At 65.7% G+C, this 56865-nt stretch carries 54 protein-coding genes (2 of these 54 only partly in view); 30 read left to right on the top strand and 24 right to left on the bottom strand.

What is annotated here, in order from left to right; all coding sequences use genetic code 11:
* Nucleotides 1–301: the 3' portion of a type I 3-dehydroquinate dehydratase gene (locus tag CXR29_RS16070; RefSeq protein ID WP_127365070.1), read on the top strand. It extends 641 nt beyond the left edge of the window; 301 of the gene's 942 nt are visible here — the last part of the coding sequence; the start codon falls outside the window, past its left edge; it ends in the stop codon at nt 299–301.
* A gap of 130 nt (nt 302–431) precedes the next feature.
* On the opposite strand, the gene CXR29_RS16065 is transcribed toward CXR29_RS16070, so the two are convergent.
* A complete protein-coding gene (locus CXR29_RS16065; protein ID WP_025777085.1) occupies nt 432–731 on the bottom strand; it encodes a DUF4235 domain-containing protein in 300 nt (99 codons plus the stop codon).
* A gap of 248 nt (nt 732–979) precedes the next feature.
* On the opposite strand from CXR29_RS16065, the gene CXR29_RS16060 reads away from it, so the two are divergent.
* The gene (locus tag CXR29_RS16060; RefSeq protein WP_025777086.1) at nt 980–1180 is read left to right on the top strand and encodes a hypothetical protein; all 201 of its coding nucleotides are present in this window, start codon (nt 980–982) and stop codon (nt 1178–1180) included.
* A 110-nt stretch (nt 1181–1290) separates the two neighbouring features.
* Here CXR29_RS16060 and CXR29_RS16055 read toward each other — a convergent pair whose 3' ends face one another.
* Nucleotides 1291–2178 (bottom strand): aminotransferase class IV, encoded by an 888-nt coding sequence (locus CXR29_RS16055; protein ID WP_101595323.1) that lies wholly within the window; start codon nt 2176–2178, stop codon nt 1291–1293.
* Entirely contained in the window at nt 2175–3278 is a 1104-nt protein-coding gene (locus CXR29_RS16050; RefSeq protein ID WP_101595325.1) for a VIT1/CCC1 transporter family protein, read from the bottom strand. The genes CXR29_RS16055 and CXR29_RS16050 overlap by 4 nt, the downstream gene beginning before the upstream one ends.
* A gap of 520 nt (nt 3279–3798) precedes the next feature.
* Between CXR29_RS16050 and CXR29_RS16045 the strand changes: the two genes are divergently transcribed.
* The 4 genes from CXR29_RS16045 to CXR29_RS16030 all read left to right on the top strand — a co-directional run bounded on the left by CXR29_RS16045 (nt 3799) and on the right by CXR29_RS16030 (nt 9818).
* Nucleotides 3799–5919 (top strand): M28 family peptidase, encoded by a 2121-nt coding sequence (locus tag CXR29_RS16045; RefSeq protein WP_101554386.1) that lies wholly within the window; start codon nt 3799–3801, stop codon nt 5917–5919.
* A gap of 245 nt (nt 5920–6164) precedes the next feature.
* Nucleotides 6165–6626, top strand: coding sequence for a DUF3817 domain-containing protein (locus tag CXR29_RS16040; RefSeq protein ID WP_101554385.1), 462 nt, complete (start codon nt 6165–6167; stop codon nt 6624–6626).
* 204 nt (nt 6627–6830) lie between these two features.
* Nucleotides 6831–8636, top strand: a complete 1806-nt coding sequence (locus tag CXR29_RS16035) for a flotillin family protein (RefSeq protein ID WP_101595329.1) — start codon at nt 6831–6833, stop codon at nt 8634–8636.
* A gap of 273 nt (nt 8637–8909) precedes the next feature.
* Nucleotides 8910–9818 (top strand): cation diffusion facilitator family transporter, encoded by a 909-nt coding sequence (locus tag CXR29_RS16030; RefSeq protein WP_101595332.1) that lies wholly within the window; start codon nt 8910–8912, stop codon nt 9816–9818.
* A gap of 62 nt (nt 9819–9880) precedes the next feature.
* On the opposite strand, the gene menC is transcribed toward CXR29_RS16030, so the two are convergent.
* Complete coding sequence (gene menC, locus CXR29_RS16025) at nt 9881–11005, bottom strand: o-succinylbenzoate synthase (RefSeq protein WP_101554382.1); 1125 nt, start codon at nt 11003–11005, stop codon at nt 9881–9883.
* A 210-nt stretch (nt 11006–11215) separates the two neighbouring features.
* Between menC and CXR29_RS16020 the strand changes: the two genes are divergently transcribed.
* Nucleotides 11216–12226 (top strand): FkbM family methyltransferase, encoded by a 1011-nt coding sequence (locus CXR29_RS16020; RefSeq protein ID WP_101554460.1) that lies wholly within the window; start codon nt 11216–11218, stop codon nt 12224–12226.
* Nucleotides 12227–12316: 90 nt separating this feature from the next.
* On the opposite strand, the gene CXR29_RS16015 is transcribed toward CXR29_RS16020, so the two are convergent.
* Complete coding sequence (locus tag CXR29_RS16015) at nt 12317–13489, bottom strand: M20 family metallopeptidase (protein WP_127365069.1); 1173 nt, start codon at nt 13487–13489, stop codon at nt 12317–12319.
* 149 nt (nt 13490–13638) lie between these two features.
* On the opposite strand from CXR29_RS16015, the gene CXR29_RS16010 reads away from it, so the two are divergent.
* Nucleotides 13639–15120 (top strand): glutamate-cysteine ligase family protein, encoded by a 1482-nt coding sequence (locus CXR29_RS16010; RefSeq protein WP_127365068.1) that lies wholly within the window; start codon nt 13639–13641, stop codon nt 15118–15120.
* Between the two features lie 125 nt (nt 15121–15245).
* Here the strand turns inward: CXR29_RS16010 and CXR29_RS16005 are convergent, their stop codons facing one another.
* Nucleotides 15246–15551 (bottom strand): cupin domain-containing protein, encoded by a 306-nt coding sequence (locus CXR29_RS16005; protein ID WP_127365067.1) that lies wholly within the window; start codon nt 15549–15551, stop codon nt 15246–15248.
* Nucleotides 15552–15724: 173 nt separating this feature from the next.
* On the opposite strand from CXR29_RS16005, the gene CXR29_RS16000 reads away from it, so the two are divergent.
* The 4 genes from CXR29_RS16000 to CXR29_RS15985 all read left to right on the top strand — a co-directional run bounded on the left by CXR29_RS16000 (nt 15725) and on the right by CXR29_RS15985 (nt 18538).
* Nucleotides 15725–16297, top strand: coding sequence for a peroxidase-related enzyme (locus tag CXR29_RS16000; protein ID WP_206516233.1), 573 nt, complete (start codon nt 15725–15727; stop codon nt 16295–16297).
* A 133-nt stretch (nt 16298–16430) separates the two neighbouring features.
* Nucleotides 16431–17564: a pyridoxal phosphate-dependent aminotransferase gene (locus tag CXR29_RS15995; RefSeq protein WP_420897600.1), complete on the top strand. Its 1134-nt coding sequence runs from the start codon at nt 16431–16433 to the stop codon at nt 17562–17564.
* A gap of 314 nt (nt 17565–17878) precedes the next feature.
* Nucleotides 17879–18289 carry a hypothetical protein gene (locus CXR29_RS15990; protein ID WP_127365064.1) on the top strand — a complete coding sequence of 137 codons (411 nt, stop codon included), beginning with the start codon at nt 17879–17881 and terminating at the stop codon, nt 18287–18289.
* Nucleotides 18290–18538, top strand: coding sequence for an EamA family transporter (locus CXR29_RS15985; RefSeq protein ID WP_127365063.1), 249 nt, complete (start codon nt 18290–18292; stop codon nt 18536–18538).
* A 26-nt stretch (nt 18539–18564) separates the two neighbouring features.
* Here CXR29_RS15985 and CXR29_RS15980 read toward each other — a convergent pair whose 3' ends face one another.
* Together CXR29_RS15980 and CXR29_RS15975 are read right to left on the bottom strand one after the other, a co-directional pair.
* Nucleotides 18565–18924: an ArsR/SmtB family transcription factor gene (locus tag CXR29_RS15980; RefSeq protein ID WP_127365062.1), complete on the bottom strand. Its 360-nt coding sequence runs from the start codon at nt 18922–18924 to the stop codon at nt 18565–18567.
* A 35-nt stretch (nt 18925–18959) separates the two neighbouring features.
* Nucleotides 18960–19547, bottom strand: a complete 588-nt coding sequence (locus tag CXR29_RS15975) for a peptidoglycan-binding protein (RefSeq protein WP_226823890.1) — start codon at nt 19545–19547, stop codon at nt 18960–18962.
* A gap of 110 nt (nt 19548–19657) precedes the next feature.
* Between CXR29_RS15975 and CXR29_RS15970 the strand changes: the two genes are divergently transcribed.
* On the top strand, nt 19658–19909 hold the full coding sequence (locus CXR29_RS15970) for a hypothetical protein (protein ID WP_127365061.1): 252 nt from the start codon (nt 19658–19660) through the stop codon (nt 19907–19909).
* 22 nt (nt 19910–19931) lie between these two features.
* Here the strand turns inward: CXR29_RS15970 and CXR29_RS15965 are convergent, their stop codons facing one another.
* Nucleotides 19932–20552, bottom strand: a complete 621-nt coding sequence (locus CXR29_RS15965) for a GyrI-like domain-containing protein (protein ID WP_127365060.1) — start codon at nt 20550–20552, stop codon at nt 19932–19934.
* 98 nt (nt 20553–20650) lie between these two features.
* Between CXR29_RS15965 and CXR29_RS15960 the strand changes: the two genes are divergently transcribed.
* The 4 genes from CXR29_RS15960 (at nt 20651) to CXR29_RS15945 (ending at nt 24762) form a co-directional block, all read left to right on the top strand.
* On the top strand, nt 20651–21397 hold the full coding sequence (locus CXR29_RS15960) for a HEAT repeat domain-containing protein (protein ID WP_226823891.1): 747 nt from the start codon (nt 20651–20653) through the stop codon (nt 21395–21397).
* Between the two features lie 172 nt (nt 21398–21569).
* A complete protein-coding gene (locus CXR29_RS15955) occupies nt 21570–22667 on the top strand; it encodes a MerR family transcriptional regulator (RefSeq protein ID WP_240689187.1) in 1098 nt (365 codons plus the stop codon).
* A gap of 85 nt (nt 22668–22752) precedes the next feature.
* The gene (locus CXR29_RS15950) at nt 22753–24186 is read left to right on the top strand and encodes an LssY C-terminal domain-containing protein (RefSeq protein ID WP_127365059.1); all 1434 of its coding nucleotides are present in this window, start codon (nt 22753–22755) and stop codon (nt 24184–24186) included.
* Nucleotides 24187–24276: 90 nt separating this feature from the next.
* Nucleotides 24277–24762 (top strand): SRPBCC family protein, encoded by a 486-nt coding sequence (locus CXR29_RS15945; RefSeq protein ID WP_096161855.1) that lies wholly within the window; start codon nt 24277–24279, stop codon nt 24760–24762.
* A gap of 42 nt (nt 24763–24804) precedes the next feature.
* Here CXR29_RS15945 and CXR29_RS17770 read toward each other — a convergent pair whose 3' ends face one another.
* On the bottom strand, nt 24805–25365 hold the full coding sequence (locus tag CXR29_RS17770) for a MarR family winged helix-turn-helix transcriptional regulator (RefSeq protein ID WP_226823892.1): 561 nt from the start codon (nt 25363–25365) through the stop codon (nt 24805–24807).
* An 86-nt stretch (nt 25366–25451) separates the two neighbouring features.
* Between CXR29_RS17770 and CXR29_RS17765 the strand changes: the two genes are divergently transcribed.
* Nucleotides 25452–26393, top strand: a complete 942-nt coding sequence (locus CXR29_RS17765; protein ID WP_096161854.1) for a hypothetical protein — start codon at nt 25452–25454, stop codon at nt 26391–26393.
* Between the two features lie 60 nt (nt 26394–26453).
* On the opposite strand, the gene CXR29_RS18085 is transcribed toward CXR29_RS17765, so the two are convergent.
* Together CXR29_RS18085 and CXR29_RS15925 are read right to left on the bottom strand one after the other, a co-directional pair.
* Nucleotides 26454–26825: a helix-turn-helix domain-containing protein gene (locus CXR29_RS18085; RefSeq protein WP_420897584.1), complete on the bottom strand. Its 372-nt coding sequence runs from the start codon at nt 26823–26825 to the stop codon at nt 26454–26456.
* Nucleotides 26826–27083: 258 nt separating this feature from the next.
* Entirely contained in the window at nt 27084–28103 is a 1020-nt protein-coding gene (locus CXR29_RS15925; protein ID WP_164742850.1) for a helix-turn-helix domain-containing protein, read from the bottom strand.
* Between the two features lie 127 nt (nt 28104–28230).
* Between CXR29_RS15925 and fepB the strand changes: the two genes are divergently transcribed.
* From fepB to CXR29_RS15900, 5 genes are read left to right on the top strand one after another with little or no spacing between them, the layout of a single operon-like run.
* A complete protein-coding gene (gene fepB / locus CXR29_RS15920) occupies nt 28231–29229 on the top strand; it encodes a Fe2+-enterobactin ABC transporter substrate-binding protein (protein ID WP_127365056.1) in 999 nt (332 codons plus the stop codon).
* The gene (locus CXR29_RS15915; RefSeq protein WP_096161851.1) at nt 29226–30296 is read left to right on the top strand and encodes a FecCD family ABC transporter permease; all 1071 of its coding nucleotides are present in this window, start codon (nt 29226–29228) and stop codon (nt 30294–30296) included. Before fepB ends, CXR29_RS15915 begins: the two co-directional genes overlap by 4 nt.
* Nucleotides 30293–31426, top strand: a complete 1134-nt coding sequence (locus CXR29_RS15910; protein WP_127365055.1) for a FecCD family ABC transporter permease — start codon at nt 30293–30295, stop codon at nt 31424–31426. Before CXR29_RS15915 ends, CXR29_RS15910 begins: the two co-directional genes overlap by 4 nt.
* A gap of 23 nt (nt 31427–31449) precedes the next feature.
* Entirely contained in the window at nt 31450–32364 is a 915-nt protein-coding gene (locus CXR29_RS15905; protein WP_226823893.1) for an ABC transporter ATP-binding protein, read from the top strand.
* A 1-nt stretch (nt 32365) separates the two neighbouring features.
* Nucleotides 32366–33247, top strand: coding sequence for a siderophore-interacting protein (locus CXR29_RS15900; RefSeq protein ID WP_096161849.1), 882 nt, complete (start codon nt 32366–32368; stop codon nt 33245–33247).
* 26 nt (nt 33248–33273) lie between these two features.
* Here the strand turns inward: CXR29_RS15900 and CXR29_RS15895 are convergent, their stop codons facing one another.
* Complete coding sequence (locus tag CXR29_RS15895) at nt 33274–35205, bottom strand: acetate--CoA ligase (RefSeq protein WP_127365054.1); 1932 nt, start codon at nt 35203–35205, stop codon at nt 33274–33276.
* Between the two features lie 154 nt (nt 35206–35359).
* Here CXR29_RS15895 and CXR29_RS15890 point away from each other — a divergent pair, with 154 nt between their 5' ends.
* A complete protein-coding gene (locus CXR29_RS15890) occupies nt 35360–36643 on the top strand; it encodes a hypothetical protein (RefSeq protein ID WP_127365053.1) in 1284 nt (427 codons plus the stop codon).
* A 92-nt stretch (nt 36644–36735) separates the two neighbouring features.
* On the opposite strand, the gene CXR29_RS15885 is transcribed toward CXR29_RS15890, so the two are convergent.
* From CXR29_RS15885 to CXR29_RS15870, 4 genes are all read right to left on the bottom strand, one after another.
* Nucleotides 36736–37701, bottom strand: a complete 966-nt coding sequence (locus CXR29_RS15885) for an NAD-dependent epimerase/dehydratase family protein (RefSeq protein WP_101554367.1) — start codon at nt 37699–37701, stop codon at nt 36736–36738.
* Nucleotides 37702–37710: 9 nt separating this feature from the next.
* The gene (locus CXR29_RS15880) at nt 37711–40497 is read right to left on the bottom strand and encodes an alpha/beta fold hydrolase (protein WP_101554457.1); all 2787 of its coding nucleotides are present in this window, start codon (nt 40495–40497) and stop codon (nt 37711–37713) included.
* A gap of 8 nt (nt 40498–40505) precedes the next feature.
* Nucleotides 40506–41534: a 3-oxoacyl-ACP synthase III gene (locus CXR29_RS15875; protein ID WP_101595354.1), complete on the bottom strand. Its 1029-nt coding sequence runs from the start codon at nt 41532–41534 to the stop codon at nt 40506–40508.
* A 123-nt stretch (nt 41535–41657) separates the two neighbouring features.
* Nucleotides 41658–42686, bottom strand: coding sequence for a hypothetical protein (locus CXR29_RS15870; RefSeq protein ID WP_101554365.1), 1029 nt, complete (start codon nt 42684–42686; stop codon nt 41658–41660).
* A 241-nt stretch (nt 42687–42927) separates the two neighbouring features.
* Between CXR29_RS15870 and CXR29_RS15865 the strand changes: the two genes are divergently transcribed.
* On the top strand, nt 42928–43731 hold the full coding sequence (locus CXR29_RS15865) for a 3-oxoacyl-ACP reductase (protein WP_127365052.1): 804 nt from the start codon (nt 42928–42930) through the stop codon (nt 43729–43731).
* A gap of 123 nt (nt 43732–43854) precedes the next feature.
* Here CXR29_RS15865 and CXR29_RS15860 read toward each other — a convergent pair whose 3' ends face one another.
* The 4 genes from CXR29_RS15860 to CXR29_RS15845 form a co-directional block, all read right to left on the bottom strand.
* Complete coding sequence (locus CXR29_RS15860) at nt 43855–44838, bottom strand: hypothetical protein (protein ID WP_241241497.1); 984 nt, start codon at nt 44836–44838, stop codon at nt 43855–43857.
* Between the two features lie 306 nt (nt 44839–45144).
* Nucleotides 45145–45714 carry a dienelactone hydrolase family protein gene (locus CXR29_RS15855; protein ID WP_127365051.1) on the bottom strand — a complete coding sequence of 190 codons (570 nt, stop codon included), beginning with the start codon at nt 45712–45714 and terminating at the stop codon, nt 45145–45147.
* Nucleotides 45715–45882: 168 nt separating this feature from the next.
* Entirely contained in the window at nt 45883–47466 is a 1584-nt protein-coding gene (locus CXR29_RS15850) for an FMN-binding glutamate synthase family protein (RefSeq protein WP_101554363.1), read from the bottom strand.
* A 123-nt stretch (nt 47467–47589) separates the two neighbouring features.
* Nucleotides 47590–48030, bottom strand: a complete 441-nt coding sequence (locus CXR29_RS15845) for a TM2 domain-containing protein (RefSeq protein WP_164742849.1) — start codon at nt 48028–48030, stop codon at nt 47590–47592.
* 222 nt (nt 48031–48252) lie between these two features.
* Here CXR29_RS15845 and CXR29_RS15840 point away from each other — a divergent pair, with 222 nt between their 5' ends.
* Both CXR29_RS15840 and CXR29_RS15835 read left to right on the top strand, forming a co-directional pair.
* A complete protein-coding gene (locus CXR29_RS15840) occupies nt 48253–49644 on the top strand; it encodes an MFS transporter (protein ID WP_127365050.1) in 1392 nt (463 codons plus the stop codon).
* Between the two features lie 107 nt (nt 49645–49751).
* Complete coding sequence (locus tag CXR29_RS15835; RefSeq protein WP_127365049.1) at nt 49752–50642, top strand: enoyl-CoA hydratase-related protein; 891 nt, start codon at nt 49752–49754, stop codon at nt 50640–50642.
* Nucleotides 50643–50725: 83 nt separating this feature from the next.
* Here CXR29_RS15835 and CXR29_RS15830 read toward each other — a convergent pair whose 3' ends face one another.
* The gene (locus CXR29_RS15830; protein WP_127365048.1) at nt 50726–51427 is read right to left on the bottom strand and encodes an NUDIX hydrolase; all 702 of its coding nucleotides are present in this window, start codon (nt 51425–51427) and stop codon (nt 50726–50728) included.
* A gap of 189 nt (nt 51428–51616) precedes the next feature.
* Here CXR29_RS15830 and cls point away from each other — a divergent pair, with 189 nt between their 5' ends.
* Nucleotides 51617–53113 carry a cardiolipin synthase gene (gene cls, locus CXR29_RS15825; protein ID WP_127365047.1) on the top strand — a complete coding sequence of 499 codons (1497 nt, stop codon included), beginning with the start codon at nt 51617–51619 and terminating at the stop codon, nt 53111–53113.
* Nucleotides 53114–53219: 106 nt separating this feature from the next.
* On the opposite strand, the gene CXR29_RS15820 is transcribed toward cls, so the two are convergent.
* Nucleotides 53220–53615 (bottom strand): hypothetical protein, encoded by a 396-nt coding sequence (locus CXR29_RS15820; RefSeq protein WP_025779019.1) that lies wholly within the window; start codon nt 53613–53615, stop codon nt 53220–53222.
* Nucleotides 53616–53827: 212 nt separating this feature from the next.
* Entirely contained in the window at nt 53828–54862 is a 1035-nt protein-coding gene (locus CXR29_RS15815) for an agmatine deiminase family protein (RefSeq protein ID WP_101554358.1), read from the bottom strand.
* Between the two features lie 200 nt (nt 54863–55062).
* On the opposite strand from CXR29_RS15815, the gene CXR29_RS15810 reads away from it, so the two are divergent.
* Both CXR29_RS15810 and CXR29_RS15805 read left to right on the top strand, forming a co-directional pair.
* Nucleotides 55063–56238, top strand: a complete 1176-nt coding sequence (locus CXR29_RS15810) for a CaiB/BaiF CoA transferase family protein (protein ID WP_101554357.1) — start codon at nt 55063–55065, stop codon at nt 56236–56238.
* Between the two features lie 292 nt (nt 56239–56530).
* Nucleotides 56531–56865, top strand: the beginning of a protein-coding gene (locus CXR29_RS15805; protein WP_101554356.1) for a DUF5819 family protein. Its footprint extends 454 nt past the window's final position; only the first 335 of its 789 coding nucleotides appear in the window; its start codon is at nt 56531–56533; its stop codon lies beyond the right edge, outside the window.

The raw sequence follows: 56865 nt of genomic DNA, 5'->3' as shown, positions 1-56865 counted from the left end.
CAAGGTGGCGATGATGCCGCAGGCGCCGGCCGATGTTCTGCGTCTCCTGGAGGCGACGGCCGCGGCGGATGCCTCGCTGCCGGTTCCCGTGCTCGGGATCGCGATGGGACTCTTGGGCCGGACGAGCCGGATCATGGGCGCCGACTTCGGCAGCTGCGCCACATTCGCGCAGATCGGTCGGGCCTCGGCCCCGGGGCAGATCGAGGCATCGGTCCTCGCCGAGATCCTCGACCGCGTCGGAGGTAGGTGTGTAAGAGCGGCCTCAAAGTTCATACGCGGTGATCTTGATCAGGGCGTATGAATTTCTGACCCGCGTTTGCCGAGGGGTTTGCTGACGGGCCTGGCTCAACCGGCAGAGTCCGTCGGGGAAGCAGACGGCCCGCGAAGCATGTGCTTCGCGGGCCGTTTCGCTGGTGGAGGTCAGCGAAGGATCAGTCGGTGGTCTCTTCGATCTGCTTGCGGAACTTCTTCGGCAGGGCCTCATCGCCGAAGTTGTTGCGCACGGTGTTCGCGGCGATGCGCTGAACCACGAGCTGAGCCACAGCCACGCCGACGCCGGAGACGATCGTCCAGGCCAGAGCCTCGGACATCGAGATCTCGTCATCGACAGGGTTCGACGGCGCCGGGCGCTTCGTCGACTTCTCCCACGCGAAGGTCAGGGTCTTGCGAGCGACGAATGCAGCTGCGATAGGCGCTCCCACGCCGATGATCTGCCAAGCGAGCTTTCCCATGCTCGTGTCCTTTCCTTTGAACCTTGGATCCCGTGCCTCTGGGGAGTCGCGGGAACGTATTCCGTCGAAGACAACACTAACGCAGGACGATGCGCCCGGGGCCACCCCCGATCGAACGAGGTCGAGAAAGTTCCCTCATTTCATACTTTTGGGGGATGTGCCGGGCAGATCGGCGGGGATAGCGTGAGAGCACGCTTCGGTCGGGCAAAGGGAAGGTCTGAACCGAAACGTGAAGAGAAAGGCACACGATGCTGAGGAAGTGGAAGACGCGCGTCGTCACCGGACTGTTCGTCTGTGGCGCCCTCGGATTCCTGCTTGCGCTGCTGCCGGGACTCTCCGGCGTCTTCTGGCCGGTGTGGCTGATCAGCTGCGCCGCCTGCATCCTCGGGCTCGTTCTCGCCTTCACTCTCCCCTCGGCGAAACCCGCCGACGCTCTGCCCCGAGCCTGAAGAGCTCGGGGCAGCGCATCCCCGACAGCACGCATCCCGACAGCGCATCCCGACAGCACCCAGAGACCGGACGGCCGAGGGAAGGTCATCCCCACAGACTCACCGGGGTGTCAGCGGCCGCGGACGATCGCCTGGAATCGGTCCGTGAGATTCTGATCTACAGCGATCGCGTTGCCGTCGAGTTCGCGCAGAGCGGCGGCCGTGCGCATCGACGAGACGAACCAGGCCCCGTCCGCGTCCTTGACGTCGTCGAGTCCGAGGTCGGCGTATTCGGCGCGCAGCCCCAGGCCCTCCGCATGATCGAAGATCAGGCGCTGCGTCGTTCCCGACAGCAGACCAGCCTCCGGATTCGGTGTGAGGAGGCGGTTGCCTCGGCGGATGATGAGGTTTGCGGTCGGGCCTTCCAGCACGATTCCGTCGTGGGAGACGAACAGCGCCTCGTCGGCGTCGTTCGCCGCGGCATAGCGGCCGGCCGCCTGATTGACCGCATAGGACAGCGTCTTCGCGCCGATGAGCAGCCACGGGGCCTTGCTGCCGATATAGGCGTCGAATCCGCGGTCGAGGCTGACGGCGGTGACACCCTGCTCCCGGGCTGTGAGGATATGGTCGTCCACGGGCACGGGGAAGGCCCATCCGCGGCCCCGGAACCGACCGTTCGCGTCCTGCTCCCCGCGCGAGAGGGCATAGCGGATCCCGAACTCGACGTTCTGGGGATCGGCGGCGGCCACCTCGGCGATGAGGGAATCGATGACCCGATCCCACAGTCCTTGGTCCGGATCGGACAGATCCAGCGCCGAGGCGGATGCGCGGAAGCGGGTGAAGTGCCGTTCCCGCGACACCACGGTGGCACCGTGCGTCCCCACGCTGACCAGCACGGTTTCGAAGATGCCGTCCCCGCGATGAGCGGAGAGATCCGTGACAGGCAGCTGAGCGGCACCGAGATCGGTGAGCTCGAACTCAGCCGCGGTGGGGTCGACGAGGATGAGCGGATCGGTCATGCGGTACCTCCGAAGAGCAGGCCGAGGACGTAGGTCACGGCGGCGGCACCGAAGCCGATGCCGAGTTGGCGCAGGGCGCGGGGGCCGGGTGATTTGCCCGAGAGCAGGCCGACGATGCCGCCTGTGAACAGCAGCGCGATGCCGACGAGGCCGGCGGAGAGGAACACGGCGGGCAGTCCGGACAGGCCGAAGATGTAGGGCAGGATCGGGATGAGCGCGCCGGAGGAGAAGAAGCAGAAGCTTGAGAGGGCAGCGCCGATGCCGGTGCCGAGTTCGTCACGGTCGACCTCGGAGTCGAGGTTCGGCAGGCGCGGCGCCTGTCTGTTCTTCGCCGCCGCGATCGTGCGGTTGGCGCGAGCCTCGGCCTCGTGGGTCTCCATGCCGCGGGCGCGGAAGACGAGGGCGAGCTCGTTGGCGTCGATGTTGAGGTCGGCCAGGGCGTGCCGGGACTCGGGGTCCGGGGTGGAGGCGTCGAGGAGTTCGCGCTGGGAGCGCACCGAGATGTACTCGCCGGCTCCCATCGACAAGGCGCCGGCCAGCAGCCCAGAGACGCCGGTGAGAAGGATGACGGTGTTCGAGACTCCCGCCGCGCCGACGCCGAGGACGAGTGCGAGGTTCGAGACCAGTCCGTCGTTGGCGCCGAAGACGGCGGCACGGAAGTTTCCCGACAGGCGGGCGCGGGAACGGGCAGCCAGAGCGCGGACCACCTCGGCGTGGATGCGTTCGTCGGCGGCCATCTCGGCCGAGGCGGCTTCGTCTTCGTCGTACGGCGAGCTCGTCTCCGACTGCTGAGCAAGAGCGAGGACGAACACGGAGCCGAACAGACCGCCGAGGAAGGCCAGGCAGCGGGTGAGGAGATCGGCGGAACGGCGCTTCTCGGCATGCTCGCCGAGCAGCGTGATCCAATGCTCCTGGTGCCGGGATTCCGCGGCGGCCAGGCTGAGCAGGATCTCACGATCCTCTCCGCTGCGGCGTTCGGCGAGGTTGCGGTAAACCCGTTCCTCGAGCCGTTCGTTGGCGAGGTAGCGCTGCCAGCGGCGAACGGTTCGTCTGTCGGGGGACGCAGGCGGAGTCGCTCCTGCGGAGTCATCGGTCGTCACTGGTCCGAGTCTAGTCGTGCGCTCTGATTCCCGGCACTGGGTGGGCGGCGTTGAGCGGCCGGGCGGGTTCGGTCGAGTGACCGTGACGCTGGGCCGGCGCTGCTCGGTCTGGTGCTGCTCGGTCTGGCGCGTGTGGGCGCGGTTCCGGTGCGGCTGGGGTGCCGCGGGAGCGATCGTCGGCGCGGAGGCAATGACCGCAGAGAATCCGCATCGCGACCGCAGGCTGTCCGCGTGTGCGAAATCGATCAGTGACCGGTTGTTATCAATTCGTAACATAAAAGCCGGCTGGTGTGCGTTAGATTTATGACCAATGTGAGTTGTGTCACCGTTTCGTTATAGAAGCATGTGATTCGTTACCAATGACGAGTCATAGCGAAGCGTCAGAATCGAGCTTCCCCGCAAGCGCAGCTGTAAAGAGGCCGACACCGGTGTGGACGAGCAGTCATGCCGTGGCGGTCATTTCCGGTGCGCCGTCATGTGCGATTCCTCTGGACACAGACAAAGGAGCGAAAGGAACTCCATGAAGTTGCGAACGAAGAGCTGGCTGGCAGTCACCGCCACAGCCGGACTGGTCCTCGGCGGGGTGAGCCCGGCGCTGGCAGCGGGCACCGCGGGACCGACCGAACACACCGATATGGGCGTCAACGGCGACGCCGTGATGGAGCATCTGCAGAAGATCTCCGACATCTCCACCTCGCACGCGGATGAAGGTCACCGTGCGCTGGGAACCCCCGGCTACGAAGAAGCCGTGGAATACGTCGAATCCACCCTCGAGGCGACCGGAGCCTTCGATGTGAAACGTCAGGCCTTCGATGTCGAGGGCCAGAACTTCGGCACCGTCGACGTCAAGGTCGACGGGGAAGCGGTCAAGGTTGCGACCGCCTCATACACAGAGGGAACCACTGAGCCGCTGACCGATCTGCCGGTGGTGCTGCCGGTCGATGACGACAACAGCGACCTGGCCGGCGGACAGCTCGGCTGTCAGGCCAGTGACTTCGACTCCAGCGCCGAAGGTGCGCTTGTGCTCGTGTCCCGCGGCGAATGCGCCTTCGGTGAGAAGACCAAGGCCGCCACCGAGGCCGGTGCCGCAGCGGTCATCATCTACAACAACGACAAGGACAACCCGGACGAGGAGCTCAACGCCACCCTGGGTGAGCGGATGGAAGGCAGTGCCCCGACGGTGACGGTCACCTACAACGTCGGCACCGACCTCGTCGAGAAGGTCGAAGCCGCAGGTGCCGAGGCCGGCGCAGAAGCCGGCAGCCAGACTGACGCCGAGGCGGGCCTCGGGCAGGGTGCCGACGAGACCGAGGAAGCCGCCGCCGACGACGCGGCGGCCGAAGCCGCGGCCCTGACCGCCGACTTCACGCTCGAGACCGAGTTCGTCACCGAGACGACCTGGAACGTCATCGCCGAGACCAAGGCCGGCGACCATGACAACGTCCAGATGTTCGGCGCCCACCTCGACGGGGTCGAAGAGGGCCCCGGCGTCAACGACAACGGATCCGGATCCGCAGCACTCCTCGCTTCGGCCGAGGCGCTCGCCGAGCAGCCGACCGAGGTCGACAACGCCATCCGCTTCGGCTGGTGGGGCGCGGAAGAAGTCGGACTCGTCGGTTCGACGGAGTACGTCGCGAGCCTCGACGATGCCGAGCTGGGCAAGATCAAGTCCTATATGAACTTCGACATGATCGGCTCCGACAACTACATCGTCGGCACGCTCGACTCCGACGGCTCCGATGTGCCGATCCCCGACGGCGTCAACGTCCCCGAAGGTTCGGCCGAACTCGAGAAGGTCTTCACCGACTACTTCGCCGACATCGACCAGCCCAACGTCGGCACCGCCTTCTCCGGACGTTCGGACTACCAGGCGTTCATCGACAACGGCATCCCGGCCAGCGGACTGTTCTCCGGAGCAGACGGCACGAAGACGGCTGAAGAGGCTGAGATGTTCGGCGGCACCGTCGGCGAGAAGCACGACACGAACTACCACCAGCCCACGGACACGATCGAGAACGTGAGCAAGGAGTCCATCGACATCTTCGCTCCCGCCATCGGCTTCGCCGTCCACACGCTGGCCTATGAGCTGGCCGACGCGCCGACGGATCCACCGACCGATCCGACGACTCCGCCCACGGACCCCACCGATCCGCCCACGGAGACACCGACCGAGGCCCCTGATGAACGAGCACTGAGCATCGATCCCAAGACGATCGAAGCGCCGGACTTCGTCAGTGAGAAGGGCGTCCAGGTTGCGGCCACCGGCTGCGCCGCCGACACCACGGCGACGATGACGGTGACCCCGAACAACGGGAAGATCGAGACGTTCGAGCAGACCGCCGAGGTCGGAGCCGACGGCACTGCCCGATTCGGAGTCCGCGGACTCGACGCGTCGATGGTCGACAGCTACATCGGCACCTACGACGTCACCGTCGACTGCGAAGGCGGAGACCCGCTGACCGGATCCTTCGAGGTCGTCGCCGAAGGTGATGGGCCGGGAGCCGGTGACGGTGGCAACGGCGGCGGTGGAGGAGACCTGCCGCGGACCGGTAACGAAGCCCTGCCGCTGATTCTCTCGGCCGGAGCGCTCATCGCGCTCGGTCTGGCGATGACGCTGGGTTCACGCCGCCGCCGCAGCTGAGGGGCAGCCGAGACGACGTGCCCTGATCGGCACGGACGGCCCGATGCGTGGTCGGTGACTGGTAACGGTCACCGGCCCGTATCGGGTCGTTCTCGTCTGCGAAGATGGCGATGGCTGCGGAGTGATCCGGCGGCGCAGCTCGGATGGCGCAGCTGAGTCGGCACTGACCCAGATCTGAGATCGAGCGACTCACCTGGCGGCGCTCCTCAGTGGGCGTTCACCTTGTCCGGGCACAATGGTCTTCCGTGACTCCCAAACGCTTCTTCACCTTCTTCGCCATCGCCGAGACCGTGACCTGGACTCTGCTGCTGATCGGCATGTTCCTCAAATACGTCACCCACACCACCGAGGTGGGGGTGCGGATCGGCGGAGGCATCCACGGCTTCGTCTTCATCTGCTTCGTCATCGCCGTCATCGGGGTCGGCACCTCGCAGCAGTGGAGCAAGCGTCGTATCGCCACGGGCCTCGGGTCGGCGATCATTCCCTATGCCACGATTCCCTTCGAACGCTCGGTGGAGAAGACCGGGTCCCTCGAAGGCGACTGGGGACTGGGCCGCAACGGCCGCACTCCGCAGACCTGGTTCGAGAAGCTCACCTCCTGGTGCATCCGGTCGCCGTGGCTGGCAGTCGGCCTCGGGATCATCTTCGTCGTTCTCGTCTTCTCCGGGCTGCTGCTGGCGGGCCCTCCCGGCGACTGGGGCAGATGATCGACTGATCGACACCGCGAGCCCGCAGCGCGGACGGCTCTGACCGACCGCCTCGGCGAGGGGCGGCAGGTGCGGATCCGGACGGACGGCGGGCGTGAAGAGCCGCCTCGGCGGACATCCTCCCTGTCCTGTGTCCGTGGGCTCGCATAGGATGAATGGGACGGGCCGGACAACGGCCGCCCAACCGCGATGAAAGGCCCACCGATGGACCTGCTCTTCGGCGTCGGAGGAATCGGCATCCTCGTCGTCATCATTCTCATTGCCCTGCTCGTGATCCTCAGGTCCTACAAGATCGCCTCACCGTCCGAGGCGCTCATCATCACCGGCCGGAACGCTTCGGGGTCGTCCGGCACCGGTCGCATCGTCATCGGCGGTCGCTCGGTCGTCTATCCGATCGTGCAGAAGGCGTTCATCCTGTCGCTGTCCTCGCGGCAGATCTCCGTCGAGATCGACGGCATCTCCATCAACGGCATCGCCCTGCGTCTGCGCGGAGTCGCCCAGGTCAAGGTCGGCGGCACCGAGGATGATGTGCGCAAGGCCGCGCAGCGCTTCCTCGACCAGCAGGATCAGATCGACCACTACTCGAAGGAGATCCTCTCGGGCACCCTGCGCGCCGTGGTCGGCACGCTCACCGTCGAGCAGATCATCCAGGATCGCGCTTCCTTCGCCGCGCAGGTGCAGGAGGAGTCCGCGCACTCGATGAACAATCAGGGCCTCATCATCGACACGTTCCAGATCTCGGCGGTCGAGGACGAAGGCAGCTACCTGCGCGACTGGGGCCGCCCGCAGGCCGCCGAGGTGGCGAAGAACGCCGCCATCGCCGAGGCGAACGCCGGCCGCGCATCGGCCGTCGAGCAGGCGCAGCAGAACGAGGAGACCCAGAAGCAGCAGGCGCTGACCGACCAGGCAATCGCCGAACAGCAGCAGCAGCTGGCTCTGCGGCGGGCCGCGCTGAAGGAAGAGGCCGATCAGCGTCAGGCGACGGCCGACAATGCGGGCCCGCTGGCGGCGGCAGCCGAGAAGCAGAAGCTGCTCGAAAAGGACCGGATCGTGGCGAAGGAGGCCGCGGAGCTGCGTGCCGAACAGCTCGACGCCGAAGTGCGCCGACCGGCCGACGCCGAACGCTACCGGCAGCAGGCTGCGGCCGATGCCCGGGCCTATGAGATCGAGGCGCAGGGCCGAGCCGAGGCCGCTGCCGAACTGCATCGGCGGTCGAAGGACGCGGAGGCGATCCGCCTCGAAGGTGAAGCCGAGGCCGATGCGATTCGTGCCCGCGGTGAAGCCGAAGCCGAGGCGCTGCGTGCACAGGCCGAGGCCTACAAGCAGTTCAATGATGCGGCCGTGCTGTCGAAGGTGCTCGAGGTGCTGCCGAGCGTGGCAGGCGAGCTCGTCGCACCGTACGCGAACATCAAGGATCTTTCGATCGTGTCCACCGACGGTGAGTCGAAGCTCGCGAACTCCGTGTCGAACAACCTCTCGCAGGTCCTCGAGGTCGTGCGCGGAACGACCGGTGTCGACCTCACCGACCTCGTGGCCAAGGCGAAGGGCTCCGGCGAGGCTGGTTCGAGTGGTGCTGGGTCGGACGGGTCCGGAAAGCCGGGAGGGCCTGGTGGTTCCGGCGGATCCGACAGCGGGGGACCGGACGGAGCCTCTGCCGCGGATGCGAGTACAGGCAAGGTCGTCGACGGGGTCGTGGCAGACGGCGCGGCCTCCGGCCCCCGATCGAACCGCTCCGGCTTCGACCCGAAGGCCTTCCTCGACGACAGCGGGGTCGATCTCGACCGGATCGGCGACGAGGTGAAGAAGGCCACCGGCTTCGATGTCCAGGCCTATATCGACGAGGCGAAGCGCCGCCTCGACGAAAGCGGCGCAGGCGCGGCGGGGACCGGTCAGGCCGGGGCCGGCTCGGGCGAAGCCGCGCCCGGTGGCGATGAGCCCGGCGGCGGTCAGAGCACCGACGGCAGGGGCACCCGCGGTCAGGACGACGACGGTCAGGACACTCAGAGCTGACAACGTCGGGTGCCGAGGCGCCCACAACGCGCAGACAGCGGCCGCCGAGGACTTCCTCGGCGGCCGTTTCGTGCATGGAGCGCGCCGAGGTGCCGACCGGCCGGGCGGTGATGTGTCCCGCGTGTGGATCCACCTCGATTCTCCGAACGATTTCGAGGTGAATTCACCAGCAGGAGACGCAGCTGGGGTCGGGTGGCTCCGATTCTTCGTCGGGGTCGATCAGATGCATAAATAAATGTGCATATGTTAATGTGTTGAGTTGAGGAGGTATCTATGGCTCATGATCATGCGCATGGTTCAGGTTCACGGCGGCAGCTGAGGATCGTCTTCGGCATCGTCGCGACGATCTTCGTCTTCCAGCTCATCGGGTCCGTCGTCACGGGCAGCCTGGCGCTGCTCATCGACACCGGCCACAATGCCGTCGATCTCATCGGCATCGGGATCGCACTCTTCGCGGCGAGTCTGGTCAGCAAACCGATGGGCGGACAGAAGACCTGGGGGTTCCGTCGGGCAGAAGTGCTCGCAGCCGGGGCCCAGGCAACACTGCTGCTGGGGCTCGGCGTCTACAGCCTCATCGAAGGCATCCGGCGATTCTTCGTCCCGCCGGAGGTGCCCGGGCCGGGCCTGCTGCTCTTCGGCGCCATCGGTCTCGTGGGCAATCTCGTCTCCATCGTCATCCTCAGCTCATCGAAGGAAGACTCCCTCAATCTCAAAGCGGCGTTCCTCGAGGTCATCGCCGACGCGCTCGGCTCCGTGGCCGTGATTCTCGCAGCTCTGGCGATCTGGCTCTTCGGGTGGGAGCGCGCCGACGCGGTGGCTGCCCTGGTCATTGCGGCGCTCATCGTCCCGCGGGCGTTCGCCATCCTGCGCGAGACCGGGTCGATCCTGCTGGAAGAGGCACCGAAGGAGCTCGATCTGGACAAGGTCCGCGAGCATCTCGAGGCGGTCGAGCATGTGCAGGAAGTCCACGACCTCCACATCACCCGCATCGACTCGAACCTGCCGGTGCTCACCGCTCATGTCGTTCTCGCCGATGAATGCTTCTATGACGGGCATGCCCCGCGCATCCTCAAGGCTCTGCAGGAGTGCCTGACGGAACACCACAAGATCGCGATCGAACACTCGACCTTCCAGTTCGACCGGGCGAAGGACGCCGCCGAGGAGACCCACACCCACGACTGAGGCGGCCCGCCCATCATCGGTCCGTGGCCGGTGAAGGGAGGGCCGCCTCAGCGGGATTCGGATCACTGTCCGGGCAGGATCTCCACTGATTCGGTGCGGAAGCGTTCGAGCTTGGCCGGGTCGATGGAGACGCCGAAGCCGACGCCGGTGGGCACATCGACCTTGCCGTCGTACATGACGATCTCCTCGGTGATGTCCTCATGGAAGAAGCGGTTCGAGCCGGAGATATCGCCGGGCAGGGTGAAGCCCGGCAGCGATGCCAGCGCTGCATTCGCAGCCCTCCCCAGGCCGGTTTCGACCATTCCTCCGTGCCACACGGCGACGCCGTGGGCCGCGGCGAGATCGTGGATCTTCTTCGCCTCGATGAACCCTCCGACTCGTCCGGGTTTGATGTTGATCACCGAGGTGGCTCCCAACATGATCGCGTCCGCGGCCGCCTCGGCGGAGACGATCGACTCATCAAGGCACATCGGGGTGTCCATGAGCTTCGCGAGCTCCGCATGCTGGCGGATATCGGCTTCGCCGAGGGGCTGTTCGATGAGGAGCAGCCCATATTCGTCGAGGCGCCGCAGATGAGCAGCGTCGACGAGGGTGTAGGCGGCGTTGGCATCGACCTGGAAGCCGAAGTCGTCGCCGAAGGCCTTGCGCACGGCGGCCACGGGGGCGATGTCCTTGCCGGGTTTGATCTTCAGCTTGATCCGGGCGTACCCCTCGTCGAGGTAGTCGCCGATGACCTTGACGGTCTCCTCGACGGAATCCTGGATGCCCACCGAAACGCCCGAGGGGACCGTATCGACGACTCCGCCCAAGTAGTCCTTGAACGACTGGTCGTTGAGCTTCAGCTGAGCTTCGATGACGGCCATCTCGAGTGCGGACTTCGCCATCGGGTGGCCGATGACGTGGCGGAGATGCCACCCGACGGTCTCCGCGGTGAGGTCCTCGACGTCGAAGAGGAGTGGCGCCAGCCAGCGGCGGGTGACGTCGATGCCGGCGGCCACGTATTCGGAAGAGTAGAGCGGGGAGATCATCGCGACGGACTCACCCCACCCGGTGATCTCGCCCTTCGGAGTGTCGAACACCGCCTCGACGAGGTAGCAGTCCTTCTCGGTCTCCCGCATGAACGAGGTCTCGAACGGGGTGACGAGAGGAATCGAGACTTGGTGGAGGGTGACTGACTTGAGCTTCATGTGCCGGGGCTCCTGCTTCGCAACGGGGCGGATGGGTCTTCGCCTCCACCTTATGCCAGCGGTCCGCAATGAGGAGGCGAGTATCGCGATTCAGGTCGGGAAGGACTCTGGAGCCTCATTGCAATACCTCCGGGAAAGAAACCCTGGAGCGGCGGTCCGGGGATTGATAATGTGAACAAAAGTCTTCCTGTCAGCAAGGGGGCCACCGTCGTGAACGACCACCTGCGCACTCTCACCGCGCGCAGACAGTCCTGGTTCGGCCTCAAGCTGCCGGTCAAAACCGCCCTCGCGCAACCGGCGTTCCACCCGCTGCTGCGAACGATCGCGCCCCGGATCAGAGGGCTGAAGGTCGGTCGCCTCCCAGCACCGATCGAACTCACCGAGGTGCGCGGACGAGCCGGCGGAGCGGACTTCGTCCTCGTCGAGCCCTTCCGCTGCGAGATCGCCAAGGAGTTCTACTGGGGCAAGGGCCGACGCACCGAACCCGAAGACGCGTTCGCCCTCGATCTCATGGTCGCGCTCAGTGCGGACGCGGACGTCTTCCTCGACATCGGCGCTTACACCGGGGTCTTCACCATGGCCGTCCTCGCGGCGAACGAGAATGTGCGCGCCCACCTCTTCGAGATCATCCCGGCTGTCGTCGCCGGCGCGGAGAAGAACATCGACCGCAACGGCTTCAACGCCCGCGTGACCGTCCACCCGACCGGTGTCGGCAGTCCCGACACCTGGATGAAGGTGCCCATCGGGGACGGGGGATCGGCGCTGCCGTCGTTCTACTCCTCGGCCATGCACTTCGACTCCGACGCCGAGGTGCGCTTCACCTCTCTCGACGCCCTCCTGCCTGAGATGCTGGCCGAAGTGCCGGACCGAGACACGCAGTCGCAGCCAGGGGAGGGCCTCCCCGACGGTTCAGTACGGGGCGAGACGCCACGTGTGACGGTGAAGATCGACGTCGAGGGCGGGGAGAACGACGTCCTCGCCCACGGGCGGGAATTCCTCTCGGCCTTCCGCCCGGACATTCTGTGCGAAGTCCTCTTCGACCGCGCGAAGCCACGAGAACTCATGAGCCACCTCGGCGAGCACAGCTACCACTACTATCTTGTCGGCGAAGACCGACTGTACGCACGGACGGTGATCCGGCCCGATGCGCACCTGCGCGACTGGCTGTTCACGCTGAAGTCACCGGATCAGATGCGCGCCGCCGGCTACCCGGTCGACTGATGCTCTGCTGCCGACAGTCAACTGTGTGCAGGGGAGGCCCCAGCGCACTGACAGCGGGACTGGTCGACTAGCCGCCGGCGCCGATCCGTCTCAGCCCTGCAGCTGATCGGCGATGAGGGCGGCCAGCAGCGCGGTGCGCGGAGCGATCTCGTCGATGACGGCGTGCTCGTGTTCGGCGTGCGCCCCATCGCCGACGGCACCGAGACCGTCGAGGGTGGCGATGCCGTCACCGGCGGTGAAGTTCCCATCCGAGGCGCCGCCCACCGACACTCCCTGCGGCGCGGGCAGTCCGAGTTCGCCCGCAAGGGCCGTCGCCCGGTCGAAGAGCGCAGCCGACTGCTCCCGTTCGAATGGTGGCCGGTTGATCCCGCCGAGCACCTCCGTCGTCGAGCCCTCCACCTGCGGTTTCGCGGCCAACTCACGGATCTGCGCATCCACGCGTTCGAGTTCGGCCGCCGTCCGGGCCCGCACATCGATGTCCACGCGGGCTTCGGCCGGCACGGTGTTCGACGTCGTCCCCGCGCTGATCACGGTCGGCACCACCGTCGTCCCCGCCTCGGCGTCGGCGAGACCCGCCACCAACGGAAGCGTCAGGGCCAGGGCCATGCCTGCGTTGATGCCCTTCTCCGGTTCGAGGCCGGCGTGCGAGGCTCTGCCGGTGAACTTCAGCACGTAGTTGCTCGTGCCCTTGCGCTCGAGTTTGAGCGCCCCGCCGGCGCTCGCCTCCAAGACGAACACGGCCTGCGCCTCGGCCGCCTCGGCGCGGATGAGATCCGACGAGGACAGGGAACCGATCTCCTCATCACCGGTGACGAGGATCGACAGACCGTCCAGCCCGCCCGCGCCGAGGTGGTCGGCCACGATCGCGGTCGCGTGCACGCTCATGATCGCCCCGGTGAGCATGTCGAAGCTGCCGGGACCGCGCAGGATCCCGTCCTCGGTGGAGAAGGGGAGGCGTTCGAGCGTGCCGTGCGGCCACACCGTGTCCTGATGGTTGAGCAGGACGACGCGGGCGGGACCGGTGCCGAAGCGCAGGCGCACGTGGGTGGTGCCGTCGACGTCGAGCAGCTCCGCCTCGGCGCCGAGGCGGTCGCCCAGGAGCGCGGCGAAGTCCCGGGCGCCCGCGGCCACGGCCGCCTTGTCGTGTGAGGGAGTCTCGAGGGAGATGACCCGTTCGATGTCGGCGAGCATGTCGGGCAGGCGTCGCTTCGCCTCTTCGACGAAGTCAGCGGGCTGGGGCGACGGCGATGTGGTGGAAGTCATGGTGCGAGTCTACGGAAGGCCGGTTGCCGTCTCCCGCGGTGTCCGGATGGTGTGATCGATGCATGACCGGTGAAGGCACCAGATGTGTGCCTGGATGCGGGACGGAGATCACCGCGCACAAACCCGGCCGTCTGTGGTTTGCTTGACCTATGGGTGAGGCAGTCAGCTCGAAGCGGTACACGCCGGAAGAACGCACACTGTATCGGGAGAAGCTCGCAGAGAATCTCGAGCTCTTCGATACCTACCTTCGCCATGCGGATTTCAAATCGGCGGGCACGATCGGGCTCGAACTCGAGCTCAACCTCGTCGGCGACGGCAATCAGCCGAGCCTGCGGAACAAGGAAGTGCTCGCCCGGCTCGATGACGAGTACCAATCCGAGATCGGCGCGTTCAACCTCGAACTCAACCACCCGGTGCTTCAGGTCGCGGGCCGTGGGCTCAAAACACTTGAAGCCGGTGTCACCCACCGCCTGGAGAAAGCGCAGAAGGCCGCCGAGGAGGACGGACTCAAAGCGGTGTCGATCGGTACCCTGCCGACCCTGACCACCGAGTTCCTCACCGACGCGAAGTGGATGACCGAGGAGAACCGGTACGAAGCGCTGAGCAACTCGGTCATCGACGCCCGCGGCGAGTACGTCCGCATCGAACTCGGCCGCGAAGAGCGGTACAAGGCGGAGTTCTCCGATATCGCTCCGGAGTCCTCCTGCACGTCGATGCAGCTGCACCTGCAGGTGGCGCCGAATCGGTTCGCCGATGCGTGGAACGCCTCGCAGGCGATCGCCGGGGCGCAGGTCGCGATGGCGGCGAACTCGCCGCTGTTCGTCGGCCGCAAGCTGTGGCACGAATCCCGGATCCCGATCTTCGCGCAGTCCATCGACACCCGCACGCCCGAACTGGTCAACCAGGGCGTGCGACCCCGCGTATGGTTCGGCGAACGATGGATCACCAGCGTCTTCGACCTCTTCGAGGAGAACGTCCGCTACTTCCCGCCGCTGCTGCCGGAGATCAAGGACTTCGTCGAATTCCGTGCCGCCGACGCTCCGAAGCTCTTCGAACTCAATCTGCACAACGGCACCGTGTGGCGCTGGAACCGTCCCATTTACAACTCCGGTGACGGCGGCGCTCATATCCGTGTCGAGAACCGGCTGCTGCCGGCCGGCCCGACCCCGGTCGACATGGTCGCCGATGCGGCCTTCTACTACGGACTGGCCGAGTTCCTCGTCGGTGAGAACCGTCCCGTGTGGTCGCGGATGTCGTTCGCCGAGGCGGAGGAGAACTTCAACGCCTGCGCCAAGGACGGGATCGAGGCGCGAGTGACGTGGCCGAAGATCGGTCGCATCGGCGTGGCCGACCTCGTCATCGATGTGCTTGCGCCCCAGGCCAGGCGCGGGCTGGCGCGGCTGAACATCGACAAGGACGTCATCGACGAGTACATGTCGATCATCGAAGGCCGGGCGGCCAGCCGCATCAATGGGGCGACCTGGCAGCTGCGGACGCTCGAGAGTCTCGCGCCGGGCAGCCGACCGGATTCGCCGGAACGCAGCGAGGGCCTCAAAGCGATGATGGACGCCTACCTGGCGAACCAGGCGACCGGGAAGCCCGTCCACACCTGGGAGATCCCCACCCGCTGAGTCGCGGCCTCTGCCGAAAATAGGTCGCTATCGGACATTCTGCGCTAAACGTAGGTCGCAATCGGACACTTCGCCACGCAGAAAGTATCCGATAGCGACCACTTCTCGGACTCAGTCGACGAGGCTCAGAGGCGTTCGACCTCGACGAAGACGACGTCGGCGCAGCCTCCGGGATTCGAGACCTCGTGCTCGGACCCTGCCGGACGCGTGTAGGAGACTCCGGCCTCGAGCTCGGCACGGATCTCGGTGCCATCCGAATTGCGCACGAGCATCGTGTCCGTGACCATCGGCACCACGACGTACTCATACTCATGTTTGTGCATCGGGATGACGCCGTCGGGCCGGATCGTCCACTTCGTCACCCGGAATACGCCGTTGTCGAGCTGGACCTCGCCGGTCGAACCGGTGTCTGCTGCATTGTCTGCGGTCATGGTGATCTCCTTCGATGCGCGAACGGCCTGCGGCGGAAGCCGGGACGGACCTGACGTCTTCACTGTATCGCTCGCACCGCTCCGTCCGGGCACCTCACGGGCGCACACCGCCAGCAGCCCTCACAGCGAGAGGGCTCGACGCAGCCCGAGCCACCCGGGCTAGCATGAGTGATATGCGATACCCACTTGCTGACATCGACGACGTCGACGATGACATCCGCACCCAGATCCTCGAGGTCGCCGAGAAGTCGGGCTTCGTGCCCAACGTCTTCCTCGCCCTGGCCCGCCGACCGGACGAATTCCGCGCCTTCTTCGCCTACTATGGCGCGCTCATGGAGAAGGAGACGGGGAACCTGACCAAGGCCGATCGGGAGATGATCGTCGTGGCCACCTCGGCGATCAATCACTGTCTCTACTGCGTCGTCGCGCACGGAGCGATGCTGCGGATCTTCCAGAAGGACGCGCTCATCGCCGATGTCGTCGCCACGAACTACCGGCAAGCCGATATCAGCCCACGTCAGGTGGCTATGCTCGACTTTGCCGTCAAGGTCTGCGAGGAACCATGGGCCGTGGGCGACGCCGACCACCAGAGGCTTGCCGACCACGGATTCGACGCCGAAGACGCCTGGGACATCGCCGCGATCACCGGCTTCTTCGGCCTGTCCAACCGCATGGCCCACATCTCCGGAATGCTCCCGAACCCGGAGTTCTACACCCTCGGCCGCCTCCCGCGTGAGAAGAAGTGAACCGATGACCTCATCCACCCCCGCCGAGGCGGACCCCACCACCCGTGCCAACGCCGTGTCCGGTCCGGCCGCCTCCGCCAAAAACATCCCGGCTGCCTCCACCCGTTCCGGGCTCGTCAAGCCCTTCGCAGCGATGGGCATCGTCGCCACCGTCGGTCAGATGCAGCGGTCCGGCCGCGACACCATCGCCATGTGCCTGGGCGAACCGACCCAGGGCGCGCCCAGCCCAGTGCTCACCCGCGCCGCCGAAGTCATGAACGACGGTACGGGACTCGGATACTCGCCGATCTTCGGCATCCCCGAACTTCGCGAAGCCATCGCCTCCCACTACCGCGACTGGTACGGACTCGACATCGCACCCGACCGCATCGCCGTGACGACCGGATCCTCCGGCGCCTTCCAGACGACGTTCCTCACCTGCTTCGACGTCGGTGATCGGGTGGCTCTGGCCCGGCCCGGATACGGCGCGTACAAGAACATCCTCGCGGCACTCGGCTGCGAGGTCGTCGAACTCGACTGCGGTGCCGACGAAGGGTTCCAGCCCACCGTCGACCTCTTGGCCGCCGCCCATGCGAAGGCCCCGCTCAAGGGGCTCATGCTCGCCTCACCCGCGAACCCCACGGGCACGATGATCGGCCCCGAGGCACTCGGGCAGATCGTTGACTGGTGCCGAGACAACGGGGTGCAGGTGATCTCCGATGAGATCTACCACGGCATCAGCTATATCGGCACCCGCGGAGAATGCGCACTCGCCCACGACGACACTGCCATCGTCATCTCCTCGTTCTCCAAATACTGGGGCATGACCGGGTGGCGCCTCGGCTGGGCGATCCTGCCCGAAGCGCTCGTCGCCCCGGCCCAGAACGTCACGGGAAATCTCTCCCTGTGCGCCCCGGTTCCGGCGCAGTACGCGGCGGTCGCGGCCTTCGCGGACGAGTCCTATGCCGAATGCGAAGCGGCCGTGGCCTCATTCGCCGGGGCTCGCGAGCATGTGCTGAACGCCGCTGCCGACCTCGGCTTCGGTGAGATGGCCCCACCCGACGGCGCCTTCTACATGTACGCGAGAGTCGACGACATCCTCGACCGTGCGGGTCTGGCCACCTCCGGGCAGTGGTGTGAGCAGGTGCTCGACGCGACCGGCGTCGCGCTCGCCCCCGGTGACGACTTCGACTCCGTCGACGGATCCAGGTCGGTGCGCCTGTCGCTGGCCGTCGGAGCGGACCGGACGGCCGAAGCCATCGACCGCATCCTCGACTTCGTGGGCTGAGCCCCGAACGTCGTGAGATGAGTTCCGACGAGGGGATCAGATGAGCGCCGAGGATGCGCCGTCGGGAGGGCCGCCTCCCGCCCCGAAAGCCCTGCCGGTGCTCGGCGTCATCCTGGCCGCCGTCCTGCTCGGATCGGCCGGATTGTTCGTCATCCTCGCCGAGGCTACCGCTCCCACCGCTGCCTTCCTGCGGTGTTGGATAGCGGTCATTGTGCTCGCGCCGTTGGCCGTGCTCGAGCTGCGTCGGCACGGACGGTTCCCGCCGAAGGCGATCCTCATCGCCGCGGTCTCCGGCGGGGCGCTGGGGATCGACTATGTTGTGGGCCCAGAGTGTCCTCGACGCCGGTCTGGGTGTGTCCACGGTGCTCATCAGTGTGCAGGTGATCGTGTTCCCGGCACTGGTCTGGGCGTTCGGCGGATCCCGGCCCGGGTGGCTGTTCATCGGCTGCGTGCCGATCATGATCATCGGCATGCTGCTGACCGGGGGAGTGTTCGGTGCCGACGAGACGGCGGCGAACCCGACGCGGGGAGCGATCTTCGGAGTGCTGTCCGGTGTGCTCTACGGCGTGTACATCTTCGGCATCCACCACAGCCGGAAGGTCGCCGGAGACTTCATCGTCGCCCCGGTCCAGGTGGGCACGATCGCGGCCGGTGTGATGACCGCGGTGGCCGGGCTGACCCTCGGCGGACTCGACTTCGACCTCGGTTGGGACGGCTGGGGATGAATGATCGCCCTGGCCGTCTGCGGCCAGGCGCTGTCATGGGTGCTGCTGAGCATCTCCAGCCCGCTGGTGCCGGTGCCCACGACGGCTGCGCTCATGCTGCTGCAGCCGCTGTCAGCGGTGGTGCTCGGATCCCTCATCGCAGGTGAGAGGCTGCAGACGGCGCAGTGGATCGGTGCCGTGCTCGTGGCCCTGATCGTCTGGGTCGTCGGCGGCGGGCCGGAGGCACTGACCAGAAGGCGAAGGCGGTGAAGCCCGACCGCCGGACCGGATGCGGTTCAGTGCTCGTGGGCTTCGATCGTGTGGGCGATGGCGTCGACGATGATGTGGGCGACGTGGTCGTCTTTGAGTGAGTAGTAGGCTTCGCGGCCGATCCGATTGACTCCGACGAGGTGGAGCCCGCGGAGGAACTTCAGGTGCTGGGACACCAGCGGCTGGGACAGTCCGGTCGCCTCGACGATGTGCGTGACCGTGGCCTCGCCGTGGGTGAGGACGAGCAGCATCTTCAGGCGAGAGGGTGTGGCGAGTGCCTTGAAGAGGTCCGCAGTTTCGGTGATGGCCTCGAGATGGTCCTCGGGGTTGAGCAGGAGCTGCTCGACCTCGTCATTGACGGGAACGGAATCGGGAACGGAAGCCATGAGTGCAGATTACCGGACAACCGGAGTGATCAGCGTCAGTCGAGGGCTTCGACGTCGGCCTGCGAGCCGAGGAGGTCGTCGGCCAAGGATTCCCACTGCCCGTAGGCATCGGGAAGCGCCGACCGCTGTACCGACTGTGCGGCTTCGGTCGGTGACATCGCATCCCAGCCCTCGATCTGGTTGAGACCCGGGTTCTCGACCTCGGGATTGATCCCGTAGAAGGCCTTGGCCGCGTAGACGGGGTCGGTGAGCTTATGCGGTTCGCCCCATCCCTGAGAGGGCCGCTGCTGGAACAGACCGACCGAATCGCGGTCGCCGGAATCCAGATTGCGCAGCGAAGACTCCTGCAGAGCCGTCATGAGGGCGATGCGGATCGCATAGTCGTCGAAGTCACCGCCGCGACCGACGCCGATGATGAGCCGAGCATTGTCGATCTGCTGTTCGCTGAGCTGATTGACCGAAGCCATCTGCATCTGCCTGATCTTCGTGGAGCCGAAAGAGATGGGTGAATTGAGGACGACGACGGCGCCCACGACCAGTGCCATCACCGCCGCCCCGAGCCCGATCAGGGCACCAGTGAGCACGGACCGGCGGCCCTTGCGAGATGATGTCAGACGAGGCATGAATATAACGATAATGCAACAAACTTAAGAGTGCATGGGACCATGCCGAGGCTTTTGTCACAGCAAGGTCACGGCGGTGCGTTGTCAGCGGCGCCCATTAGTCTTGACCCATGGTGAGAATCGTTCGGCGCAGTAACCGCCCGCCTCTGATGACCTGCCTCATCGTGGTCTTCGCATTCGTCGCCGTCGGCATCATGACCATCGCCGGCATCGTCATCGCCCTCGTCTTCCTCTCCGCGGACTCGTCAGACTCATCGCCGACCGAGAACTCCTCGTCGGTCGGATCCCCACCCCCGAACGCCGGCGCCGACGGCGGCTCAACCACCGCCCCGGTCAGCGGAGGCTGGTCGAGCGGAGGCTGAGGCCGGGGACCACCCTTCCGGATCAGCTGCGGGGAACCACTGGCTGACGGAGGATCGTGCGCTGCCTCTCCGGCGCGGTGCGGCGAACGTCGCTGAGGTAGATCTCGTGATGCTTCCCCGTCATCGTCATCCCTGCGCCGGGGATGATGTCGGTGTGCATGCGCTCGAGGACCGGCCCTTCGTCGTCGAAGGCGCCGATATGCAGGGTCTGGACGCAGGTTCCCTCCCGCAGCGCACCGAACCGGACTTCTCCGAGGCGGGGCGCCGACCCCTTCGCCCGGACCGTGTCGATCGCGCCGTCGACGTGGTCGCCGTCCAACCAGTCCGGGACGAACAGCATGAGTGTGAAGTCCCACGCGGATTTGTCTCGGGCGCTCGTGAACGCCGCCATGTCGTCGGCCCACCACAGCCCCTCGAGCGGAGGCACCACATAGTCCCGACCGAGTTCGCGCTTGCTGAAGAACTTCAGCCCATAGGCGAGCGGATAGAGGCTGGTCAGCGCCGTTGCGAAAGCCGGAGAAGTGTTCGGATCACCGCGGCCGTCGATCATGAGGTACTGCGAATCCGGCACCTCGATGAGATCGAACCGTCCCTGTTTCGCGCGGAAGCTCGGCAGCGATCTCTTGAAATCGATCTTGTCCATTCACGGCTCCGCTCCAGGGGTGGGAATGAAATGAGTCTAGTCCGCTTGACCTTGACACGATGACAAGGTCTTCACTTGATGGCAAGGAGGTGGAGACCATGACACATCCACTCAAGCACCATCAGGCTCGAGAACCGGAGCTGCCGGCCGGGGTCGACCGTCGGAAGGACGAGGACCGCCTGATCGAGGCACTGGGCGCATCGAACCCGCAGCAGCGTCTGCAGGCGGCGATGGCGGTCGGCACACGTGCCGAGGCCCGTGACCTCGACGTGCTCATCGCCCGGTGCCGAGTCGAACCGGACTTCTTCGTCCGCGACATGCTCACCTGGGCGCTGACCCGGCTGCCCGCCGAGGATGCCGTCCCGCGCCTCATCGCCGAACTCGACTCGCCGCTGCCGCAGGCGATCAGCCAATCCCTGCACACCCTGTCGAAGATCGGCGACGTCCGTGCCTGGCCGGCCATGGACCCGACCCGGATCGGCACGGCTCTCATCGCCCATTCCGACGCCGAGGTGGCCCGCAGTGCGTGGAGAGCCGCGGTTGCCGTGGTGCCCGGTGACAGTCGTGAAGAGTTGGCATCGTCCCTGGTGACACAGTTGGGCCGCGGAGACGTCGAGATGCAGAAGAGTCTCAGCCGGGCGCTAGTGGCCCTCGGTGAGGACCTCGTGTCAGTGGTCGATGAGAGGCTTCATGCAGAGGACGACACAGTGCGGGCTCACGCCATGGCGACTCGGGACATGTTCGATGACCCGGATGCCGGCTTCGCTCACGCCTTGGACGCAGCCAAGCGTGTGGTCGCACTGGGACCCGAGGCCTCGGTCCAGATCGGTACAGGGAAGGTCTGATCATGTGTGTCGGCGGGCGGGGCAAGCCCGCCGACACACGGCCGAGGTCTCGGATCCCTTCCTCCAGTGCGCGCATGGACCTCTTCTCCGGTCCTTGTGCAGAGTCCGGAGCGTCTGCGATCGCGAAGAGTTTCGGAGCAATGATGCCGCCGGGCGGGGACGGCGGCATAGAGTGGCTGACAGTAGAGAAGAGGTGGCAATGCTCATCGGCGAGGTGGCCCGGCGCTCAGGCGTGAGCGCACGCATGCTGCGTCACTACGAATCATTGCACCTCGTCACACCCAGCCAGCGGACGCCGGGCGGCTACCGCGAATACTCCGATGCCGATATCGGCCGCATCTTCCACATCGAGGGCCTGCGCAAACTCGGCATGTCTCTGACCGAAGTCGGCCGTGTGCTGTCCGACGCGGACTTCGACCCGAGCAGTGTGCTCGGAGACCTCATCGACCAGACTCGAGCTCGGATCGCTGCGGAACAACGCCTGCTCGACCATCTCCGGGCCGTCGACCGCCTCGGGCGCACCGACGGTGAGTCGCTCCTGTACACCATCGATCTCATGCGTTCCATCGAATCCGGGGACGTGATCCAACGGCACAAAGCCGCACTCGGCAGCGGAGTCGACGGCGGAGTTCCGGTCGAGACTCTGGTGCAGGCGGTTCTGCACGAACCAGTGCTCAACGCCGCAGGAGCAATGCGATGGGCGCTCGCCCAAGCCGGCGCCGAAGCCGTGCCTCATGTGGTCAAGGGCATGGAGGACGAATCTGCGCTCGTGCGCCGCAATTCGCTGCTCGCCCTCGACGAGATCCGCAGAACCTCCTCGGGTGACGAACTCGGCTCACGCGCGAAGTCGATGATCCGGCAGGCGCTGCTGGGCGGGATCGACGATGACGACCCAGAGATCCGCAGCTTCGCCGCTCTCACCCTCGGCCACTCAGGCGAGGCGAAGGCCGTGCCCATACTGCTCGACATGGCAATGAACGGGCCGAAGGACATCGAAGCGGCAGAGACACTCGCCGCTTTCGTCGTCGCAGACGGACCGGACGCCGACACCGGCGACCAGATCCTCACCGAGCTGCACCGGCGGGCGGCCTCCGGCGATACGACGATACGGTTTCGGGTGCTCCAAGTCCTCGTCGAAATCCCCGGCGAACACAGCGATGACTTCATCTCTGAACTCAGCGGCGACGACAGTCCGGAGCTCGCGGCCACAGCACTCGCCGCACTCCACCGCCGCCGACGGGAACAGGCACCGCGCAGGGGGCGAACCTGACCGAATCCGGTCGGGCCACCTCGGTGAGCCAACGGCGGGAAATCCGCATTCCGGCCGCTGCCTGCGGTTGACTAAACTGGCACCCATGACTGTGAGCGGTGAGCAGAAACGGCGGCTGAGGCAGCCGTTCGTCTATCGGCGACACCACTTCACACCCACCGGGGTGCTCGACTACCTGTTCTTCCTCTTCGCCGGTGCGGCATCGACCTGGCTGGCGCTGCTGATTCTGCTCAAAGGGTTCAGCCTCGGCTGGTGGCAGGTGCTGACGCTGCTCGTGTTCTGGGCAGTCCTGTCCTATCTCGCTCTGCCCAGGCTGCATCGCATCCTGTCCCAGATCTACGTGCCGAATTACTTCATCGGTCGCACCCGCACCTCCGACGGTCTGCTCGGTGATCCGGTCAACCTCGCCTGGCGCGGTGAGGAGGCGCAGATCCACCACGCGATGCGGGAGGCCGGCTGGATCCTCGCCGACAGCATCACACCCGCATCGACGTGGGAGATCATCCGGTCGACAGTGACGAAGCGCAGCTACCCGCAGGCTCCGGTGTCCCCGTTGCTGCTGTTCGGCCGACGTCAGGATTTCGCCTACCAGCAGGAAGTCGACGGCGATCCGGGTCAGCGTCACCACGTGCGGTTCTGGAAATGCCCGCACGGCTGGCTGCTGCCCGGCGGACACCAAGCCGATTGGCTGGCTGCCGGAACCTACGACAAAGCCGTCGGCATCTCCCTGTTCACTCTCCAGTTCACCCATAAGATCGAAGAGAACACCGACGTCGAACGCGACCACATCGTCGACACTGTCACCGCCGTCAATGACGCGATCTCGGTCGATCGGATCAAGGACTTCTCCACCGGTTACCACTCCCGCAACGGCGGCGGCGACGCGATCATCACCGATGGGCACCTGCCGATCGTCGACGTCGCCGAGGTGGTCGCCGACGACGCCGACCACCCCGAGCGCTTGGAACTGGCCCTCGACGCCACCCGCATCTACTCCGAGTCACGAACCGTGTCCGAGGTGACGAAGACACTGTGGCGGCAGCGACCGCTGCAGACCGTCGTGGGGGCGGCGCTCGTGCTCATCCTCCTGATCTTCCAGGCATGGGACGTGACCAGCACACTCCTCGACTGGAACGGGCTGCGGACCGAAGTCGTCGGCTACAGCTCGGACATCGCCGCACTCAGCGACGACACGGCCACACGCATCGTCGCCGGGGTGCTCATCGGGGTCAGCCTCCTCATCGGGTGTCTGCAGGTCGTCGCCTCGGCGTCGGTGTTCCGCGGCAGCAACCGGGCCAGACTGTGGATCCTCACTCTCTCGACGATCTCCGTGATCGTGTCGATGACGAACTACTTCACGGGGGACCGCGACCTGGCGACGAACATGTATGCGCTGACGACGATCGCCATGCAGGTGGCAGTGCTGCTGGCACTGTCGAGCGACTCCTCCCGGATGTTCACCCGCTTCAGCACGGCCGCACTCCGCGCAGAACGGCAGGACCGAGCCCTCGAGGACTGACGCTGCGGTCCCGTGTATTCTGACCGTGTCCGAACCACTCCGCATCTCACCTCGACGCCGAGGTCGGAACACTCACGAAGGCAGGACTCCATGACCGACCAGATCCCCGATGCCTCCGTCTTCGATTCGATCGACCCGGCACTCAAGGTCGTCACCGCCGAGATCGAAATCTCAGCGCCGGCCGAAGCGGTGTTCGACCTCATCGCCGATCCGCAGCGGCAGCCGGAATGGGACGGCAACGACAACCTCGGTACAGCCGTCGAGGGGCAGCGAGTGCGTGGGACAGGCGGTTCCTTCATCACGACCCTGACCAAAGGCGTCGACCGGGAGAACCACATCGTCGACTTCGAAGAGGGGCGGCTCATCGCCTGGCAGCCCTCCGAGGTCGGGGGAGAGCCTTTCGGACAGAAGTGGGTGTGGCAGATCGAACCGATCGGAGGAGACTCAGTCCTCGTTCGCCATATCTACGACTGGACGAAGCTGCGCGATCCGCAGCGCCTGTCTCGGGCGCAGTCGACGACGGTGGCGAATCTGCTCGCCTCACTCAAGAGGCTCAAACAGCTCGCCGAACGCTGAGCCGCAGCCCGAGTCTCACCATCGAAGACCCGAGCGGCCGGGTCACTTCGGCCAAGCGTCGGCCAAACGCGTGAGCAGTGATGCCAGCTGCGCCCTCTCGTCCTCAGTGAATGCGCTCAGCGCCTGATCGACGTTCTCACGCTGAGCACCGCGGAACCTGTTGGTGATTGCACGACCCTTGTCCGTCAGCGCGATGAGGGTGCGTCTCGCATCATCAGGGTCGGCCTCGCGACGCAGAAATCCGAGCTCGACACCTTGGGACACAAGTCGGGATGCGCGCGGCTGGTCGACGCCGATCGCATCACCGAGAGCGCTGACCCCCAGCGCCGTGCCTGCCTGGACGAGGGAGATGAGCAGACGGATGAGCGCACGCCCGCGACCGTGAGCGGCGAACGGTCCGCCGGGATGACGTTTGCCACCGAAAGGGAAGTCCTCCGAGTGCCGACCGCCCCCGAAACCTCCGCGTTCACCGAAGCCCCCGCGCTCGCCGTGCTCACCGAAACCTCCGAAAGGTCCGAAACCCCGCGGACCGCCGGAGCCGCGCCGCCACTGCAGGCGAGTGAGCGCTTCGGCGATCGCCTGAATGTCATCGTTCGTGCTCATGATTCGATTTTACATGTTACTTGACATGTTCCTCTATTGCATGTCATTCTGCATGTACATGTCAGATGACAACTAAAGGAGATGACATGACTGCCCACAACGACTTCAACGATGACAATGACGACGTCACCACCCCGCCCGTAGGCGCCGACGCAACAGGTGCGGACCACCAGGAGGGCTCACTGAACACTGGCGAGAACACCGACACGGACGATGCCTCGGGCCTCGATGCCGATGGTGCCGAGGGGGCGAATCAGGGCGATGCGACGGACAATGACACGGCCGTAACCGGAGACCCCGCGAGCGATGACGATGCCCGCGCAGGTAAGGACGATGACTCCGATGCCGATCTGCCGCAGCTGCTTCGCGAGTTCAGCCACGTGCTGCGCCGCGAGTTCCGCTCAGCCGCTGCCGATTCCGGTTTCGACCCTCGCGACCTCGGGCGCTTGCGGCGAGGCCGCCGCCGCTGGGATGCCGATGAGGTGGTCGCCGACGGCGCCGCCTATCCGGAAGAGCCGGTGACCTATGGCCCGCCGCGCGGCCGGGGCGGATGGGGGCCGTCGAAGAACATCGATCCCGAAGAGCTGCGCCAGCGCTTCCGCGATATGCGCGACGGAGTCGGCGATCGCATCGAAGAGGTGCTCACCTCCGAAGAGTTCGAGAACCTCAAGGCCTCGCTGTCGAAGATCGTTGAGAACTTCGGCCCCGAGGGATGCGGAGACGACTCGGATGGCCACGAAGGACCGCATGACCGCAGACGCCCCCATGATGATGACGGTCACCGAGGCGGTTCTGACCGTCACGAGGCTCACGGACCCCACGGAGGGCGCGGCGATCGTGACGGCCGCCGTTCAGGAGGCCGCGGACGACGCGGGTTCGGCCCCAACTTCGGTCCCGGATTCGGTCCGGGCCGACGAGGATTCGACCCCTTCGGTTGGGCCGATGAGCGCCGCAGCCGCGAGCAGGAGGTCCAGGAGGCCTTCGAGCGGGGATTCGCCGCGGGCTTCGAACAAGGACGCAATTCCTGACCGAGCCGCGCACTCGACGAAGCTCTCGTTGACCCAGCTTCGGCAGTCTCCTCGGTGCTCTCAACGTCTGCTGTGACCAGAAGGGCCGAATTGCTCCGCTCTCCGAGCGCGGAGAGCCGGGGGCCCTTCTGGCAGAGAGTTTCGGTCTGCCCCGGACAACGAGGCCAAATGTCGCGGCGGGGCGCCGAACGTTGCGCTGACGGCCCGGCTGAAGCTGGAGAGCTGCGAATAGCCGGTCTGTTGAGCCACCGTCGTCGCCGGCACCCCGCGCAGCAGAGCCTCGCGGGCAAAGGTCATTCGAGATACTCTGCGCCACGTCGGATAGGGGACTCCGGTTGCGATGCGGACTGAACGGTGGAACTCGCGTCCTGACATGCCGAGCCTGTCTGCCCAGTATGCAGCGGGGAACGGGGCATGCGGGTTTCTCGCCAAGCAGCTGAGCAGTGCGGTGATCGAACTGCTCGTATCAGGTAGGTGAGCAGAAGCCCCGTCGCCAGTGTCGATCGTATGAAGTGCGACATGATCGAAGAGAGAGTTGGCGACAGGGACCCTTGGGCGAAGGGCCGTATAGGTGCTGACGATCCCGTGGAGGAGGGCTGCCTTGGTCTCGGGACGGAAGCGATGGACCTGCAGATGTTTGGTCGTCGCAGGTAAACGACCGGTGGGGCGATAGCCCAGTGGGAGAACGAGTCAGTCCTCTCTCGCCCTGACCTCGTGATGGGTGCTCGCTGGAAGGATGAGTGCCTCGCCACGGTGCAGGACCTTATGTCGGGCATCGACTGTGACGTCGACGGTGCCTCGATACACCCAGATCGCGACATGCGAGCCGTTGACTCTGGGCCAGGTCTGCGTCGGCAACAGGCGCGGAACCGGTGCCGTCCTGCTCTGCTCTCCTCCTTCCCGGGAAACAGGGAGCGTAGGGAATGTGGGTGTTCGGGCATCGTCGGCGCGATCTCGGTCGCTCTGTCGGAGACGGTGCCGCGCTTCTCTCGGGCTCTGATCCATGATTCGTCGGAATGCGCGGGAGAACGCGCTGGGATCAGCGAACCCGACACGGTGGGCAATGTGTTCGACGCTCAGATCCGTGGCCAGCAGATCCAGCGATGCGCAGACGCGCGCCAAGGTGAGCCAGGCGGAGAACGTCATTCCTGTCGCACCTTGGAATCTGCGTTGGAGAGTGCGCGGGCTCAGGCTCAATGAACTCGCCAGTTCGCCGAGAGTGTGAGGAGCGCTCGGATAGGCGAGGAGGAATCGAGCCAGCCGGTTGAGGTCCTCATCGACCGGCATCGGAGGAATCCTCTGGCTCGACTCTGCAGACTCGGCAACTCTCAGCGGGAGCGGGAGTTCGCCGAAATCTTCGACTGGGCGCAGGTAGCCAAGGCCCGCCGCGAAGCGAGACAAGACGATCGGCTCCCATTCGCGGGGGAGGCTGAAATGCTTGATCGTGGGCACCTCGGTGCCGGGGAGCCACGTCGGAACAGCAGTCGACCCGCGTTGAGTATTGGCGGAAACGGTGGCTCCGATTGGGATGAGCACCGCTTCGTCGGCGCCAAGCGACCAATCGCTTCCGTCGATGCGCACATCCGCCTGCCCGTGTACGACCCAGAAGAGCAGCGGTGCAGGCAGGTGTGCGATCTCCATGGCGGCGGCGGGCAGCCCATCGGGATCGAGGATGGCGGGCGAAGAGGTCTGTCGGGACTCTGCTGGCAAGAAGATGTCGCTTTCGGCACGAAACTGATGATGAGGCAACCCTAAGCTATTCGGCAGTCGGCCGAGTTGCCGACCGGCATCGAGACCAGTCGGTGCCCGAAATCTCTGACCGAAGGACAGTCCTCCCATGCTCGTTAGCCGGATTCATGCTGCGCTCGCGTTGACCGTGATCCCCTTGATGATCGCAGCCGCAGGCTGCGCTTCTCCCCAGCCTGACTCTGATGAAACTTCTGCGGGCGGAACGGGCGAATGGCCCCGCACCGTCGAACACGCAGCGGGGTCAACTGAGATCGATACCGAACCGCTGACGATCGTTTCGACCTCCCCGTCGTTGACCGGTTCTCTGCTCGCGATCGACGCACCGGTTACTGCGACCGCGACCGCGCTGCCGAGCACACTAGTCGACGACGTGGGCTTCTTCTCGCAGTGGGCTGACGTCGCGCACGATCGCGGCGTGGAGGTGGCCTACGAAAATCTCGAACTCGACCTCGACGCCGTCGACGAGTTGCAACCGGATCTCATCATCGGATCTGTGAACGGGGCAGATTCTGTGGCCGAAGCCTACGACCAGCTCTCCGATATCGCACCCACAGTTCTCATCGACTACGGCACGAAGGACTGGCAGGAGGTCACAACGGAACTCGGCAGCGTAGTCGGTCACGAAGACGCCGCGAAGTCAGTGATCGACGACTACGAGAACTGGGTAGACGCTCAAGCCGAGAAGATCGAGATTCCACAGCAGCCGGTGACCGCGCTTGTCTACCTCGGGTCCGAAGGTGTCTGGGCCTTTTCCAAAGACACGGCCCAAGGCCAGCTATTCACCAGCCTCGGCATCGACTACGCGGATGTCCCGGAGGACACTGCCACGTTCAAGGACGGAGTCGCTATGGTGAGTCCCGAAAACCTGCCGAAGGCATTCTCCGAGTCGAAATCGATCTTCGTCACCCCTGCCAGTTCCGCCGATGATGAAATCGAGTCCTTCACCTCGGATCCTCTGCTTTCAAACATCCCCGCGGTGAAGAACAAGCAGGTGTTCTCCGCAGGCGATGAATCATTCCGGCTCGACTACTACAGCGCGAAGCGAACAGTCGAACACCTCGTGGACAGCTTTGGTGCCACGAAATGACGTCTGCGGCGACCTTTGCGACCACGCTGAACAACAGCCGCACGGACTCCGCGAACACAACGAATGAACCGGTCAATGGGACACGGGCGAGTGTGCTCCTGCTCATCTGTGCGTGTGTCATCGTCGTCGCCGCGGTACTCGGGGTCGCAGTCGGTTCCCACTACATTGAGATCAGTCGCGTGCTGAGTGCGCTGAGCAGACCAGATCTCACCGATCCTGATCATGTCATCATCTGGAATTCGCGGATTCCGCGCTTGGCTCTCGGCATCGCGGTCGGAGCAGCTCTCGCCGTCGCGGGGGTGCTCATGCAAACCGTCACGCGAAACCCTCTGGCCGATGCGGGACTGCTGGGAATCAATGCGGGAGCCTCGGTCTCGGTGGTCGTCGGAATCGCCTATTTCGGAGTGGCGGGCACCCAAGCCACGGTGTGGTGGGCGCTCTTCGGCGCTGGATTCGCTGCTATCATCGTCTACGCCCTCGGCACTACTCGTGGACGTGCGGCAACTCCGGTTCGGATGGCTCTCGCCGGAGCTGCCTTCGCGATGGCGGTCGGTGCAGTGACGAGCATTCTGCTGATCAACAACGAGTCGACATTTCTGAAGTTCCGCTATTGGGTGGTCGGTACGCTGCAAGGGCGGCAGCTTGACGTCACACTGTCTGTCGCTCCCTTCATCGTTGTCGGCCTCCTGCTCGGGCTGGGACTGGTCCGGTCACTTGACGTCCTCGCGCTCGGAGATGAAACAGCCAAAGGGCTCGGTGCACGAGTCGGACTCACCCGTGCGCTCGCCGCTCTCGCAGTGATCGTGCTCGCAGGAGCGGCGACGGCAGCCGCAGGACCGATCGGCTTTGTCGGTCTGATGAGCGCTCATATCGTCCGAATCATCGTCGGCCCAACGCATGCGCGCATGGTGCCGTGTGCCATCGTCGTCGGTATCGCCCTCGTGCTCGCAGCCGATGTGGCCGGCCGGGTGGTCCTGGCTCCGAGCGAAGTCCAGACCGGCATTTCACTGGCCATCATCGGCGCGCCCGTCTTCATCATGGTCGTGCGCAGAGGAGGACTGGGATGAGGGGCTCTCTCACTTCAGCGGCCTCACGTCAGACCTACCCAGAATCAGAGAACGCGCGCCGCAGCCAGACACCCATCGCGCCCGCTGGACTGCAGCCCAGCGGTTCCGTCAGGAGGGCTGTCGTTCTCAGACTCGGGGCGATATCGCTGCGCATCGACCGCCGCAGCATCGTCGTCGGCTTTCTCCTACTTGCTGCCGTCATTGGCCTGGCTGTGCTCGGGCTCTATCTGGGCCGACCGCAGGAAGGAGCCGTCGGGGCGGTGAAGGCGATATGGGGTGACGGATCCGAACAGTTGGTGCGCAGCGTTCAGCAGCGACGGCTTCCTCGATTCCTCACCGCTTGCGCAGTCGGCGGATCTCTCGCCGCTGCAGGGTCGCTGTTCCAATCTCTGACCCGAAATCCGCTCGGTTCGCCCGATGTCATCGGATTCACCGCCGGAGCGGCGGCCGCGGCGGCCATCCACATCGCATTCTTCACTTCGACTGTCTGGACCACAGGACTGTTCGCCGTGCTGGGCGGGATGGCAGCGGCACTCGGCGTCTACCTGCTGGCCAGAAGATCCTCCCGAACAGGTGGGCTGCGTCTGGTGCTCATGGGCATCGGGACAGCGGCCCTTCTCACGGCTGTCACCGACGCAGTGATCGTTCGCGCCGACTTCTCCGACGCCCAGGCTCTGCAGCAATGGACAGCGGGATCCCTCACCGGACGCGGCTGGTCACACGTCGTGCTGACATTCGGAACCGCTCTTGCCCTGCTGCCCGCCCTCATTCCCTTGGCTCGTCGCCTGTCGGTGCTCGAACTCGGTGAGGAAGCCGCTGCGTCGCTGGGAGTCCGCGTGGAACGGCTGCGTCTGACCACTCTCATCGTCGCTGTCATCTTAGTCGGCACTGCTGTAGCCGCGGCCGGACCGATCGCCTTCATCGCTTTGGCCGCCCCTCAGATCGCTCGCGGCCTGGCCCGCAGCACTCAGGTGGGAATCTTCCTTCCCAGTTTGTGCGGTGCTTTCCTGCTGTCCGGTGCCGACCTGCTGTCCCAGGAACTCGAGATCGGTCTGCAGACGCCTGTCGGCCTCGTCACCAGTGTCCTCGGAGGACTCTATCTCCTCTGGCTGCTGGCGAGACGACTGTGAACTTCCCAGTGAAAGGAACTCCGATGCCACACCAGAATCCCCACAACATGGGTGCAGATCGCATAGAGCAGACGGCGCAGCTGAGGGTCGACAGTCTGCGCCTGGGCTACGGGGTGCGCGACGTCGTCATCGATCTCTCGGCGAACATTCCGCACAGAGGATTCACCGTGATCATCGGCCCCAACGGCTGTGGGAAGTCGACCCTGCTCAAGGGGATCGGTCGTCTCGTCCCCTGGAAAAACGGTGTGGTCACCCTGGGCGGAGCCAGCATTGCGAAGATGCCGCCTCGGCGCCTGGCTCGTCAGATTGCTCTGTTGCCCCAGTCGACGGGTGCGCCCGACGGCGTCAGCGTGTTCGATCTCGTGGCGCGCGGGCGGTTCCCCTACCAGTCTCTGCTGCGGCAGTGGTCGAACGACGATGAAGTGGCTGTCGAATCGGCGCTGGATTCAGTGGGAATGACCTCGCTGCGGGCCGCTCCTCTCGGAGAACTCTCGGGTGGTCAGCGCCAACGCGCGTGGATCGCCATGGCGCTGGCCCAGGAGACACCCATCATGCTCCTCGACGAACCGACCACGTACCTCGACATCGCGCATCAGCTCGAAGTGCTCGACCTGTGTGCACATCTCAATGAGCAAGGGCGGACCCTCATCGCGGTGCTGCATGATCTCAACCTCGCGGCCCGCTACGCCACACACATTCTGGCCATGCGAGACGGTCGTCTCCGGGCCGCCGGCGCGCCCACAGACGTGCTCACTCCCGATCTCCTCGCTGAGGTATTCGACCTTCAGGCACTGGTTCACACCGATCCCGAAACTGGCCGGCCCCTCATCATTCCGCGACGACGCAGCGATTCGCAACAGGACGAAGGCACTTCTGACCACCCGTTGACGCACCCTGTCCATCAACAACGCTCCCTGACCATCAGCGAAAGGAACTGAAATGGCACATGAAACGAGCACACGAACACTGACCGACGATGCCCGGCGAGCCTCGGCGAACAACAGAAGCGAAGAGGCCGCGCTGCGCGGAGCGGACCACGATCGCAATCTTCACGACTCGAGAGCGACGGTCACTCGGTTGGAGTATCCGTCCGAGCGCCTGCTGCGATTCACAGCTCGTCTGGAGTCCGGAGCGGATGACCCTGCGTGGGCGAGCCCGAACGTGACTATCAGAATGGAGCTCGGAGAGGACTTTGACGATGCTTCGCGGATCTACACGATCCGTGAATTCTCGGCCGCTTCCGCTGAAATCGTCGTCGATGTCGTGCTGCACGGCGAGTCGAGTCCCATGATGCGTTGGGCACGGAATGCGCGTATCGGCACGGTGATCGCCTTCCGCGGGCCCAGGCAACACTTCATCGTGCCTGAGGCCAAGGGGCGGAGAGCGGCGCTCTTTCTCGATTCGACCGCGATCCCGGCACTCTTTGCGATGGTCAAGCATTGGCCGACAGGGGTGCAGGGCACAGCGGTCATCGAATCGGATGACGAGGTGGCTGTGGCCGAACTCCAATGCCCACCGGGCCTCGAAGTCCTCACCGTAGTGCCGGGATCGGCGACCGGGCTCTCTGCCCATGCACGGATGCTCGAATCACCTGAGGACCACGTTGTCTGGGCCGCCGGGGAACGCGATGCAATGCGTGAGATCAGAAAGTACTTCCGGAAGGAAGTCGGCCTGGAGAAGGACGACGTCGCCGTCTTCGGCTATTGGAAGCGTGGTGTGACGAACACGGAGATCGACTCACAACGGCTTCGCGCCTACAAGGAACTCCTCTCTGACGGGGGCAACCTTGATGATCTCGATGATTCGGAGATCAGTATCTGACCGGGTTGCTCACCCGCCCGGGTGACTCAGCCGCGCGAGAGCACCGATGAGAGGTCGTCGAGCACTGCGCGGTCCTCGATCGTCGACGGAACTGCCGGATTCTCGGCGCCGTCGGCGATCTCGCGCATGGTCTTGCGCAGGATCTTGCCCGATCGGGTCTTCGGCAGCCCCGTCACGATGTCGACGCGTCTGAATGCGGCCACCGGACCGATCTCCTTGCGCACCAGCGCCACGAGTTCGTCGGTGACGGTGGCGGGATCGGCCGCCTCGGTGGAGTCGCCGAGCACGACGAGAGCACGCGGGGTCTGCCCCTTGACCTCATCGTGGACACCGATCACGGCGGCCTCGGCGACGGCCGGATGGGAGGCGACCACGGCCTCGATGATGCCGGTGGACAGGCGGTGACCTGCGACGTTGATGACGTCATCGGTGCGTCCCATGACGTAGACGTAGCCGTCCTCGTCCAGATAACCCGAATCGCCGGTGAGGTAGTAACCGTCGAAGGCGGCGAGATACGAGGAGATGAACCGCTCGTCATCACCCCACACCGTCGCCATCGTGCCCGGAGGCAGCGGCAGCCTGATGACGATGAGTCCTTCCTCCCCGGCCTCGACGGGTGTGCCGCCGGGGTCGACGACCTCGATCCGATACCCGGGCACCGGCTTCGTCGGTGATCCCGGCTTGAGGGGGAACCGGGTCAGCCCCAGAGGATTCGCCGCGATCGGCCACCCGGTCTCCGTCTGCCACCAATTGTCGACGACGGGGATGTCACGTCCGGTCGCCTCGGCGAGGGTCTTCGTCGTCCATTCGTACGTATCCGGGTCGAGCCGCTCGCCGGCGAGGAACTCCGCACGCAGGCTGGAGAGGTCGTACTTCTTCATCAGCTCGCCGTTCGGGTCCTCCTTGCGCACCACGCGCATGGCGGTCGGGGCGGTGAAGTGGACGTTGACCTTGTGCTGCTCGATGGCGCGGAAGAAGGCGCCGGCGTCCGGGGTGCCCACGGGTTTGCCCTCGTAGAGCACCGAGGTGACTCCCGCCAGCAGCGGTGCGTAGACGATGTAGGTGTGCCCGACGACCCAGCCGACGTCCGAGGCGGTGAACATCGTATCCCCCGGGTGCAGTCCGAAGATCGCCGGCATCGAGAACGCACCGGCCACGGCGTAGCCGCCGGAATCGCGGACGATGCCCTTCGGCTTGCCGGTCGTGCCCGAGGTGTAGAGGACGTAGAGCTCGTCGGTGGCCCTGACGGTCACCGGATCGATGCCCTCGGGCGTCTGGTCGAGCAGCTCGGCGTAGTCGAGGTCGTTCTCGCCGAGTTCGCAGCGATGTTCGTCGCGCTGGACGATGACGGTGAAGTCCGGTTTGTTCGCAGCGATCTCGATCGCCTCATCGAGCATCGGCTTGTATTCGAGGACTCGGCTCTTCTCGACCCCGCAGGAGGTGGAGATGACGGCCTTCGGTGCCGTGTCGTCGATGCGCACGGCCAGCTCGTTCGGGGCGAACCCGCCGAAGACGACGGAGTGGATGGCGCCGAGGCGGGCGCAGGCGAGCATGGCCACGGCTGCCTCGGGGATCATCGGCATGTAGATGACGACGCGATCGCCCTTGGCCACGCCCTTGTCGGCCAGGGCGCGGGCGAAGCGGGAGACCTCATCGAGCAGTTCGGCGTAGGTGATCGAACGGACGGTGTCGGTGACGGGCGAATCGTAGATGATGGCGGCCTGGTCGCCGCGGCCGTTCTCGACATGTCGGTCGATCGCGTTGTAGCAGACGTTGAGTTCGCCGTCGGGGAACCAGCGATAGATCGGCGCATTCGAATTGTCGACAGCCTTCGTCGGTTCGGTGATCCAGTCGATGCGGTTCCTGGCCTGCTCGAGCCAGAATCCGTCGGCATCGGCGGCGATGCGGGCGACGACGTCGTCGTAGCTGGGGGCGGCGGTGTCGGGTTGCGTATCCATATCCCCATTGTGACCCACGGCACAGAATCTCGCCGAGGTGGGGCCCGGATTCTTCGTCCTGCGCGTGAGGCGCCGCGGGGCTGAGAAGGATCGGTGCGGCACGAAAGTGGACCCATTTCCCTGCACTCGGACCAGGAGAGGGCACAATGGGGTTATGAGATTCCTGGTTGCACTGATCCTCGGCCTGGCCGTCATGTTCGGCCTGAACGCCCTCTTCGACTTCTTCTCGATGTCGCGGCCATTGGGCTCGATCCTCATGGGCGCGACCGTCGGCGTCACGATGCTCATCGTCCTCCTCATCTGGGAGGTCGTCCGCCCGACTCAGCCCAAGGGCGAGCTGGCGAAGGCTCAGCAAAGCGAAGAGGAGCGCGCTCAGGCACGTGCCGACCGACGTGCCCGACTCGCCGCCGAGGCGGGAGTGAGCCTCGAAGGCATCGACGGTGCCCTGCCGGGATCGACCGCCCAGTCCGCCGAGGCGACCTCGTCGGATGAGACGGACACCGCTGAGGCGGCCCCCACCGAGGGTGCCGATGCTCAGGCGGCTTCCACCGAGGGCGCCGACGCGGAGATGTCTCGCTTCGAGGGTGCCGATGCAGAGGAGGTAACCGCCGAGGAAGAAGGAGCAGGCGGTGAGTCCGCCGCAGCGTCTCCTGCCGAGGGGGAGGTCTCAGAGGGCGAAGCGGCTGACGATGCAGCCGAGCAGAACAATGAGTCAGATTCCTCCCTGGAATCCGACGGAGCCGAAGGTGACGAGGCCTCGACGGATGAGGAACGACCCGCCGAGTCAGCGAAGCCCGCAGTGGTCGTGAAGACCGCGGAGCCGGCCGCACCCGCAGAGCCGACAGACTCCGCCGAATCCGCACAGCCGGGCGACACCGACGCCGCCAAGGCCCACGCCGGCGGTGACACCGAAGCCGGAGACACCGGCGCTGACGCTGATGAACCCTCTCGGCCCGCTGAGAAGCCGACCGTCCAGACAGGGGATTCGTCCGAACTGCCGCCGCCTCCGCCGATGCCGCCGTCGTTCCCCGCCCGACCCACCGCCGCCCCGCAGGCCGATGTCGCCGAGGCACCGCAGGCCGATAGCGGCGACGCGACGAACGATGACGAGTCCGCGGCTCCGTCGCTGAATCAGGACGGTGTCAGCGACAGCGGGTCCGTTCCGGCTTCCAACCCGGATCCCGAAGGGCCGGCCGATGACCCAGTGACGCTCGACCCGGAGGAATACGACGAATCCGCCAGCGGATCCTCGCTCGAGGCACCTCCGACCGGCGAGCCCGGAATGTCGGCCGACGCGCTCTCCGGCAAGCTGCCGGACGAGGCCGACGAGTCCGCCGACACGGCCGGACAAGAGGCCGCCGATGACGACGCCGTTGATGCTGAGGCTCCGGAACGCAAGGGTCCCTCAGCCGAGGAAAACAACCAGTACCGGCTCTGAGCCGCAGTTGACTTAAGCCGCAGCTGGCCTGAGCCGTTACTGGCCCGCGTCGCTGCCGGAGCTGAACAGTCGAACTCTGCTGGCGAACCCGCTCAGGCGTAGTGTGCGGCGAGGATCCGCATACCCTCTTCGATGCTGACGCGGGGAGTCCAGTCGAGAACTTCCTGCGTCCGCCGCTGATCGAACCAATGCGCGGTCGACAGCTGTTCGGCGAGGAACCTGGTCAACGGCGGTTCGTCGTCGTGCTCTCCGAGTTCCCACACCTTCTCGACCACGGTTCCGGCCGCCAGCGCCGGCGACACCGGAATGCGCAGCTTCGGCTCCGACGCACCGCCGGCGATTGCGATGCGTGACATCAGCTCACCGATGGGTCGCGGCTGACCGTTCGTCACCACCAGCGCCTCACCATGAGTGGAATCGACCGCGGTCACCGCTGCGACGATCGCCTCGACGGCATTGTCGACGAAGAGCGTGTCGACCAGCGCCGCGCCCGATCCGAGCACCGGCATCCGCCCCGCACGGGCGCGATCGATGACCCGCTCCGTGAGCTGAGTGTCTCCCGGTCCCCACATGAGGTGGGGACGCAGGACGAGCACTCGGAAGTCAGGCGAGTCGGCGCCCAGGGCGATCCGCTCACCGGCGCCCTTCGTCCGCGCATACTCACCGCGAGCGAACTCCGGAGACGCGGGTTCGGCGCCGTCGCCGATGATCGACTCACCGGTATGAGCCACCGACGGCGATGAGATATGGACCAGGCGCTGTACGCCGGCGGCCCGAGCCGCATCGACGAGAGTGCGGGTGCCGCCGATGTTCACGGCCTCGAATTCCTTGGGGTCACCCATCATGGAGACCTTCGCGGCCAAATGCACGACCGCCTCGGCGCCGGTGACCGCCTTCTCAACGGCAGCCGCATCGGTCACCGACCCCACCACATCGGTGGCGCCGTCGACCCCAGAGGGGCGACGCTGCAGGGTCGTGACCTCGTGACCAGCGGTGACGAGCTCACGAGCGACGGACGAACCGAGCAGTCCGGAGGCTCCGGTGACGGTGATTCTCACTTCAACTCCTCAGACGCTTCCACGCACCGGCCCACCGGCAAGGACGCTGTCGGCCCAGGCGGCGAGGCGGGAACGGTCGATCTTCGAATTGTGGCGGATGTCGGTGGGGAATTCGGGCGCCACGAGCACCGCAGCCAGATCATGACCGCCAGCCTCGGCGACCGTCTCCCGCAGACGTTCCGTCAGGTCCAAGGGCGCAAGACCCGGTGCGAGCGAGGTGCCCTCGGCGTCGAGCACCGCCACGAGAGCCTGAGTGCCGACGGGTCCGATTCCGACGACGGAGCTGCGGCTGACCTGTGCGTCGGCGTCGATGAGCGCCTCGAGACCACCGGGTCCGACCGGCCCACGTGGCGTCGTGACGACATGCTGCAGTCGTCCTTCGAGCCACACCCGACCGGCGTCATCGATATGGCCGATGTCGTTCGTCCGGTGCCAGGTCAGACCGTGCAGATCATCACGCGCCGAAGCCGCAGTGGTGCGCCACAGGTTGTCGTAGCCGGACTTGATATGGGCGGCGCTGACGACGAATTCGCCGAGGCGGCCCTGTACGGCCGCGCCCTGCAGCAGCTCATCGGCCGAACGTCCCGACTCATCGATGGGGGCCAGGGCGAGTTCGACGCCGTCGATCGGCTGCCCCACGCAGACCCCGAGACCACCGGTGGCATCGGCTTCGGCCACCCCGTCGCGGTCGATGTCGGTGAGCAGCAGTCCCTCGGTCATGCCGTAGGGGGAGTGGATGGAGGCGTTCGGGAATACCTCGGCGATGGCATCCATGAGGTCGAGCGGCACGGGCGCACCCGCCGAGAGCACGAGTTCGACCCCCGCACACGCTGCCCGCTGCTGGTCGTCGAGCTCGCCGGCGGTCGCGGCGACATTCGTGTATGCGGCAGGGGAGGCGAAGACCATGGTGGCCCGTCCGGCGATGATCGCATCGGCGATCGCAGCGGCCGTGAGCGTCTTCGGTTTCGTCACCGACATGTCCGGTGTCACCGAGGTGGCCCCGATGGCCGGTCCCAACAGGGCGAACGGTGGGAACCCAGCCACCAGACCGGTGCCTTCGGTGACATTGAAAGTCCTGGTCAGCACGGCCGCCAGCGCGGAGATGTCCGCATGCGTATAGCGCACGCCCTTCGCCGGTCCTGTCGACCCGGAGGTGAAGAGGATCGCCGCATCGGCATCCGGTGACGGGGTCGGCAGCTCGGCCCGGTGCGGGGTGCGGGAGAGTTCCGTCAGGCTCGTCTCCGCCTTGAACATCCGCGAGCGCACAGGTCCGAGCGGACGCACGGAGATGCGTCGTCCCGGCCAGCCGAAGGCCCGCGCCAGAGTGAGTCCGGGCAGCTCGCCGACGATCCACTGCGGATCGGCCGAGGTGATCGCCCGAGTCATTCCCTTCGGGCCGAGTCCGGCATCGGCGACGACGGCGACCGCACCGATCTTCAGGCACGCATAGAGGGCGGCGGTGAGATTGTTGCCCGGAGGCACGAGCATGGACACCCGGTCCCCGGGCTTCACGCCGAGGTCAAGGAGGCCGTTCGCGATCGACGTCGTCACGTGCCACAGGTGCCGCCAGCTGATCTGCTGCGCCGGGTTCTGCGCGAAGTCCACCGAGGCGATCGCCTCGTCGTCACGGCGGGCATCGAGGATCGCCGTGACCGAGCGGACATCCGCGGATCCGTCGCCGGCGGCGGAGTCATCCGCGATATCGGACGCCGATCTCCTCGCCGACGCGGCTGTGCCCGACCGCGCGGACAATCCCTCCGCAGGGGCCGCCTCGGTGGGGGTGTTCGCAGTGGTGGGTGTATCGAACTGCGCGTCCAGCCAGTCGAGGACGAGTCCGGCCACATCGTGATCTTCGCTGACGAGGTGGGACGCCGTTTCGAACCGATGCACATCGGCCTGCGGCAGGCGCCGGCGCAGGTCCCGCAGATAGCGTTCGAGGAACACCGGGTCCTTCGGGCCCCAGACGAGCAGCGCCGGTTTGCCGAAGGCGGCGATGTCCCGGCCGATGCGCTGGAGCTCGGGATCGGAGGCATGCGTGTCGTCGACGGGGATGTCGGCGACGAAGTTGCCGATCGCCCACCGGTCTGCAGGTGTGCGGTACGGGGCGCGGAAGGCGTCCTTGGTTTCGGCAGCGAGATCGCCGAGTCCCAAAGTCGCGCGCAGGAACCCGTCGGTGAGCACGGTGGCCGCAGGCAGCATGGGCCCGGCCAAGGTCGCACGCAGCGGCGCGGGCACCGGGGCGTCCTCGGGCTGGTGGACGGCCGTATTGAGGCTGATCGCCGCGGACACCCTGTCGGTATTTCGGGCGGCCCAACCGAGAGAGAGGACTCCGCCCCAGTCGTGACCGATCGTCACGATCGGGTGGGTGGCGGATCCGGTGGCGGCCACCTCGGCGAACAGGTTGGAGACGACCGCATCGAAATCATTGAGGCGATCGGCGATGCGACGGACCTCGGCGGACTTCGGGGCCGGCATGGAAGAGTGGGCGAGCCGTTCGGAGAAGCCCATTTCGAGCTGGTCGGGGGCGATGAGCCGCCAGGCACGTCCGCCCGACAGAGCGGCGGCGATGGTGGCGCTGGCCAGCCGACGCCACAGGTACGACCAGGTGGGGTTGCCGTGGAGGGCGACGATCGTGCCCGCAGGCTTCACACCGGCCGCGGTCAGGGCGGGCAGCGTGTCGAGCACATGGAACGCATGCGTCCCGTCGGAGGTTCTCGCCTCGACGATCCGGGACCAGGCGCGGTCCCACTCGGGCAGCTGCGGGGGAATCGTGGCCGGCCGTGCAGGAAATCTCATGAAGGTCTCTACCACTCGATCTCGGTCATGGCGGTGTTGAGGCCGGATCCGACGCCCATGCACAGGATGCGGTCGCCGGGTCTGAGGTTCTCGGCCTCACGGGACAGGGTGATGGGCAGTGAGGCGGGGCCGACGTTGCCCAGCTCCGGGTAGGTCACCGGGATCCGGTCGGGGTCGAGGTTCGCGGCCCTTGTGATCGAATTCGTGTGCACATCGGAGACCTGGTGCATGACGTAGCGGTCCATCTCCCGCCAGTCCCACCCGGTCTCGTGGGCTTCCTCCCACGCGGCGACGACGAGTTCCATGCCGCCGGAGAGCAGCCCCTTCGTGTCGGTGAACATGCCGTTGTGGTCGCCGACGCACAGTTCGTGATGCTGGGTGGCCGCACGGGTGATCCCGCCGAGGATGCGGTGGCCCTCCGGATGCTTGTCGGCCGGCCCGAGGACGGCCGCGGCAGCGCCGGAACCCAGGGTCAGGGACGCGAATTCGTTGAGGTACTCCTCGCGGGTGATCTCCGGACGGTTGAGGCGGCGCAGCGTCGCGTCTTGGACGCGGGAGGCGTCTTCGCCGGCGACGATGAGGGCGTATTCGATCTGCCCGGCGTCGATCATGTTCGCGGCCAGGGTCATCCCATTGACGAATCCCAGGCAGGCGTTGGCGATGTCGAAGTTCATCGCCTGCGGGCCGAGCCCGATGCCGGCGTGGACGCCGACGGCCACGGACGGTTCCAGGTGCTCACGGGTCACGGAGGTGTTGACCATCAGTCCGATGGAATCGGGAGGGACCCCCGCCTCGGCGAGGGCCTTCTTTCCGGCCGTGATCGCACCCGCGGCGAACTGATGGGGCTCATCCCAGTTGCGGCGGGCGTACACGCCGGCGACTCGTTGGAGCAGACCCTGCGGCAGTTTGAGCGATGACAGCGTATCGGCGAGGCGGTCGTCGAATTCCTGGGAGGTCACTTCGTTCGGGGCCAGGGTCTCGGTCAGGCCGAGCAGGGCCACGTTCGAGTGCCGGAATGTTGCGTTGCCATTCGCCAATTGAGTAACTCATCCCTTTTCGGGTCGTTCGTCGGTGTCGATATCGGCCGCAGAGGCGCGCGCGTGACGCGTCACGACGGGGAATTCCGGACCTATCTTACCGCCCGGTTTCTGAGATGTTCCTCAGCGTGTGAACCAGGTGAAGCCGTCATAGAGCAATCCTGTGGCCGCGAGCACGGCGATGACGGCGAGAACGAGCGAGGTCACGGTGTGCGAGACCTTCGAGGTCTGAAAGCGCACGGCACGCGAATACGACATCGGGCGGTCGGTGACGTTGTGGCCGAACTGGGCGAAGATCCGCCAGTCCATGACGTCGACGAGCGACTTCGCGGCCAGGGTGAACACGATGATGCAGCCGATGCCCATGAACAGCAGGAACACGAAGCCGAGGAAGCCGAAGTCCTTGAAGAACGTCACGACCCGATCTCCGATGGCCATGGCGAACCCGGAGAACCCTTCGCTGAAGGGAAGCGGGGCGAAGGAGTCGGTGATGGAGTTCAGGCTCGTGCCATCGCGCTGGGTCTGCACGGCACCGATGTACATGAAGATCGAGGCCGCCAGGGCCACGAGGAGGTTGATGATGGTGATCGTCGCATTGTCGGGCCAGAAGTCCAGCGATTTGAGCGTGTAGGTCGCCGACAGCGCCACGCAGATGATCGCTCCGGTCAGGGCACCGATGGTGGCCGGGAGCAGGAGGTTGTTGAAGAACACGAAGGCGACGACGGCGATGAGCGCGGCGCCGAAGATGTAGGTGAACACCGCGAGGGTGTCACCGTTGGAGGAGGTCGCGGCCCGCCGGTTCGCTTCGATCATCTGGCCCGAGTACTGGATGTTGGCGGCGAGTTCTCTCTTCGTGGCCCGCGGCTGATCGGCGTCGACGTCGTCGTAGCCTTGGGCGTCGTAGCCCTGTGCGTTGTTGGGAAGCACACGGGTCTCATCCTCGCTGCTCCACGGGCGACCGGACTGGGAGTAGCCGGACTGGCCGTAGGGGTTCTGACCATACTGTGCCTGCGGGTAGCCGTCCTGAGCACCGGCTCCGCCGTTGGGATTCCGGGGCTGCCATCGTCCGAGCTTCGCTCCGATGAAGTAGATGACGAAGACGACGAGAGCCGCGAGGACTCCGATGGAGATGCCGGCGCCGAGCTCGTTCATAAGGGTGACTTCCTGGGGATGGACAACGGTGGTCTTCTTGTCAGTCTATGGACTCATGCCGCTCAGAGCACGTTTCGCGGCGCATATGCGCGCGGCTCGGAGCGATCGGCTCCGTGCTGAAGGGGATGCGAACATCGCCTTCGCGCATGACTCCGTGCTGGCGCAGCTCCGTCCTGGCGTATGCGGTTCCTGGGTATGGTGGGGTCAGGATCCGCCCACCGACGTCCGAAGGAGACACGCGATGAGCAACCCCCAGGCATTCACCTCCGAGGCCCTGCCTCTCGACGAGCAGGTCGTGCTTGTCACCGGATCCGGACGCGGCCTGGGCGCCGCGATCGCGAAGGCCTTCGCGCCGGAGGGTGCGGCGCTGGTCATCAACTACCGGTATTCGGCCGAGGCCGCGGAAGAGCTCGCCGAGGCGGTCCGCGCTCGCGGTGGGCGCGCCGTGGCCATCGAGGCCGACGTCACCGACTCCCGCGCCGTCGACGCCATGTTCGAGACCGCGGCAGCCGAGTTCGGAGCTCCGGTATCCACTGTCGTCAACAACGCCCTCGCCGACTTCTCGTTCAACGGCGATGAGCGCCAGCCGGCCGACGAGATCGACTATTCGGATTTCGCCGACCAGTTCCGCGGTTCGGTCGAAGGTGCGGTCAACACGATCCAGGCCGCGATGCACGGCTTCCGCGAGCTCGGTTCCGGCCGCGTCATCAACATCGGCACCAACCTGTTCCAGCATCCGGTCGTGCCGTACCACGACTACACGGCCGGCAAGGCGGCGCTCCTGTCGCTGACGAGGACGTTCGCGAAGGATCTCGGCCCGGCCGGGGTGCGGGTGAACATGGTCTCCGGCGGACTGCTGCGCACCACGGACGCCTCCTCGGCGACACCCGAAGCGGTCTTCGACCAGATCGCCGCCGCCAGCGCTCTGCGACGGGTGACGACTCCGGAGGACTTCGCCTCGGCGGTGGTGTTCTTCGCCTCTCCCGCTTCGCGTGCGGTGACCGGCCAGAACCTCATCGTCGACAACGGCCTCGTCATGGGGTGACCGGTCCCGCCGCAACGTAGAGCGAACCAACTCAGCTCGCCGACCGCTCGACTCCGCGTCGAGCGCGCGGCGTATAACTTGATACAGCGACGCTGAGATGAGCGGTCGGCGGAGAAGCCGTGGTCATTTGCCGTGCTGGTTGAGTTCGCTCTTCGCCAGCGTGTCCAGCTCAGCTTTGATCTTGATGAACTCATGGGGTCGGAACAGGTCCGCCCAGACGAGATTGACGATGCGGAACCCCGCGTTGAGCAGCTTCATGTGCCGTTCATGGTTCTTCTTGCTGGCCTCATCGGGGCTGTTGCGCCCCATGAAATACTTTCCGACACCGTGGCATTCGACGATCAGTCCGTATCTCTCGTGGCGGAAGTCGTTGCGGCCGAGGAGATTTCCAGCCGCGTCGCAGGTCTCGACCTGGGGGATCATTCCGGTGATGTCGAAGCGATAGAACTTGACGGCAGTGATCGATTCTGCGGCCGACTCGTGGTTCGCATCCGCGAGGCTGATGGCAAGAGCGGCGGTGCGACAGCCTCGGTGGGCCGGTGGAAGGGCGGTTCGCAGTGCTGCTTTGGTGACCAGCCGCCGGCGAAGTGCGTCCGAGAGCAATGGGACCGAGAACTCGGGGTCGTATTCGCGAGCAATGTCCACGAGAGTCCTGAGCAATGTCGTGACGGGGAGTCCTCCGATCGAACCGACGTCGCTTGGAGGCAGGTGCCGATCACGAATGTGGAGAGTGTCGCTGCTCCGGCGAGTTCCGGGCCGGATCATCTCGCACTTGTCGACTGCGGGGAACGGTGGATCGAGACCATGTAACAAGGCCGCTGACACATGGGAGAAGACTGCGTCGGGCAGCCGGTCATCAGCGTACGACCGGATCAGGGACTTGAGGTTCTCGGATGCGTCTCGGATGTCACCGAAGACCTGTGGGTACGAGGTCGAGGATGCCGAGTGTACGTCCTGCAGCACGGCGTGAGCCTGCTGATCACAAGACCAGGTGAGGACGAATTGGCCACGTCGGACCCTCTGCAGACAGCACTGCAGAGCCTTGACGATGTCCTTGTGCGCGAAGCCGAGGCTGCGAAGTCTCTTGGTGCTGAAGACGGTCACCATGACAACAGTGTGCCTTCATGGAATTCAAATGGCAATAAAATTCAGCAAATGGAATCAAACGAATGCATGTGAGGGCGATCAGCTCTCATCTGCAAGGGACTGATTTCGCCGACCGCTCGACTCAACGTCGCTGTATCAAGGTATGCGTTGAGCGCTCGACGCTGACTCGAGCGGTCGGCAAGGAGGTGGAGTGCTGAGGTGATCGGTCGACGGCAGCATGAGCGCTCGGCGCTGACGTGAGCGGTCGGCGCTTCCACCGCGAGGAGGCCGGCCAGCGAGGACGACCCCGATGGTGAGTGGAGGACCTCAGAAGCGGTCGAGGAAGGCCAGGGCCCGCTCAAAGAGGAGTTCGGCGCTGTCTTCGCGGTAATCCGGGGTCGTCGGGTCGCTGAACAGATGGGTGTTGCCCGGGTAGAGGAAGTACTCTGCCTGCGCGCCGGCCCTCGCAGCGGATTCCATCAGGGTCTCGATCGTGCCCGGGCTGCGCCACGAGTCGTCGACGGCGAAATGCGCCTGGACCGGCACACCGGCCTGCCAGCGCGTCGGCTTCGGGAATCCGCCGCCGTGGAAGAGCAGGACGCCGCGAGCGCGCGGATCGTTTTTGCCCATCTGCTGCGCGAGCGCGGCTCCCAGCGACAACCCGCCGAAGACGAGGTCGTCGCCGAGATCCTCGCACTCCTCCTTCATCCGATCCACGAGGCTCGAGAACCCGACCTCCTGGGAGTGGGCGACTCCCGCTTCGGCGGTGTCGAAGGTTCTGCCCGCGTAGACGTCGGGAGTGTGGACGGCATACCCGGCCAGTGCGAAGCGTTCGGCGACGGCATCCATTCCGGACGTCCGTCCCAGAGCCGAGTGGAGAAGGACAAGGGTGGTCATCGAGTTCCTTTCGGAGGATCGGCGAAGTCGACAAGGCGCTTGGAACCGAATGGTCGACGTCAATCGGCGGAGCCGAGTGACTGACCGTGCGGCCGGAGCCGAATGGTCAGGTCAGCGTCACGCGTCCGGTAGCTGGGGAGGCCGGAGCCGAGTGACCGCCTCGGCGGATCAGCGGCTGTGTCCGCGGGGGATCGAGAATGTGTCGGCGCGAGCCGTGGACCAGTCGTCGGCCCACTCCGAGGGGGTGTCGTCGAGGAGTTCGCCGGGCTTCAGCCAGTCGTAGAGGCGGGCATAGGACCAGGACTCGGAGGCCGAGACATTGCGACGCAGCATCGTCGGTTCGAGCTCATCCGGTGCGGCCGCACCCATCGACGCCATGAGCCGGACCGCCTCGGCGACGACTCCGTCGTGATAGTTGCGCACCCGTTCGGCCTTGGTGGGCACGTCGATGGCGCGGGCTCGCCGCGGATCCTGAGTGGCGACGCCGACGGGACATTTGCCCGTGTGGCAGACCTGGGCCTGGATGCAGCCGACGGCCATCATCATGGCGCGGGCCGAATTCGTGAAGTCCGCACCCTGGATGAGGCGTTTGACGATATCGGTGCCGGTGGCGATCTTGCCCGAGGCGCCGACCCTGATCTTCTTCCGCAGCCCCGCGCCGACGAGCGCGTTGTGCACGATCATCAGCCCCTGGGTCAGCGGCAGACCGACATTGTCCTCGAACTCCAGCGGTGCCGCACCGGTGCCGCCTTCGGAGCCGTCGACGATGATGAAGTCCGGCAGGATGTTCGTCTCCACCATGGCCTTGACGATCGAGAGGAACTCCGTGCGCGAACCGATGCACAGTTTGAAGCCGGCGGGCTTGCCGCCGGAGAGCTCACGCATCTGCCGGATGAACACGAGCAGCTCGATCGGGGTCGAGAACACCGTGTGTCCGGGCGGGCTGATGCACGTCTGGCCGACGGGGATGCCGCGGATCTCCGCGATCTCCTCGGTCACCTTGGCCCCGGGCAGCACACCGCCGATGCCCGGCTTCGCTCCCTGAGAGAGTTTGAGCGAGACCATCTTCACCTGGGGGTCCCGAGCCTTCTCGGCGAAGACCTCGGGGGAGAACTGTCCTTCCGGGGTGCGGGCGCCGAAGTATCCGGTGCCGAGTTCCCAGATGAGGTCGCCGCCGTGCTCACGGTGATACGGCGAGATCGATCCCTCACCGGTGTCGTGGGCGAATCCGCCCAGTGCCGCTCCTTTGTTCAGGGCACGGATGGCGTTGTTGCTCAGCGAACCGAAGCTCATTGCCGAGACATTGAGCAGCGAGATGTCGTAGGGCTGAGTGCAGTCGTCACCGCCGATGCGCACTCGCGGCGGACGCGGCGGATTGGGGATCGGCATATTCGAGTGCATGAGCGACTCGTAGCCGGCACGGTCGACATCGCGCTCGGTGCCGAACGCGTGCTCGGAGTGGGTGCCCTTGGCCCGTTCGTAGATGGTGGTGCGAGTGTCGCGGCTGAATGGGCGACCGTCCCAGTTGCGTTCGATGAAGTACTGCTGGATCTCCGGCCGGATCGACTCCAGCAGGAATCGGGCGTGCCCGGCGATCGGATAGTTGCGCAGGATCGAGTGCTTCTTCTGCGTGAGATCCCATGCGGCGAGTGCGCCGAACCCGAGCGCCGAGGCGGCCGCCGCCGCCCCCGCGATCTGTTTGCCTGCCGAGTCACCGGTGACCATCCTGACAATGGGGAATTGCCGTTTCATTGTGCCTCCTTGAACTGTTCTGACTTCGAGCCTAGACCCGGGAGACGCAGATTTCAGGAAAGGCAGACCTGAGACGGTTGTGAACAGTCGGCGAAGCGCATCGGAACAGGCGTGGGAAATGCGTCAGAACAGAGAGCTCAGCAGCGCCGTGACCAGCTCGTCGACCTGCATCGAATAGGCGACGATGAGGGTGAAACCGGTGGCGATCCACGCGATCTCCTTGTCCTGAGCGTAGCCGCGCAGCGGAGCCCGCCCATAGCGCAGACCGCCGGCCAGAACGATGCCGAGATCGATGATCCACCAGATCCCCAACCCGCCGAGGCTGAGCAGCTTGAGCGCGCCCGTGAGGTACCGGCCGGTGTAGAACCGGTCAAGACCGAGGACGCCGAAGAGCATCGACAACAGCCAGGTGATGACGAAGGAGCGGTTGCCGGGAACGTCCGTGTGCCGACCGTCGGTCGGCGCGAGCGATTCCAGGGACGAGGTGGGGACGCCGGGGGAGGGCGCGGCAGGGCGGTTTGCGGGGTCTGCGCTGAGTGCGGGAATCTCGCTGGTCGCCGTCATCGCTGGCACGTCCATTCACTGCTCGTCGAACTTCTGGTTTCAGCCTATGAAACGTCGGGCCGCCTCGGCGATGGGGTTATCCTCCACATCCCCGCGGTGCCGTGCGATCGTGCGGGTGCACAGACATCGAGGGCCCACAGGCATCCGCGGTGTCCGGACTCACGCGGTCCGGGACTCGGAATCGTTTGAGCGGGTGCTTCTCGGAGGCATAGCGTTGGACTCATGAGCACAGGTGAGCCGAGTCCGACGAGCACTCGGCGAACCGTCGCTGCAGTTTTCCTCGCGGGAATCGCCGTCTTCCTCGTCCTCTACGAGACTCAAGGGCTGCTGCCGGCGATCCGAGACGCCTACGGAATCGACGGTCCGACGGCGAGCCTGACCGTGTCCGCGACGAATGTGGCCATGGCCTGCTTCCTCATCCCGTTCTCGATGCTCGCCCCGCGCATCGGCCACGCTCGCCAGATCGGTGCGGGAGTGATCGTTGCGGCGATCCTCGCGCTCGTCCTTCCCTTCACCCCGACCCCGGAGCTGCTCATCGCCGTCCGGTTCCTCCAGGGACTGGCGATCGCCTCGGTGCCGGCCACGGCCATGGCCTATCTGTCCCTGCGCCTGCCGCCGGCCGCGCTGCCCGGAGCGATCGGGGTCTACATCGCCGGCAACACGATCGGCGGACTGTGCTCGAGGCTGCTCACCGGGCTGGCCTCCGAGCTCCTCGGCTGGCACGGCGGACTCGCATTCACCGCGATCGTGTCGCTGGCCTTCGGCCTCATCGTCGTCTGGCTGCTGCGCCACGACCTCTTCTCCACCGGCCGCAGCCGCGCCGTCCTCGACACGGACGATTCCGGTCCGCCCGATGCGGATCCCACCTTCACCGAGGCGGCCGACCCCGACGCTGTCACCGCAGGTGACGGCAGTGCCAGCAATGCTCTCGTCGACGGTGATGGCGTCCCGGCCGCCACCGATGAGCCCGCCGACGACGCTTCCCTCTCTGCCGGCACCGCCGCCGACGACGGTGGGGCCGGGAGTGCGCGGCCGCCTCGGCGAGCGATTCCGCTGCGCGGGGGACTGTGGCGGATCTATCTCACCGGGTTCCTGTGCATGATCGTCTTCGGCGGATCGTTCACGATGCTCGGCACCCGCCTGCAGCAGGATCCGTGGCACCTGAGCGAGGGCGCGGTCGCCCTGTTCTTCCTCATCTATCTCGTCGGCACCGTCGTCACCACGTACTACGGCCGCCTGGCCACGCAGTACCCGCGCGTCCGGATCACCTTGGCGGGAATGGTCATCGCGCTCGTCGGCGCGGGACTCACGCTCGTCGATTCGCTCGTGGTGATCGTCATCGGCATGTCGCTGCTCACCGCCGGATTCTTCCTCGGCCATACGGGTGCCTCCGCGGCAGCCAGCGCGGCTCGGCCGGGGGTCGACTCGACCCGATCCGCGGCTGTCTACCTCACCGTCTACTACCTGGGCACGAGTCTCGGCGCCTGGCTCTCGGCGGTCCTCTTCGCTCACTTCGCCTGGTCCGGGGTCGTCGGCATGTGTGCGGCGTCGCTGATCGCCGTGTTGGTCTTGACGTTGACGGCAGCTCCGATAGGGTTCAGGAAACGCAGCTGATCGCTCGTTCAGCGGCGCCGGGGCCGGCACCGCGGAGCCTGCGATCGCAGCGTGTTCCTTATCCGCCGGCTGCCCTTGCGCCGGTCACGTCTTCGAAAGGCCAGCTCATGCCCGAGACCACCAACTCGACCGTCGTCTATGCGATCACCGACGGCGTCGCCCACGTCGAGATCGACCGTGCCGACACACTCAATTCGCTCACCCGTGAGGTCTTCGAAGACCTCGTCGAGGCGGGGCTGGCGCTGAAAGGTTCGAGCGAGATCAAGGCCGTGGTCCTGTCCGGTCGCGGTCGTGCCTTCAGCGCCGGCCTCGACTTCACCGAGCTCGCCCGGATCGCCGAGGCGGGAGCCGCGACCCGCTCATCCGCTGAGGAGGCGGCCGCCGGGGAAGCGGCCGCCGAGGGCGGGGAGGGCGGGGAGTCGGACTCCGTGGCCACCGCCGTCGATCTCGGAGAGCGACTCGGCTCGGCCCGGGCGCTGGCACAGAAGGCCGTGCATGTGTGGTCGCTCGTCGACGTTCCGGTCATCGCGGCGGTACGCGGGCCGGCACTCGGAGGCGGACTGCAGATCGCCCTGGGCGCGGACATGCGCGTGGCCGGACCCGATGCGAAGCTCTCCCTCATGGAACTCAACTGGGGCATCATCCCCGATATGTGCGGCACGCAGCTGCTGCCGCGCCTCGTCGGACCGGCTCAGGCGAAGAAGCTCATCGTCACCGCCGACACGATCGGTGCCGAGGAAGCTCTGCGCATCGGCCTCGTCGACGAGGTCGTCGAGGATCCCATGGCCCGGGCGCTCGAGCTGGCCGGGCAGATCGCCGCCCGGTCTCGGTCGGCGCTGGTGTGGGCGAAGCGTCTCGTCGACCTGTCGTATGACTCCGACCTCAGCACCGGACTCGATGCCGAACAGGAAGCACTGGCCGAACTGTTGGGCACCGACGAGCAGAAGCAGGTCGTTGCCGCTCGCCTGGCCGCGATGAAGGCTCGCGCCAAGGCCTGAAGTCGGGTACTCCCGCGTCCTGCTGCGACCAGCGGGATGCTGGGCTCAGATGCGGGCAGCAGGACTCGGGCGAAGAGCCGAACTCAAGAACCGCGGTTGGAGGGGAACTCCGGGCGGACGGGGTCGATGATCCTCTCGGCGGCAACCACCTCGGCGACGGTGGAGAACCCCGCGAGCTCACGCAGCAGCACGAACGTCGGACGCATGAGCTTCAGCCGTCGGGCCCCCTCATCGGCGAGGATCCCGGTCACGGAACGCCACTCGCTCGTGTGTGCCTCCGTCGTCTGATGCTGGGCGGCGGCGAGTTCGGGAGCCGCGATCGTATAGAAATACGTATCGAAGCGCTTGGGCCGACCAACCGGAGTCACCCAGTTCGCCCACGGTCTGAGCCCGGCCGGGTCGAGGACCGCGCCCGTCTCCTCTTCGACCTCGCGCACGGCGGTGGCGAGCAGTACACGCCACCCCTCGGCATCCTCGGCGATGGTCGATGCCGACCATGCGGAGGTGTGCACCTGCGGATCGGGGACGGTGATGGTCGGTGCGATCGTGTGATCGATGGGGTCGACGCGACCGCCGGGGAAGACGACGACGCCGGCGGCGAAATCCATCGTCGACACCCGGTGCTGGACGAACACCTCGAGTCCTTCGCCCCTGTCGCGGAGCATGAGCACGCTGACGGCGGGCTTGATCGGGACCGCCTCGGCGTCGGCGATATCGGGTCCGCGGCTCGCGCTGTCGGCGGTATCCGAACGGTCGGAACCCTCGGGGTTGATGTCTCGAATCACGTTCAGCACCTTCGCTCTCAGCAATTGATGTCACCGTCCAGTATGCCCGGGATTGGTCAGACGGCCGACGGCGGGGTGGGCCGGATGGGCCCGGGACGGGCAGGATACGATGGGGGACAATCTGACATCCTCCAGCGGAGGCCGAATACCTCAGCTGTGACGAACAGGGCGGAGCTGAACGGGCACTATATGAGCAGTTTCGGGATCTATCCGTTCTTCACCATCGACCAGGCGTGGCCGAACTGGCTGATCATCATCCTGCTGTTGATCGACCTGATCATCCGCATCATCGCGCTCGGCTGGATTCCGCACAACCGCAGGCCGTCGGTCGCGCTCGGCTGGCTGCTCGCGATCTTCCTCATCCCCTATGTGGGCATCGCGGCGTTCCTGCTGCTGGGTTCGGCGAAGCTGCCCAAGCGCCGGAGAGACAAGCAGTCGCAGATCAACGATCTCATCCGGGACCAGCTGCGCAATCGGGCGATCATCGGGCAGAGGGACCATATGCCCGAACCGCTGAGCACCGCCGCGCAGCTGAACTTCGACCTCGGCGCTCTGCCGATGACGCACGGCAACGGCTTCGAACTCCACGTCGACAATCACGCCTGCATGGAGGCGATGGCCGATGCCGTCGACCGGGCGAAGAGGTTCGTGCACTTCGAGTTCTACATCGTCGCCATCGATGACACGACGCGGCGGCTGCTCGAATCGCTGCTGGCCGCCCACCGGCGCGGAGTCAGCGTGCGCATCCTCATCGACCACGTCGGATCGCTGGGATATCCGGGCTATTCGGATCTGGTCAAACGGCTCGACGCCTCGGGCGTCAGCTGGCGCCGTGCGCTGCCGATCCGCCCCTGGCGCGGCGAATACCAGAGGCCCGACCTGCGCAATCACCGCAAGATCCTCGTCGTCGACGGGCAGGTCGCGTTCACCGGTTCGCAGAACATCATCGACCGCACGTACAACAAGGCCCGCAACCGTCGGAAGGGCTTCCAGTGGAAGGACTTGTCGGTGGAATGCCGGGGGCCGGTCGTCGAAGAGCTCGATGCCGTGTTCATCGCAGACTGGTATTCGGAGACCGATGAGATCCTCGACGAACCCGACAGCTTCGAACTCGAGGCCCCCGAGTTCGGTGGCATCCAGGCTCAGATCGTGCCGTCGGGTCCGGGGTTCGAAGACGAGAACAATCTGCGCCTGTTCAACCACCTCATCTACAACGCGAATCACCGGGTCGTCGTCTGCTCACCGTATTTCGTGCCCGACGAATCGCTGCTGCACGCGCTGACGACGGAGGCCAGATCCGGGGTCGATGTGCGCCTGTACGTCGGTGAGACGAGCGAACATTGGCTGACCCACAAGGCGCAGCAATCCTATTATGACGAGCTGGTGCGGGCCGGGGTGCGGATCTTCATGTACCACGCTCCGACGGTGCTGCACTCGAAGTTCCTCATCATCGACGACGACGTTTCGATCATCGGTTCGTCAAATATGGACGAACGGTCATTCGCGATGAACCTCGAGGTCACCCTCTTCATCGTCAACAAGGAATTCACGCAGCGCATGTATGACCTCGAAGCCGAACGCTACGCGCCGAATTCGGTCGAACTCAATGCCGAGGAATGGGAGGCGCGACCGATGCTGAAGAAGTATGTGGAGAACGTGGCCCGCCTGACGAGCTCACTGCTGTAGACGCCGGAATCCGCAAACAGCACAGAAAAAGGTGAACAGCCCAGTTTCCAACATGGGCTGTTCACCTTTTTCTGTGCTGTTGCCGACTGACTCAGCCAGCCGATTCTCAGTCGTCGTCGGCGACTCCGGCCGGGCCTTCGTCGTCGAGGTGACGCTCGGGATCGGCAATCGTGTCCTTCGCCTTCGGTGACGGCGAGTGCTTGGCGGCACCGCCCGATGCCTTCGCGCCGGCCGAATCCTCGTCACCGTCGAATTCGGAGACCGGAGTATTCGTGGCTGCGGCGGCATTGACCTTGTCGGCCGCGGTCTGCACGGCATCGGCGACGGCCGGCGACTTCTCGCGGATCGACTGGTTGGCTTTTTCCACGGTGTCCTGGACGCGCGGGTCGGTCCACAGTTCCTGAGCCTGGGCCTTCAGCCGTTCGTAGCTCTGGCGCCCGGTGCGTGATCCCAGGATGAATCCGACTCCGAGACCGGCCAGGAGAATCAATCTCTTCTTCATGGTCTTGCTCCTCTTCGCAACTCGACGTCACCGTATTCGGCTCTGCTGTGCGACACAGGTCCGGGCAACGATGTGGCCGCGCACGGGCTCTGTGCCCTCTGGAACCACCTTATACCGAGTGGGGCCCGTACGGGTATGGATTGCGCCGCTGAAGCGGATTCCCCACGGCCACCGGGCCGGCACGCGGTGATTGCGATTGTGCCCTGTCCGGCTCAGCCGAGACTCGGCTGCTGCTGAGTGATGCAGTGGATTCCGCCGCCGCGGGCGAAGAGCTCGCGAGCATCGACCCCGACGACCTTCCGGCCCGGGTAGACGCGTTCGAGCACGGCAGCCGCCTCGGCGTCCATCGGATCATCGAAGGTGCACGCGATGACCCCGCCGTTGGTGACGAGGTGATTGACGTACGAGTAGTCGACCCATCCCTCCTCGTCGCGCAGCACCTCGGGGGCCGGGATCGGCACGACCTCGAACGGTGTGCCGTCGGCCGTGGTCTCGGCCGCGAACTGCTCCTTGAGTCCGCGACTGAATTCGAAGTCCGGATGCTCGGGATTGCGCTGATCGTGGACGAGCACGACGCCTGGGCTGGGCATCGCGGCGACGATGTCGACGTGTCCTCGGGTGCCGAAGGTCTGGTTGTCCCGGTGGAGTCCGCGGTCGAGCCAGATGACCTTCTTCGCCCCGATCGTGCGCGCGAATTCGGCCTCCACATCGGCCTCCGTCAGCCCCGGGTTGCGCCCGGGATCGAGTTGGACGCTGCGCGTGGCAAGCACGGTGCCCGCACCGTCGACGTGGATTCCGCCGCCTTCGTTGCGCAGATCCGAAGACACCACGGGTGTCCCGGCGAGGTCCGCGACGAATTTCCCGATGTGCTCGTCGTGATCCCAACTCGCCCACTCCTGCGCACCCCAGCCGTTGAACACCCAGTCCACCGCGTGCAGCGCGCCCGCCTCGTCGATGACGAAGCTCGGCCCGATATCGCGCATCCACGCATCGTCGAGGTCGGCGTTGACGATCGTGATCCCATGGGTGATCCCCTCGCCGAGGTGGCGCTTGGCATGATCGGTCTGTGCCCTGGTCACCACGACCGTGACTGGGGTGAATTCGCTGGTGGCGCGGGCGACGGCGGCCCAGGTGGCGCGTGCGGCCTCGGCCTCTGCTTCCGTATCGCCGAGGGCGTAGCCCGACGACGGGAACGCCATCCAGACTCGATCCTGGGCGGCGGTCTCCGCCGGCATGTGCAACGTCATCGTTCGTCCCTTCGCTTGGCCGGTCACTGAGGCCGAGTGTAGCCAGAATCTCGCCACGGCGGTCGACGGATTTCGTTGTCGACCTGCCCGGCTCTCGACTCGTTTCCGCTCTCGCGCAACCCGCAGTCCAGGGCAGCCATGTCGATTCCGTATAGTCGGGCGGAGAACAGACAAGTCGAACGTGCCAAGGGAGGCATCAGTTGTCAGCAGCGGACGCAGACGCAGCATTCGGTCGGCAGGGGACGGGGCCGCTGGCCGGAACCGTCGTGGCCGACTTCTCGCGAGTCCTCGCCGGCCCCTACGCGACGATGATGCTTGCGGACCTGGGTGCCACGGTCATCAAAGTGGAGGGGACGACCGGGGACGATACACGTCACTGGGCGCCGCCTCGGCGAGGGGATGATGCGACGTATTTCCTCACGGCGAACCGGAACAAGCACTCCGTCGTCCTCGATTTCAAGGACGAGGATGATCTCGCGTTCGCGCAGCAGCTGGCCGCTCGTGCGGACGTGCTCGTGGAGAACTTCAAGGCCGGGGGACTGGCGAAGTACGGCCTCGACTATGACACGGTCAGCGCGGTCAATCCCGGAATCGTCTACGCCTCGGTGACGGGTTTCGGTCGAGGCAACCCGCAGCCCGGCTACGATCTGCTCATCCAGGGTCTGTCCGGATTCATGTCGGTGACCGGATCCGAGGAATCGGGCCCGGTCAAGGCCGGTGTCGCCGTCGTCGACGTGATCACGGGGCTGCACACGGCCGTGGGCATCCTCGGTGCGCTCAACCATCGCAAGGACACCGGGGTCGGTCAGCTGGTGGAGACGAACCTGCTGTCCTCGGCGCTGTCCGGTCTGGCGAACCAGACCTCGGCGTACGTGGCCGGCGGCGTGACTCCGCAGGCGATGGGCAACAAGCACCCGAGCCTCTACCCGTACCAGCCGATGCCCACCGCCGAGGGGCAGATCATCATCGCGTGCGGCAACGACAAGCAGTTCGCCCGGCTCGCCGAGGTGCTCGGCCACCCCGAATGGGCTGCCGATGAACGGTTCGCGAACTTCGCCGACCGCAACGTCAACCGCGATGACCTCGAACCCGAGCTCATCGCCGCGCTGAGTGAGAAGACGAATCAGGAATGGTTCGACATCCTCACCGAGGCGGGGCTGCCCTGCGCACCGATCAACTCGATCGCCCAGGGCGTGGACCTGGCATCGTCGCTGGGGCTCAAACCCGTCGCCGAGGCGGGTCAGGGAGATCGCGTCATCCCCACCGTGGCCAACCCGATCCGACTGTCCGAGACTCCGCCCAGCTACGAACTGGCCCCGCCGACGCTCGGCGATTCCACCGAAGCGGTCAAGGCGTGGCTGCGAGCCGGCGAATAGGCGGCGCTCTGCCGTGGGCCGGCGAGGCGGCCGTGGTCGGTCTGCCGTGGTTCGGCGAGCCATCGTGCCTGCGACCGCGAAAGGTGGGACATCGTGTGTGCGGTGGTCGCGGATGATGGGTCATCGTGCGTCTGATGACCGCGAATGATTGTGCCGACACCCGGGCGGGCACTGCCACAGCTGAAGTACGCTATTGACTGTGCGTTGTCACCGAGGGAACTGCGAAGCGACCAGCGCGGTGCGGGACCAGCGGTGACGACTGTCGTACTCCCAAAAGAAATCCGGAACCGAGATGGACAATGAGCCGACCGAGGTCACACCTCGGCGACGTTCGGCGGTGAAACGGACCCTGATGGTCATCGCGATGGCGATCACGGGGTTCCATATCTTCGCCAGCTTCCTGTGGATCGCCCCTGCGTCGACGATGCGGGAGGTGATTCCCGGTGATCTGCTCTCCAAATACATGATCCCGCTGTGGGGACAGTCGTGGAGCGTGTTCGCCCCCGAACCGATCAACGGAGACTACTACTTCGACGTGCGCGCGGTGATCACAACCGACAGCGGCGAAGAGATCACTCAGTGGGTGCGGGCCACCGACGTCGAACTCGACCACTCCACCTACAAGCT

Origin of the sequence: Brevibacterium linens (assembly GCF_003999335.1) — a bacterium.
GTDB lineage: Bacteria > Actinomycetota > Actinomycetes > Actinomycetales > Brevibacteriaceae > Brevibacterium > Brevibacterium linens.
Note: the sequence above shows the minus strand (reverse complement) of the source record. Positions and strands in the feature narration are given on the sequence as shown.

Coding starts and splice junctions, on each gene's coding strand:
- CXR29_RS17770 (WP_226823892.1), bottom strand. CDS start 25,365: ATGAGCACGAACGATGACATTCAGGCGATCGCCGAAGCGCTCACTCGC.
- cls (WP_127365047.1), top strand. CDS start 51,617: ATGAGCAGTTTCGGGATCTATCCGTTCTTCACCATCGACCAGGCGTGG.
- CXR29_RS15845 (WP_164742849.1), bottom strand. CDS start 48,030: ATGACGGCGACCAGCGAGATTCCCGCACTCAGCGCAGACCCCGCAAAC.
- CXR29_RS15975 (WP_226823890.1), bottom strand. CDS start 19,547: ATGCCTCGTCTGACATCATCTCGCAAGGGCCGCCGGTCCGTGCTCACT.
- CXR29_RS15890 (WP_127365053.1), top strand. CDS start 35,360: ATGAGATTCCTGGTTGCACTGATCCTCGGCCTGGCCGTCATGTTCGGC.
- CXR29_RS15990 (WP_127365064.1), top strand. CDS start 17,879: ATGTTGTGGGCCCAGAGTGTCCTCGACGCCGGTCTGGGTGTGTCCACG.
- CXR29_RS15840 (WP_127365050.1), top strand. CDS start 48,253: ATGAGCACAGGTGAGCCGAGTCCGACGAGCACTCGGCGAACCGTCGCT.
- CXR29_RS16005 (WP_127365067.1), bottom strand. CDS start 15,551: ATGACCGCAGACAATGCAGCAGACACCGGTTCGACCGGCGAGGTCCAG.
- CXR29_RS16010 (WP_127365068.1), top strand. CDS start 13,639: ATGGGTGAGGCAGTCAGCTCGAAGCGGTACACGCCGGAAGAACGCACA.
- CXR29_RS15895 (WP_127365054.1), bottom strand. CDS start 35,205: ATGGATACGCAACCCGACACCGCCGCCCCCAGCTACGACGACGTCGTC.
- CXR29_RS15865 (WP_127365052.1), top strand. CDS start 42,928: ATGAGCAACCCCCAGGCATTCACCTCCGAGGCCCTGCCTCTCGACGAG.
- CXR29_RS15960 (WP_226823891.1), top strand. CDS start 20,651: ATGACACATCCACTCAAGCACCATCAGGCTCGAGAACCGGAGCTGCCG.
- CXR29_RS16035 (WP_101595329.1), top strand. CDS start 6,831: ATGGACCTGCTCTTCGGCGTCGGAGGAATCGGCATCCTCGTCGTCATC.
- CXR29_RS15915 (WP_096161851.1), top strand. CDS start 29,226: ATGACGTCTGCGGCGACCTTTGCGACCACGCTGAACAACAGCCGCACG.
- CXR29_RS16065 (WP_025777085.1), bottom strand. CDS start 731: ATGGGAAAGCTCGCTTGGCAGATCATCGGCGTGGGAGCGCCTATCGCA.
- CXR29_RS16015 (WP_127365069.1), bottom strand. CDS start 13,489: ATGACTTCCACCACATCGCCGTCGCCCCAGCCCGCTGACTTCGTCGAA.
- CXR29_RS15970 (WP_127365061.1), top strand. CDS start 19,658: ATGGTGAGAATCGTTCGGCGCAGTAACCGCCCGCCTCTGATGACCTGC.
- CXR29_RS15860 (WP_241241497.1), bottom strand. CDS start 44,838: ATGGTGACCGTCTTCAGCACCAAGAGACTTCGCAGCCTCGGCTTCGCG.
- CXR29_RS15950 (WP_127365059.1), top strand. CDS start 22,753: ATGACTGTGAGCGGTGAGCAGAAACGGCGGCTGAGGCAGCCGTTCGTC.
- CXR29_RS15900 (WP_096161849.1), top strand. CDS start 32,366: ATGGCACATGAAACGAGCACACGAACACTGACCGACGATGCCCGGCGA.
- CXR29_RS16060 (WP_025777086.1), top strand. CDS start 980: ATGCTGAGGAAGTGGAAGACGCGCGTCGTCACCGGACTGTTCGTCTGT.
- menC (WP_101554382.1), bottom strand. CDS start 11,005: ATGAAGCTCAAGTCAGTCACCCTCCACCAAGTCTCGATTCCTCTCGTC.
- CXR29_RS15965 (WP_127365060.1), bottom strand. CDS start 20,552: ATGGACAAGATCGATTTCAAGAGATCGCTGCCGAGCTTCCGCGCGAAA.
- CXR29_RS15985 (WP_127365063.1), top strand. CDS start 18,290: ATGATCGCCCTGGCCGTCTGCGGCCAGGCGCTGTCATGGGTGCTGCTG.
- CXR29_RS16045 (WP_101554386.1), top strand. CDS start 3,799: ATGAAGTTGCGAACGAAGAGCTGGCTGGCAGTCACCGCCACAGCCGGA.
- CXR29_RS15855 (WP_127365051.1), bottom strand. CDS start 45,714: ATGACCACCCTTGTCCTTCTCCACTCGGCTCTGGGACGGACGTCCGGA.
- CXR29_RS15995 (WP_420897600.1), top strand. CDS start 16,431: ATGGGCATCGTCGCCACCGTCGGTCAGATGCAGCGGTCCGGCCGCGAC.
- fepB (WP_127365056.1), top strand. CDS start 28,231: ATGCTCGTTAGCCGGATTCATGCTGCGCTCGCGTTGACCGTGATCCCC.
- CXR29_RS17765 (WP_096161854.1), top strand. CDS start 25,452: ATGACTGCCCACAACGACTTCAACGATGACAATGACGACGTCACCACC.
- CXR29_RS15835 (WP_127365049.1), top strand. CDS start 49,752: ATGCCCGAGACCACCAACTCGACCGTCGTCTATGCGATCACCGACGGC.
- CXR29_RS16055 (WP_101595323.1), bottom strand. CDS start 2,178: ATGACCGATCCGCTCATCCTCGTCGACCCCACCGCGGCTGAGTTCGAG.
- CXR29_RS15905 (WP_226823893.1), top strand. CDS start 31,450: ATGCCACACCAGAATCCCCACAACATGGGTGCAGATCGCATAGAGCAG.
- CXR29_RS15880 (WP_101554457.1), bottom strand. CDS start 40,497: ATGAGATTTCCTGCACGGCCGGCCACGATTCCCCCGCAGCTGCCCGAG.
- CXR29_RS15870 (WP_101554365.1), bottom strand. CDS start 42,686: ATGAACGAGCTCGGCGCCGGCATCTCCATCGGAGTCCTCGCGGCTCTC.
- CXR29_RS15815 (WP_101554358.1), bottom strand. CDS start 54,862: ATGACGTTGCACATGCCGGCGGAGACCGCCGCCCAGGATCGAGTCTGG.
- CXR29_RS15945 (WP_096161855.1), top strand. CDS start 24,277: ATGACCGACCAGATCCCCGATGCCTCCGTCTTCGATTCGATCGACCCG.
- CXR29_RS15820 (WP_025779019.1), bottom strand. CDS start 53,615: ATGAAGAAGAGATTGATTCTCCTGGCCGGTCTCGGAGTCGGATTCATC.
- CXR29_RS15910 (WP_127365055.1), top strand. CDS start 30,293: ATGAGGGGCTCTCTCACTTCAGCGGCCTCACGTCAGACCTACCCAGAA.
- CXR29_RS16030 (WP_101595332.1), top strand. CDS start 8,910: ATGGCTCATGATCATGCGCATGGTTCAGGTTCACGGCGGCAGCTGAGG.
- CXR29_RS15850 (WP_101554363.1), bottom strand. CDS start 47,466: ATGAAACGGCAATTCCCCATTGTCAGGATGGTCACCGGTGACTCGGCA.
- CXR29_RS15980 (WP_127365062.1), bottom strand. CDS start 18,924: ATGGCTTCCGTTCCCGATTCCGTTCCCGTCAATGACGAGGTCGAGCAG.
- CXR29_RS16000 (WP_206516233.1), top strand. CDS start 15,725: ATGCGATACCCACTTGCTGACATCGACGACGTCGACGATGACATCCGC.